Here is a 54658-nt window from a genome sequence, read left to right on the forward strand (position 1 = left end):
TTTTTTTAAAAACCCACATCCCAACCAAAAAAGGGGGGGGGCCGGGCCCCGCCGCTCTTGTCTGGAATTCCAGTTCGGCCGTTAGAGCGGTTATCGTTTCACGGAACGCCGAACCGCTCTATCTCTTTGTTTTGACGCAATTCCCAAGGGAAAGCGCTACACGCTTTTCCCGGGAAAACCGTTTCACACTTTTCCTGGAATTGCTCTAGTTGTTGCCGAAGAGGTTGCGATCGGCGCCCTGGGGCGCGGACTTGGGCACATCGCCAGACGAATTCAGCAGCTTGTAGATCGGCGAGTTGCTGTCCCGCACCGAATACGTCTGCGTCTTGTCGACGTTGACGGTCGTCTGCTTGTTGATGTCGGTCCCGCCAACATTGTCGTTGCGGGCATAGGCACTGCCGGCGGCAATCAAGAGAGCGGCGGCAGTAAGAACAATCTTTTTCATTTGGGTACTCCTGGATTTTCGAAATCAAGCGGCGGGCATGCCGCCGCCTTGATGGTGGGATCGGCTGTTAGCTGTTGCCGAAGAGGTTACGGTCGGCGCCCTGGACAACCGGCTGCTTTTCAGCCTGGTCCGACGTCTTGACGGAAGCCGTGTAGGAGCTGTCGACCGAGACAGCAGGCGGGTTGGCTCCGTTGGAACCAAAGTTGTCGCTGCCGGCGAAGGCGCTGCCGGTGATGGCCAAAACGGCGGCGGCAGCAAGAACGATCTTTTTCATCTTAATACTCCTGAATTTTTCAGATCCCGGACGGCGGATATGCCCGCCGCCCTGATGCTGGGATCGGCTGTTAGTTGTTGCCGAAGAGGTTACGGTCGGCGCCCTGGACAGGCTGCTGGTCAGCATGAGCCGGCTTCTGAATGGAAGCCGTATACGAGCTGTCGACCGAAGCGGCAGGCTGGTTCGCACCCTTGGAACCAAAGTTGTCGCTGCCAGCGAAGGCGCTGCCGGTGATGGCCAAAACGGCGACGGCGGCAAGAGCGATCTTTTTCATTTTAGTACTCCAGTATCTCAGTTTTTCCGTCCGTCCAGCGGCGTGCCTTGGGAGGAATTCGCGTCGTTCGGACAGCCCCGATGTGGGAAAGCCAATGGCCAGTTTCCAATCACGAAGTTTTTTGGTGTGGACCAAGAATCTACACCTTGAAATTGTGCCAGAGATTCCCTTCGCCACAATTTTATTGCTAAATATCAAGTAGATAGCCCATAGTATCGGTCTGGCTGCAAGGTGACTTGGGGAGGCAGCGTTCACAGCGTCCTGCACGCATTGTCAACAGAAACGAACCGTTCGGTTCGATTTTTTAAACCGATAAAAGTCGCGGCCGAGGTTCTTTGTCGAATCGTTAACCATTTCGGCCAAACGCGGCCTCACCGTTCTGCCGGTTTTCGGCCCGCTTATGCCGGCCGGCGAAGGCAGCAACCGCGCAAGAACCAGGTCAGACCCCGTAGCGTTCGGTGCGGATGAGAGCCGCGGGAACGCCGGCATCGATCAGCGCCTCGGCGGCGGCCGTCACGAACGCGTTCGAGCCGCAGACAAAGGCGAGCTTCGGCGGCGCCGGCAGCCTGGTCATGGCTTGCACCATCATCGCGGCGTCGACCCGCCGCGCATAATCCGACGATCGGCGGGCCGGCTCGCGCGTCAGCGTCAGCACCAGGTCGAAGCCATCCCGGCGCTCGGCGAGGTCGATCAGCTCGTCGCGAAAGATCACCTCGTCCCAGACCCGCGCCGAAAACACCAAGGCGGCGGCGACCAGCGATCCCCGCATCGCCCGGTGACGGAGCATCGACATCAGCGGCACCACGCCCGACCCACCGCCGACGAGCAGGAGCGGTCCGCCATCGCCGTCGGACCAGACGAAATGGCCGCCGAGCGGCCCGCGCAATTCGACCTCGTCGCCCACCGCCGCGATCTCGTGAAAGAACGGCGAGACCTCGCCGTCCTCGAGTTTTTCAATCGCCAGCTCGATGGTCTCGCCGGTCTCCGGCGCCGAGGCGATGGAGTAGGAGCGGCGCGCCTGATAGCCGTCCGGCGCCGTCAATCTGACATCGACATGCTGTCCGGCCCGGTAAGCGAAGGGCCGCGACGGCTGCAGGAAAAAGCTGGTGACGCGCGGCGTACGCTTTTGGATGCGGGTGATGGTGACCGTCTGCCAGGGCGACTGCGCCGCCGGTGCGTCGCTCATGGATCGTTCGTGTAGCGCTGCTCGCGCCACGGATCGCCATAGATGTGATAGCCTCGCAACTCCCAGAAACCCGGCTCGTCACGCTCTGTGAACTGCAGCCCGTTCAGCCATTTGGCCGATTTCCAGAAATAGAGATGCGGAACGAGCAGCCGGGCCGGGCCGCCATGGTCGGGAGTGATCGGCTTGCCCTCGTAAAGCAGTGCCACCATCGCCTTGCCGCCGGTGAGATCCTTCGTCGGCACGTTGGTGGAATAGCCGTCGAAACCCAGCGCCAGCGTGAAGGCGGTGGGCGGCTCGATGCCGGCGTCGGCAAGAATGTCGTCGACGAGCACGCCCTGCCACGCCGTGTCGAACTTGGTCCATGCGGTGACGCAATGGATGTCGCGCGTCATCTTGGTCAAGGGCAGCGCGTTGAACTCGGCCCAGTTCCACTTCTTGATCGGCCGCGGCCCGTGCTTAAGCGTGAACGACCAATCCTCGGTGCGCACATGCGGCGTCGGGCCGGCCGACAGGACCGGGAAACCTTGCTCGAGATATTGCCCCGGCGGGATACGTGCATCCGTATCCGTCGGCGGCTTTCGTCCGGAAGAGAAGCCTCGGGTAACCATCTAGAATATCCGTTTGCGCAAGGTCCAATCGAGCTTTGTCAGTTTTCTCGAAGACGCGAGCGCGGGCAACAGAAATCTTGGCTCCGGCCTGGCGGCAATGCTCTACATTGATCTTGGCAGCGCGGCGCCCGCTTCAGCCGCTGGCGAAGGGGACGGCCACGAACATCTGGGCGTCGCCACGCTCGACAAGCAGCAGCACCGATTTCTTGCCGGATTTGGCAGCCTGCACAATCGCCTGATTTGCCTGTCTGGCGCTCCTCACCGGGGTCTGGTCGACGCCGACGATGATGTCGCCGGGCTGGATGCCGGAAGCCGACGCCGCCTTGTTCGGGTCGACGCGCTCGACCAGTGCGCCGTGCTGGTTTTCCGGCAGGTTCATTGCCTGGCGCACATCCGGAGTGACGTCCATCAGGCCGAGACCGAGCGCCGGTGCGCGAAGGCCCTGCCCCGTCGACGGCTGACCTGAATCGCCGGTCACCGATCCCGTCGCCGTGTCGTCTTCGTTGCGCCCGATCTCGACGGAGATCTGCAGGCTTTTCCCCTTGCGCCAGACATTGAGGGCTTCCCTCGTGCCAGGCGCAACGTCAGCGACGGCGCGCGACAGATCCCTCGGATCCTTTATGTCCTGGCCGGCGAAGCTGGTAATGACATCGCCGGTCTCGATGCCGGCCTTGGCGGCCGGCGATCCGTCGCTGACCTGCGCGACCAGCACGCCGGTAGGGTGATCGAGGCCGATGGCGCTCGCCACATCAGGCGTCACCGGCTGAATCTGGACGCCGAGATAGCCGTACTGGATGGAGCCGCCCTTCATCAGCTTGGCGACGACCTTTTGCGCCTGGTCCGAGGGGATGGCGAAGCCGACGCCGACGCTGCCGCCATTCGGCGAAAAGATCGCGGTGTTGATGCCGACGACATCGCCGTACACATCCGTCAGCGGGCCGCCGGAATTGCCCCGGTTGATCGGTGCGTCGATCTGGATGAAGTCGTCAAACGGGCCGCTGTGCAGATCGCGGCCGCGCGCCGAGACAATGCCGGCGGTGACCGTGGTGCCAAGGCCGAAAGGATTGCCGAAGGCGAGCACCTGGTCGCCCGGCATGAGCTTGTCCGAATCGCCCCATTTGACGGTCGGCAAGGGCTTGCCGGCGTTGACCTTGAGCACGGCAAGGTCGTTCTTCGTGTCATGGCCGATCAATTTGGCGGGAAGCTCGGTGCCGTCGTCGAGCATCACCTTGACCGACTGGGCGCCGTCGACGACGTGATTGTTGGTGACGATCATGCCGTCGGCACCGACGATGAAGCCTGAGCCGAGGGCCTCGGTGCGCGGCGCCTGTTCCGGCGGTGTCTTGGGGGCGGGCAGTCCCTGGTCACCGAAGAAACGGCGGAAATAATCGTCGAAAGGCGCGTTTCCGCCGAAGGGAGAGGCGTCGCTCGTGGTGTCCGGCTGTTGTACTTTCATGACCGTCGTGATGGTCACCACTGCCGGTTTATCGGCCGCCACGACCGGAGCGAACGAGCCGCTGGGCGCCGTCATGCCGGTGACAGGTGGGGTCACTGTTGCCGCCAGGACATCATTCAGCCTGGGAGCGAAGGACAGGGCGAAGGGGCTGACGATCAGCGCGGCGCCCAGCAAAGCGGCGACGCGATGTCTGCGAAGGGTGTGGATTGGTGACATGGCCGTTGTCCGGGCGAGAGATTGATCGGGCGCCGCAGCGTTCCGTCACCGGAACGCTCTATCGGCGTGTCGGCCTTGCCTGTCTCGCCTGGCACGGCGGCCGACCGGATCGACAGCCCCGCATCTAGGGCGCCGATCGTGGTTTCCAGATAATATTACGAAGATTTAATTTCCGGCTGGCAGCCGCCTTGCCGGGCTGGCGCCGAAACCCGAAAACAAAAACCCGCCTTGCGGCGGGTCGTTGGGGCGAATCAGCACCATACCCAAATTACTAGCATAGCTGCCGGCACAAAGCAAGAACAAAATAGCTGCGCAAGACAAATCGCTTCAGATTTGCGCCGCCTCAGCCGAGGCCTCCTATTCGCCTTTCCGGTCGGTCCGGCTGAGATAGGTGGTGGCGATCTCGCGCATCCGCCTGCCGTCGAAGCTCGGTCCATGGCCGCCATGGCCGATCCGGATCGGCAGCTCGACCAGGCGCTGCATCGTGCGGCGATAGGCGGCACGATCCGAATCCGGCAGGTCGTCGATCAGCATGGCGTCGTAGATGGCGTCGCCGGCGAAGAACAGGCCGTCTGCCTCGTCGAACAGCGCGATCGAATCCGGAGAGTGGCCGGGCAGATGCAGGACGCGGAATTGGCGGTCACCGAGGTCGATCATGTCGCCCTCGTCCAGGGTCCGGGCCAGCGGCGCCGGCGGAATCCTGTAATCGGCGGCTCTCCAGCCCGGCGCCGGCAGCTTGGAAACAGCGCCTTCCAGGTCATGGAACATGCAGGCGTAGGTCACCGCTTCATCCATGCTGTCGAACTGTGCGGCGCTGTGGCGCGGCCCTGCCCGCAACGGAAACTCGTGCAGCGAGCCGACATGATCGAGATGGATATGCGTGGCGACGGCGAGCAGCGGCTTGCCGGCCGGCGTGTCGATCTGCGGCGCCAGCGGGCAGATCCCCATGCCGGTGTCGACCAGCAGGTCGACATCGCGGCCGCGCAAATGCCAGATGTTGGCACGCACGGAATCATGCACGAAGGGCTCGGTCAGCATCGTCGTCTTGGCGTTGACGATGGTTTTGCTGAACCAGCTGTCCATCAGATCAAGGCCGGCATCAGACGAACGGCTTGCCGACCTTGTACTTTTGCGGGACCAGCCGCTTCAGATAGGCCATCCCCGCATCGGACAGCCGGTTGACATCCGGCAGCATGAAATCATCCGGCATATGGCGCGTCTTGCCGGCGACGTTCTTCAGCGGCACCTTCTTCAGCACGGTTTTCTTGCCGTCATATTGCAGCGCCACCGAACCGCCGCCCTCGTCGGCCACCGTGACCGCGAAGGCACCGGCATCGAAGGCCTCCTGCGCGTCCACCGCGCTGATGGCGCCGACATAGCCGCGCGGCATATAGCCGAGCGCATCGACGCGCGCCCGCTTGCCCGGCAATCCTTCGGCGAGCGCGCGCTCCAAGGCTGCCGGCAGGTCGCTGCCCGACAGCTTGACGTTCCCATGCTGGTCGCGCTCCAGCCTTTCCGGCGGCACCAGGCTTTCGACCAGCGCTTTGCCGTCGGCGGTGCTGACGCCTTCGGAGACGGCAACGATGCAGCGCTTGTGGCGGTCGAGCGTTGCACGAACGTCGTCGATGAAACCGGCCGCCGAGAACGGCCGCTCCGGCACGTAGACGAGATGCGGGCCGCTGTCCTGATCGAGCTGCCAGGCCGCGGACGCGGCCGTCAGGAAACCGGCATGCCGCCCCATGACAATGCCGACATAGATGCCCGGCAGAGCGCGGAAATCGAGATCGACCGAAAGGAATGCTCCAGCGACGAACTCGGCCGCCGACATGAAGCCGGGCGTGTGGTCGTTCTCCTCGAGATCGTTGTCGATGGTTTTCGGCGCATGCACGAAGGCGATCTTGCCGCCGGCGGCGTCGGTGAGGATCTGCTGCGTGCCCGAGGTGTCGTTGCCGCCGATATAGATGAAGGCATCGGCGCCGGCTTTCTTCAAGCCGTTGAGGATGAGGTCGCAATAGGCGGCATCCGGCTTGTCGCGCGTCGAACCAAGCGCGGCGCTCGGTGTCGCCGCGATCAGCCGCAGGCGATCCTCGGGGATGGCGGAAAGATCGACGTAATTGCCGTCACGAATGCCGCGCACGCCGTGGATGGAACCCAGCACCTTGGCGCCGGGATGCCGCTTGCGGATTTCGAGCGCAGCACCCACCACGGTCTGGTTGATGACGGCGGTCGGGCCGCCGCCTTGCGCGATGACAAAAGTTCCGGCCATTGTTCACGTCTCCCGGGCGATGGAAATCGCAGGCACATTCGCCTGTCTTGCGGCATCGCGCAACGGCAGAGTCGATGACGAAGGGCAGCAGCAGCCGGTCAGACGACGACGACCGGATTCTTCTTGGAGACGCGGCTGTAGAGGTCGATGATGTCCTGGTTGATCAGGCGCACGCAGCCCGACGACATCGCCTGGCCGATGCTCCACCATTCGGGCGAGCCGTGGATGCGATAGCCGGTGTCGCTGCCGTTCTGATAGATGTAGAGGGCACGCGCGCCGAGCGGATTGTCGAGGCCGCCCGGCTGTCCGCTTTGCCATTTCACCAGTTCCGGCCTGCGGGCGATCATCTCGGGCGGCGGGGTCCAGACCGGCCATTCCTTGCCGTACTGGATGTTGGCGCGGCCGGACCAGCGGAATCCGTCCTTGCCGATGCCGACGCCGTAACGGATCGCCTCGCCGCCGGGCTGCACCAGATAGAGCAGCCGTTCCTGCGAGTGAACGACGATGGTGCCGGGTTGCTCGCCGGTCGGATCGACGACGATCTGGCGGCGGAACTCCGGCTTGACCTTGAGGTAGGGCACTTCCGGCACATTGAAGCCACCGTCGGTGAGCGAAGCGTACATCACGTCGGGGCTGGTGATGTTCTTGTCGACGCTGATACTCGGACGGATGGGCCGGATCGAGCCGGTGGTGACGTCGTCGAGCTGGAGCGACGGCAGATCCAGCGTCTGGCTGCAGCCGGCGACGCCGAGCAGCGCCAGCGCACCGGCGCCGGACAGCACCGTGCGACGGGAAAGCTGTATTTCGGTTTCGATTGCGTCGCCAATATGCGGCAGCGACAGACCGTGCGGCAACTCACGCATTCACCCAAACCCTACGCTGTCGGCGGGAAACACGCTCCGGCCGTATAGCATGCATTTTCGCCAATCATGGTTGAAAAACCGTGAAGGCCGGCCGCCTGGCGTTAACGAGGGGGCTTTTTCGATTTTGCCTCTTTACATCTGCGCGAGGCCAAGGATTTATCCTCTTCTTTGAGCTCAAGGAGAAGAAAATGTCCTTCGAAAACTGGGCCGCTTTTGCCGCTGCCTCGGCAGTCCTTCTGGTCATTCCAGGTCCGACCATCCTGCTGGTGGTGTCCTATGCGCTCGGCCAGGGCTGGCGCACCGCGCTGCCGATGGCAGTCGGCGTGGCGCTCGGCGACTTCACCGCGATGACATTGTCGATGCTGGGCATCGGCGCGCTGCTGGCGGCGTCCGCCACCGTATTCACCGTGCTGAAGGTGATCGGCGCCGGCTATCTGATCTATCTCGGCATCAAGCTGTTTCGCGCCGGCGGTGCGCTCCGGGCCGAACCGCGCACCGATGCGGTGTCATCGGCGAAAATGACGGCGCACGCCTGGCTGGTTACCGCGCTCAATCCGAAAAGCATCACCTTTTTTGTCGCCTTCCTGCCGCAGTTCCTCGACCGGCATGCGGATTTCTGGACACAGATGCTGATCTTCGAGACGACCTTCCTGGCGCTCGCCTTCGCCAATGCCTTCGGTTATGCGCTGATCGCCGCAAGGGCGCGCAACGTGGTGCGCAACCCAAAGGCGATCCGCATCTTCAACCGCACCGGCGGCACGCTGCTGGTCGGCGCCGGGATCGCGACAGTGGCGATGCGCTCGGGCAACTGAGGACAGACCATGGCGGTGAGCGACGCATTCGGCCTGACACTGTCTGGCGCGACGGAGGCCGGGCTCTCGTCCTACAGCCGGGCCGTTCGCGAATTGCAGTGCTTCATCGGCGATCCGGTCGGTTCCATTGACCAGGCAATCGCCGAAGATCCCGGCTTCGTCATGGCGCAGGTGTTCAAGGGTTATCTCTTTGGCCTCGCCACAGAGCGTGAGGCGACGGCGGTGGCCAAGGCATGTCACGAGGCGGCGCTGCCGCTTGCCGCGACAACACGCGAGCAGGCGCATGTCGCCGCCCTTGGCCATCTTGCGGAGGGACGCTGGCACGAGGCCGCCCGCGTGCTGGAGGATATCGCCATCGAGTTTCCGCTCGATGCGCTGGCGCTGCAGACCGGCCACCAGATCGACTTCTTCACCGGCAATGCGCGCATGCTGCGCGACCGCATCGGCCGCGCGCTGCCGTCCTGGCAGAGCGACATGCCGGGCTATCACGCCATACTCGGCATGCAGGCCTTTGGCCTGGAGGAAATGGGCGATTACGCGCGCGCCGAAAAACTTGGCCGCACGGCGGTCGATATCGAGCCGCGCGACGGCTGGGCCCAGCATGCGGTGGCCCATGTCATGGAGATGCAGAGCCGGCAGAAGGACGGCATTCTGTGGATGCGCGCCAATCCCGAAGCGTGGACGCGGGACAGCTTCCTGCAGGTGCACAATTGGTGGCATCTGGCACTGTTCCATTATGATCTCGGCGAAGTCGACGAGGTGCTGGCGCTCTATGACGGGCCGATCTATGGCGAACGCTCGATGCTGGCGCTCAACATGGTCGATGCCTCGGCGATCCTGTGGCGGCTGCATCTCGGTGGCGTCGATGTCGGCGAGCGCTGGGCGACGCTCGCCGCCAACTGGTTGCCCATGGCCAGCGCCGGCCACTATGCCTTCAACGACGCCCACGCGATGATGGCGTTTGTCGGTGCCGGCCTCGAAGCGCCGGCCCGCAACTTGCTCGAGGCGCAGCGCGAGGCGATGCGCGGCAAGGACGACAACGCCGGTTTCACCAGGGATGTCGGCCATCCCCTGACGCTCGCCATCAAGGCATTCGGCGAGGGCAATTATGCCGGGACGATACGCCTGATCCGGCCGATGCGGGCAATCGCCCATCGCTTCGGCGGCAGCCACGCACAACGCGACGTCATCGACCTGACACTGATCGAAGCGGCATTGCGTTCCGGTGATGGCGCGCTGGCGAGGGCGCTTGCGGCGGAACGCGCGCTGGCACGGCCGGACAGCCCGTTGTCGGCACTGTTTTCACGGCGTGCAAACGCTCCCGCGGCGAATTGACCACGGCCACATCTTGCCTTAAAAACTGCCCCGGCCTGATTTTTTCGAGCGTCGAAAAAATCTTCGCGTGTTGACCGGGGTGCGTTTCCGGCGGCACGATTGCCGGGATATCTTCGCCGCCCGTGTCACAGGACTGGGCAGCGAAGCAAGAAAGACCGTCGCCGCCAGGCATGACGGACATGGGAGGAAACATGTATCTCGGCCTCGATCTCGGCACGTCGGGCGTCAAGGCGCTGCTGATCGATGCAAGGCAGAGCATCGTCGGTTCCGGCCATGCGCCGCTCGACGTGTCGCGCCCGCATCCCGGCTGGTCCGAGCAGAACCCGGCCGACTGGATCCGCGCCTGCGAAGCGGCGGTCGGCGAGCTGCGGTCGATGCATGCGAAGGAACTCGCGGCTGTCAACGGCATCGGCCTTTCCGGCCATATGCATGGCGCCACTCTGCTCGATGCCGCCGACCAGGTGCTGCGCCCCTGCATTCTATGGAACGACACACGCAGCCACGCGGAGGCGGCCGCGCTCGATGCCGACCCGCGCTTTCGCAAGCTGACCGGCAACATCGTCTTTCCCGGCTTCACCGCGCCAAAGCTCGCCTGGGTCAAGAACAACGAACCGGCTGTTTTTGCCAAGATGGCAAAGGTCCTGCTGCCGAAGGACTTTTTGCGGCTCTGGCTCGCCGGCGAGCATATTTCGGAAATGTCGGATTCGGCTGGCACGTCGTGGCTCGATGTCGGCAAACGCGCCTGGTCCGCCGAACTGCTCGCCGCGACGTCGCTCGACGAAAGCCAGATGCCGTCATTGGTCGAAGGCACGGCCAGGGCCGGTGCCTTGCGCGCCGAACTGGCCGCCAAATGGGGCATGCAGCTGGGCATCCCGATCGCCGGCGGGGCCGGCGACAACGCGGCCTCGGCCTGCGGCATGGGCACGGTCGGCGCCGGGCAGGCGTTCGTCTCGCTCGGCACGTCGGGCGTGCTTTTTGCCGCCAACGCGTCGTATCTGCCCAATCCGGAAAGCGCCGTGCACACATTCTGCCACGCACTGCCCGGCACCTGGCACCAGATGGGCGTCATCCTGTCGGCAACCGATTCGCTCAACTGGCTGTCGGGGATCGCTGGAAAAAGTGCCGGCGAGTTGACCGCCGAACTCGGCGATTCGCTGCAGGCGCCGAGCGGTGTCTCTTTCCTGCCGTACCTGTCAGGCGAGCGGACGCCTCACAATGATTCCGTCATTCGGGGCGCCTTTACCGGGCTTGCCCACGAGTCCGGCCGCGCGGCGCTGACCCAGGCCGTGCTCGAAGGCGTCGCCTTCGCTTTCCGCGACAGCCTCGAAGCCCTGGCCAAAGCCGGTACGACGCTGACCCGGGTGACGGCGATCGGCGGCGGCTCGCGTTCGCGCTACTGGCTGAAGGCCATCGCCACAGCGCTTGGCCTGCCAGTCGATATCCCAGCCGACGGCGATTTCGGCGCCGCCTTCGGAGCGGCCCGGCTTGGCCTGATCGCGGCGACAGGCGCCGATCCGCGCGCCGTGTGCACGGCGCCGGCGACGGACGCCACGGTCGAGCCGGTCGCCGCACTAAGCGATGCCTATGCAGATGCCTATCAGCGCTACCGCCAGCTTTACCCGGCGATCAGGAGCGCCACGGCGTGAGCGGTTTCCCGCCCTCGCCGTGGCCTGCCGAGAAGGCCTCACTGTGCCGGCACCTTGTCGAGAAAGCCGGTGACGCTTTTCAGCCGGCCATTTTCGATGACGCCGATATCGGTGCCTTCGATGACGGAGCCGACGCCTTCCGGCCCGAGGTTCCAGGAGAAGCGGATGGTATCGGCGAAGCCGTCCGGCTTGCCTTTCAGCGAGAACCTGAAGCCGGCAAAGCGCTGCTGAACGCCTTCGATCAGCGCGGCGATGGCGTCATGGCCGTCGCCCTGCATGATCGGATCGCGGTAGCCGACGTCCTCGGTGAAAGTCGCCTCGAGCAAGGCTTTCCTGCGTGCGGCGTCGCTCTCGTTCCAGGCGGCGATGTAGTTTTCGGCAATGGTGTTGAGGTCGGTCATGGTCTGTCTCCTTCGTTGGGTGGCTTTGACATGAGCCTTTTCGACCAGCGCCAGCGCGAAACCAATTACGCCTGAGGTAATCAGGCCGAACCATGCGAGAGGAAAAAAACATGAGCAGCGGTTTTTTCGGCGACATCCAACAGATCAAATACGAGGGACCGGATTCGACCAATCCGCTGGCCTATCGGTTCTACAATCCCGACGAGATCGTCGCCGGCAAGCGGCTGGAAGACCATCTGCGCTTTGCCGTCGCCTATTGGCATTCCTTCGCCTGGCCGGGCGGCGATCCGTTCGGCGGTCAGACGTTCGACCGGCCATGGTTCCCCAAGGCCGGCGGTACCGACACGATGGAGCTGGCCAAACTCAAGGCCGACGTCGCCTTCGAGATGTTTTCGCTGCTGGGCGCGCCTTATTTCTGCTTCCACGATGCCGACGTGCGGCCGGAGGGCCGGGACTTTTCCGAAAGTGCGGCGCGGCTCGACGAGATCGCCGATTATTTCTCGGGAAAGATGAAGCAGACCGGCGTCAAGCTGCTGTGGGGCACGGCCAACCTGTTCTCCAACCGCCGCTTCATGTCGGGCGCCGCCACCAATCCCGATCCGGACGTCTTTGCCTATTCGGCGGCGACGGTGAAACACTGCATCGACGTCACCAAGCGGCTGAACGGCGAGAACTACGTGCTGTGGGGCGGCCGCGAGGGCTATGAGACGCTGCTCAACACCGACCTCGCCCGCGAGCAGGAACAGGCCGGCCGTTTCCTCAATCTGGTCGTCGATTACAAGCACAGGATCGGCTTCGAAGGCACCATCCTGATCGAGCCGAAGCCGCAGGAGCCGACCAAGCACCAGTACGATTACGACGTCGCCACCGTCTACGGCTTCCTCAAGCGCTTCGGACTGGAGAACGAGGTCAAGCTCAACATCGAGCAGGGCCACGCCATCCTGGCCGGCCATTCGTTCGAACATGAACTGGCGCTGGCCAATGCGCTCGGCATTTTTGGCTCGATCGACATGAACCGCAACGACTACCAGTCGGGCTGGGACACCGACCAGTTCCCCAACAATGTGCCGGAGATGGCTCTGGCCTACTACCAGGTGCTGCAGGCCGGCGGCTTCAAGACCGGCGGCACCAATTTCGACGCCAAGCTCAGGCGCCAGTCGCTCGATCCGCAGGACCTGCTGATCGGCCATATCGGGGGCATGGACTGCTGCGCTCGCGGCCTGAAGGCGGCAGCGCGCATGGTCGAGGACAAGGCGCTGTCCGCCCCGCTCGCCGAGCGCTATGCCGGCTGGGATTCGGCCGAGGCCAAGGCGATGCTTGCCGGCAAGTGCACGCTGGAGGAAATCGCCGAGCGCGTCGTCAAAGAGAAGATCGAGCCGCAGCCCAGATCCGGCCGCCAGGAATTGCTCGAAAACATCGTCAACCGGTACGTCTGAGGCGTACCCGGTTCGCGGCCGCATTGTTCAGCGGCCGCCGGCTAAGACGGCTTTCTGCGGGGCTGAACCGACGAAGGTTTTGCCCCGTGTGAAACTCGCGTGGCCTGTTCGCTGACCGGGTCTGGCGCGCCTTAGCCGTGATCGAGGCCTCTCAGGTAGGCGCAAAACATGTCGGCCATGGCATCGGCGTAGACTTCAATCTCCTTGGGGGTTCGAGGCGTCTCCGAGAACTGCTTCCCCACCGTGCTGAGCGTCGTCATGACCAGGTCGCCGGCCAATTCGCGAGTCGCTTGCGCGGCGCTCGGCAACGCCTCCTGCATGAAGAGCTGGATGGTGCGGTCTCCGGACGCCCTCGCCGCCTGCGCCTCGGGCGCGTCGCGGTAAAGCGGTGCGGCGTCGTCGAGCGCCACACGCACCGCGGCCTCGTCACACTCCGAGCGGAGGAAGGCGTGGACCAGGTCGCGCAGCCGGTCGAGCGGCGGTTTCCTGATATCCTCGAGGATATCGCGCAGCAAACTGGTCGTCTGCCGCCATTCGTCGCTCTGGAGCCGGAACAGGATCGCCGCCTTGTTCGGAAAATATTGATACAGCGATCCGACGCTGACGCCGGCCTTCTCGGCCACCCGCGCCGTGGTGAAGCGCTGCGCGCCTTCCCTCGCCAAAACCTGAACAGCAGCCTGCAAAATCGCAGCGACGAGCTCCGCCGAGCGGGCCTGCTTCGGCTGTTTTCGCGAGGAAATCCGCGGACTTCGGTTATCGCTCATTGAGAGCCGCGCCAATGCGATTAGTGAATGCGAATGATTAGTCGTATTTTGAATGTCGCACAAGAACGCGTTCAATTCCGACTGGAGACCGATATGACCACACTGACGACAACGCCGCTCGCGCCCCTGCTGGTCCGCCTGTTCGAGGAAGCCGCTGCGGCAACAAGCCCTGCAGTGGCGGAACTCTCCGCCGAGGAGCGGATGCGGCTGGTTCGAAGCAAGACCGAATACCTCGATTTCTATGGGCGGCTAAGGGATCTCTGGCTTCCCGTTTCGCGAGAGACCGGCACGCTGCTCTACATGCTGGCACGAGGCAGCGGCGCACGGACGATCGTCGAATTTGGAACCTCGTTCGGCATCTCGACCCTGCACCTTGCCGCAGCCTTGCGGGACAATGGCGGTGGCCGCCTGATCACCAGCGAGTTCGAGCCATCCAAGGTCGCGCGCGCGAGGAGTAATCTGACAGCAGGCGGTCTCATTGACATGGTGGAAACCCGCGAAGGAGACGCGCTGCAAACATTAAGCGTCGATCTTCCCGAAAGCGTCGACCTGCTTCTGCTCGACGGCGCCAAAGCGCTCTATCCCGAGATCTTGAGTCTGGTTGAAAGCCGCCTCAGACCGGGCGCCTTCGTCGTTGCCGACAACGCAGATCTTTGCCCCGAATACCTCGAGCGGGTGCGCTCGACCGGGAGTGGCTACATGTCCACGCCGTTCGGCGAGGATGTTGAACTGTCGATGCGGCTTGGCTGAAGCACTGCGTGACCTGCCGGAACGACGTGCCCAAGATGGGCGGCGGCGGACAAAACTTTGCCCGGCATCGCCCATCAATCGCCTCGCTCTTGCCTTCAAACAGCCGTCACGAACCTCCTATAGTGTGGTTCGTGGCGGGATTCAGAAGAAGGAGGCGAAACGATATGCAGCACGAACGCGAAATCGACGCCCTGCTCTCATCTGGCGAGGCTGGATCGATCATCGACCGGCTGATGGCGCTGCCGCACCCGAAACAAGGTGCGCTGAGTGCAAACGAATGGGATCGCGCGGTCGCCAGCCGGTTCGAGACCCATCTTGCGAGACAGATGCGCTCGCAGATCGACGGCAGCAGCGACCGCAAGGACGCTGCCTGATCTACCTTTGCCTATGCATGTCGTTATCGCAAAACCGCTACGCACCCTCGGGTCAAGCCCGTGGCCAAGCTTTTGGGCGACATGCATTATCCCCGACGCAGCCTGACCGGCGCTTCGCCGAACGCTCTTGAAAACGCTCTGGAAAATGCCGCGGCGGACGAAAACCCCGTTCGCCCGGCAATGTCCGCCATGGCGATGCGCGTGTCGACCACCAGCCGGCGCGCGGCGCCGAGGCGCAGCCTGAGGTAATAAGCGCCGGGCGTTTCGCCGATCGACTTGCGAAAGATGCTTTCCAGCGTCCGTGCCGTCACCCCGGCGCGCTTTGCCACGGCGGCGATAGTCAGCGGCTGGTCGACATGCGCTTCCATCAGCCGAATGGCTTGCGCCAGCCTGGGATCGTAGCCGTCGAGACGGCCGAGCGAGACCAGCGGTTGCGCGTCCGTCGCGGCGCGCGCCTGGTCGTAGATGAAGACGCTCGCGACATCTAGCGCCACGGCCATGCCGAGCCGCGTGCGGATCAGATGCAGCATCAGGTCGAAGGTCGGCGAGGCGCCGCCGGTGGTGAACACCGGGCCATCGATGACGTAGCGGTCGGGGCGCACGTCGACGCCGGGAAAGGCCGACGAGAAATCCTCCATGTCCTCCCAGTGGGTGGTGGCGCTGCGCCCCTCCAGCAGACCCGCGCGGGCAACCAGCCAGGTGCCGGCCTCGACGCCGCCGCAGGCGCGTGCCGCGCGCGCCGCCCGGCGCAGTCCGGACAGCAGGGCCGATGTGGCGTAGTTCTGCGTGCCGAAGCCGGCGACGACGACCAGCATATCGGTTGTGTCAGCCGCATCGAAGCGGCCGCTGACCGCCACCGGCAGGCCGCATGTGGTGACCGGCGCCTCGCCTGTCACCGAGACCAGCCTGAAATCGAACAGCGTCTCACCGGCAATGCGGTTGGCGGCGCGCAACGGATCGACGGCCGAGGCGACGCACATGATCGACGAGCCGGAGAATACCAGCAGCGTTACCTTGAGCGGCAAACGCTCGGCCCGAAAGATCGTCGGTTTTTCGTTTTTGGTCACACGATCTTCGTAAAACGCAAAACAGTTTCCGGCAAGTCAGGCATTCTTGCCCTACGTTCTATTGGGAGAGAGTCCGATGCCGTTAGCGATGAACCGTGAGGTTTTCATTACCTGTGCCGTGACCGGGTCCGGCGGTTCGCAGGACCGCAGCCCGCATGTGCCGCGGTCGCCCAGAGAGATCGCCGATTCGGCCATCGAGGCGGCAAAGGCGGGTGCGGCGATCGTGCACTGCCACGTGCGCGATCCCGAGACCGGCAAGCCTAGGCGCGACGTGCATCTCTATCGCGAAGTAACCGAGCGCATCCGCGCGGCGGACGTCGACGTGGTGCTGAACCTGACCGCCGGCATGGGGGGTGACATGGTATTCGGCCCGCCGGAGAAACCGCTGCCGCTGAACGAAAAAGGCACGGACATGGGCGGCGCGAGCAACCGCATGGAACATGTGCGCCAGTGCCTGCCGGAAATCTGCACGCTCGATTGCGGCACCATGAATTTCGCCGAGGCCGATTATGTCATGACCAATACGCCCGGCATGCTGCGTGCCATGGGCGGCATGATGACGGCGCTCGGCGTCAAGCCGGAGATCGAGGCCTTCGACACCGGGCATCTGTGGTTCGCCAAGCAATTGGTCGAGGAAGAAGTGCTGAAGCCGGACGCGCTGGTGCAATTGTGCATGGGCGTGCCGTGGGGCGCGCCGGACGACCTCAACACCTTCATGGCCATGGTCAACAATGTACCGTCGACCTGGAACTGGTCGGCCTTTGCCATTGGCCGCAACCAGATGGCCTATGTCGCGGCCGCGGTGCTGGCCGGCGGCAATGTCCGCGTCGGACTGGAGGATAATCTCTGGCTCGACAAGGGCGTGCTGGCGACCAATGCGCAGCTGGTCGAGCGGGCGGTCAGCATCGTGTCGAATATGGGCGCCAGGGTCATCGGCCCGGACGAAGTCCGCAAGAAGCTGAACCTGACGAAGCGCGCACCGCTTTGAAAAGCCGGTAGCCGGTTGGGAGGAGCCGCTGATGAAGACCGTGAAATTCACCGCCATGAAGGACGGCGACCGCGAGGACTATGCCTTCCTCACCGAGCACGAGATCGACTATGCGGCAAAGACCGGCGAGCGGCTGCTCGACGCGCTCGTCCAGCTTGATGCGGGCCTCTCGGGCTACAAGATCACCCGGCTCGGCCATTCACTGCAAGCGGCAACACGGGCCTGGTGCGACGGCGCCGACACCGACTGGATTGCCTGCGCCTTGCTGCACGATATCGGCGACATCTACGCGCCCTATAACCACGACGAGTATGCAGCCGCCATCCTGAAGCCTTTTGTGCGCGAGCAATGCACCTGGGTGGTGGAGAAGCACGGCGATTTCCAGCGCCTCTATTACGCCCACCACCTCGGCGGCAATCCACACGCCCGCGACCGTTTCGCCGGGCACATCTACTTCGACGATTGCGATGAGTTTTGCGAACGCTGGGATCAGTCGAGCTTCGACCCGGATTACGAGACATTGCCGATCGATTTCTTCCGGCCCTTCCTGCTCGAAGTGTTCGCGCGCAAGGCCTATGACGCGTCCGTGATCCGTGCCGGCGAGCGCGTCGCCCTCACCGACCCCGCAACAGCCAGGACAAGAACCGGAGCCTCCGCATGAGCATCATCAACAAGGCGGCCGCCATCGGCGGCGGCGTCATCGGCGCCGGCTGGGTGGCGCGGCTGCTGCTCAACGGCATCGACGCGTCGATCTTCGATCCCGACCCCGAGGCGTCACGCAAGGTCGGCGAGGTGATGAAGGGAGCGCGACGCGCCTACAAGCAGATGCTGCCCGGCGGCCTGCCGAAGGAGGGCAAGCTTACCTTCGCCAAGACGATCGCCGAGGCGGTGGCAGACGCCGACTTCATCCAGGAAAGCGTGCCGGAGCGGCTCGACCTGAAGCACCGCGTGCTGGCCGAGATCGACCTTTATGCGCCGGCCAACGCCATTGTCGGATCCTCCACCTCCGGCATCAAGCCGACCGACATGCAGGTGGCGATGAAGAAGCACCCGGAGCGGCTGGTCGTCGGCCATCCGTTCAACCCCGTCTATCTGCTGCCGCTGGTCGAAATCGTCGGCGGCGAACAGACCTTTCCCGAGGCGATCGAGGTCGCCAAGGAGATCTATGCCTCGATCGGCATGAAGCCGGTGGTGATCCGCAAGGAGATCGAAGCCTTCGTCGGCGACCGGCTGCTCGAAGCGGCCTGGCGCGAGGCGCTGTGGCTGGTCAAGGACGGCATCTGCACGGTCGAGGAGCTCGACGACATCATGCGCTACGGCTTCGGCCTGCGCTGGGCGCAGATGGGCATGTTCCAGGTCTATCGCGTCGCCGGCGGCGAGGCCGGCATGCGCCACTTCATGGCGCAGTTCGGCCCGTGCCTGAAATGGCCGTGGACCAAGCTGATGGACGTGCCGGAGTTCAACGACGAGCTGGTCGAGCTGATCGCGACCCAGTCGGACGATCAGGCGCACGGTCTGTCGATCCGCGATCTCGAAAAGATCCGCGACGACAATCTGGTCGCCATCATGGAGGCACTGTCGAAGCAGAACAAAGGCAAAGGCTGGGGTGCCGGCGCCTTGCACAAGGACTACACCAGGCAGCTGGCCAAGCTCGCGGCGAAGAAGCCCACCGCCTCCAAGGCGGCCGAAAAGGCCAAGGCTGAAAAGCCGAAGAAAAGGAAGAAAGGCTGAGACCATGGATTTTGGTCTTTCGGAGGAGCAGAAGCTCATCGTCGAGACGACGCGGGCCTTCGTCGAGAACGAGCTTTACCCGCATGAGCGCGAAGTGGAGCGTACCGGCGTGCTGCGGCGCGAGCTGATCGAGGAGATCAAGGCCAAGGCGATCGAAGCCGGCCTCTATGCCGCCAACATGCCAACGGAAGTCGGCGGCGCCGGGCTCGATACGGTGACCTGGCTGCTCTATGAAAAGGAACTCGGCCGCGCCAATTACGCGCTGCATTGGACCTGCGTGGCGCGGCCTTCGAACATCCTTCTCGCCGGCACGCCGGAGCAGCGCGAAAAATATCTGTTTCCCTGCATTCGCGGCGAGAAATGGGATTGCCTGGCAATGACCGAGCCGGGCGCCGGCTCCGATTTGCGCGGCATGAAGGCAAGCGCCGTGCAAGACGGCGACGACTGGGTGCTGAACGGCACCAAGCATTTCATCAGCCATGCGGATCTCGCCGATTTCGCCATCGTCTTCATGGCCTCGGGTGAGGAAGAGTCTTCGCGTGGAAAACGCAAGAAGATCACCGCCTTTTTCGTCGACAAGGGAACCAAGGGCTTTACCGTGCGCGACGGCTACCGCAACGTCTCGCATCGCGGCTATACCAATGCCATTCTCGAATTCGACGATTGCCGGCTGCCGGCGAGCCAAGTTCTCGGCGAGGTCCACAAAGGCTTCGATGTCGCCAATTCATGGCTCGGCGCAACGCGCCTGCAAGTCGGCGCCACCTGCCTTGGCCGTGCCGAGCGGGCGCTTGGCCATGCCATCGAATACGCCGCGCAGCGCCAGCAATTCGGCCAGCCGATCGGCAAGTTCCAGGGCGTGTCGTTCAAGCTCGCCGACATGGCGACCGAGCTGAAGGCCGCCGACCTGATGGTGTTCGAAGCCGGCTGGAAGTACGATCAGGGCACCGTTACCGATCAGGACATGGCCATGGCCAAGCTGAAGGCCACCGAGATGCTTGCCTTCGTCGCCGACGAGGCGATCCAGATCCATGGCGGCATGGGGCTGATGGACGATTTGCCGCTCGAGCGCATCTGGCGCGACGCCCGCGTCGAGCGCATCTGGGAAGGCACTTCGGAAATCCAGCGCCACATCATCTCGCGGGCGCTGCTGCGCCCGTTCGGGGGCTGAACAGCGCAATGTTTGCATTCCTTCGCGCCCCCCTCTGTCCTATCGGACATCTCCCCCTCAAGGGGGGAGATCGGCCGCCATTCCTGATTTCGCCAGTTATTACCGTTGCATGCCTGGGGCCGGCGGCCCAACTGCCAATCTCCCCCCTTGAGGGGGAGATGCCCGGCAGGGCAGAGGGGGGTGTTCATGCACAAACTTGAACGTCTTTTGCGCCCACGAACGATCGCGGTCTTCGGTGGTGCGCAGGCTGCCGCCGTGGTCGCGCAATCGATCAAGATGGGCTTTGCCGGCGATATCTGGCCGGTGCATCCGAGCAAGGCCGAGGTCGCCGGCCGCAAGGCCTATCGCTCGGTGGCCGAATTGCCCGGCGCGCCGGATGCCGCTTTCGTCGGCGTCAATCGGCACTTGACCATCGAAGTGGTCAAGGCACTGGCCGAGCGCGGCGCCGGCGGTGCGGTCTGCTTCGCCGCCGGCTTCCTCGAAACCGAGGCCTATGACGAGGACGGCGAGCGGCTGCAGGCCGAGCTGGTCGCGGCGGCGGGCCAAATGCCAATCATCGGGCCGAACTGCTACGGGCTCATCAACTACGCCGACGGCGCGCTTTTGTGGCCCGACCAGCATGGCGGCATCAGGCTGCCAGAAGGCGGTCGCGGCGTTGCCATCATCACCCAGTCGTCGAACATCGCCATCAACATGACGATGCAGAAGCGCGGCCTGCCGATCGCCTTTCTGATGACCGCCGGCAACCAGGCGCAGACCGGGCTTTCCGAAATGGCGCTCGGCCTGATCGAGGACGACCGCGTCACCGCGCTCGGCCTGCATATCGAGGCCTTCGATTCGGTAGCCGGCTTCGAAAGGCTGGCGGCACGGGCACGCGAGCTGAAAAAGCCTGTCATCGCCATGAAGGTCGGCCGCTCCGAGCAGGCGCGGCAGGCGACCGTTTCCCATACCGCGTCGCTGGCCGGCTCGGACGCGGCGTCCGGCGCCTTCCTGAAGCGGCTCGGCATCGCCCGCATCGATTCAATTCCCGCCTTCATCGAGGCGCTCAAGCTATTGCACGTCACCGGCCCCCTGCCCGGCTACCGGCTATCGTCGATGAGCTGTTCGGGCGGCGAGGCGTCGGTCATGGCCGACAGCGCCGAAGGCCGCTGGGTGACGTTTCCGCCACTCACCCCCGAGCACCGCGCGCATGTCAAATCGACGCTCGGGCCGCTGGTCGCGGTGGCCAACCCGCTCGACTACCACACCTTCATCTGGAACAACGAGCCGGCGATGACCGCCACCTTCACCGCGATGGTGTCGGGGGGCTTCGACCTCAACATGCTGGTGCTCGATTTCCCGCGCCCCGACCGCTGCTCGGACACCGACTGGTGGGCGACGCTGCGCGCCTTCGAATCGGCGCTGAAGACCAACAGCGCGCAAGGCGCGATCGTCTCCTCGCTGCCGGAGAACCTGCCCGAGGAATACACTGCCGGCCTGATGGCGCGGGGCATGGTGCCGCTGTTCGGCATCTCCGAAGCCATGGACGCCGCCCAGGCGGCGGCCTTCATCGGCTGGGCCTGGCGCGAGCCGCAGGCGCAGCCGATCGACACTTCGGCGTCCGGCGCGCCGGTCGGCGACCATGTCACGCCGGACGAGGCCGAGGCGAAGGCGCGGCTCATCGAGGCCGGGCTCCCCGTGCCGAAGGGCGAGCGCGCCGGCAACGCGGTCGAAGCTGTCATCTCCTCGATGGCGCTCGGCTTCCCGGTGGCGCTGAAGGCCCTTGGTGTCATCCACAAGTCCGAGCTCGACGCGGTCCGGCTCAATTTGAGGGATGCCGAATCCGTCAGCACCGCCGCCCACGATCTCGGCCCGCTCGGCACGGGCCTTTATGTCGAGCGCATGGTGCGCGACGGCGTCGCCGAGCTGCTCGTCGGCTTCACCCGCGACCCGATGTTCGGCGCCGTGATGACGCTCGGCACCGGCGGCGTGCTGGTCGAGCTGTTGCGCGACAGCGTCACGCTGATGCTGCCGGCGACCCGCGACGATATCGAGGCCGCTTTGCGCGGGCTGAAACTGTTCCCGCTGCTCGACGGCTATCGCGGTCGGCCGAAGGCCGATGTCGGAGCGGCAATCGATGCGATATCGGGCATTGCCGCTTTCGTGCAGCAAAACGCCGGCGAGATCGAGGAACTCGACATCAATCCGCTGATCGTCTGCACCGAAGGCAAGGGCGCCTGGATCGCCGATGCGCTGCTGGTGCTTGGAGAGAACAAAAATGTCTGACGTCATCACCACCCGCCGCGAGGGCACTATCCTCGAAGTCACGCTCGACCGGCCCAAGGCCAATGCCATCGACCTGAAGACGTCGCGGCTGATGGGCGAGACTTTCAAGGCGTTTCGCGACGATCCCGACTTGCGCGTCGCCATCGTCAAGACCGCCGGTGACAAGTTCTTCTGCGCCGGCTGGGACCTGAAGGCCGCGGCCGGCGGCGACGCGGTCGACGGCGACTACGGCGTCGGCGGCTTCGGCGGGCTGCAGGAACTGCGCGACCTCAACAAGCCGGTGATCGCCTGCGTCAACGGCATGGCGGTCGGCGGCGGCTTCGAACTGGCGCTATCCTGCGACCTCATCTATGCGTCGGACCACTCCTCCTTCGCGCTGCCCGAAATCCGCGCCGGCACGCTGGCCGATGCGGCGACGATCAAGCTGCCGAAGCGCATCCCCTACCATGTCGCCATGGACCTTCTGCTCACCGGCCGCTGGATGGATGTCGCCGAGGCGCATCGATGGGGCCTAGTCAACGAGGTGCTGCCCAAGGAAAGACTGGAGGACCGGGTCTGGGAGATCGCGCGGCTGCTCGCCAGCGGCCCGCCGCTGGTCTTCGCCGCGATCAAGGAGACGGCCCGGGTCGCAGAATCGCTGACTTTCCAGGACGCCATGAACCGGGTGACGCGCCGGCAACTGTCGACGGTTGACGCACTCTACGGCTCGGAGGACAATCTCGAGGGCTTTCGCGCCTTTGCCGAAAAGCGCGATCCGGTGTGGAAGGGGAAATGAAGGTATTGCCGAAATGACGGCACTCCGTCACGCCCCCCTCTGGCCTGCCGGCCATCTCCCCCTCAAGGGGGGAGATCGGATGTCGCTTCGGTTTTCGCCAATCTCCAACGTTGCAAGATGGGCTGCAAGGCCGAAGCTGCCAATCTCCCCACTTGAGGGGGAGATGGCCGGCAGGCCAGAGGGGGGTGTTCACGCGGATTCATTGCGATCCATTCAGCGCCCATGACCGACTACAAAACCCTCATCGACGCCGAGACCTGGGCCTTCATCGAGCGGACCAATTCTTATTATCCGCCCGATACGATCGACTACACCGTCGCCGAGCAGCGCCAGATCTATAACCGGATGTGCCGCGAGTTCTTTGCCGGCTATCCCCAAGGCGTCACGGCGGAAACCACCGCCATTGCCACACCCTGGCACATTCCGATCCGCATCTACGGCGCCCCGGCGCCGGAAGCTTCGGCAATGGTGCTTTATTTCCATGGCGGCGGTTTTATCCTCGGCGGGCTCGACAGCCATGACGACCTCTGCGCCGAGCTTTGCAGCCGCACCGGCTACGAAGTGGTTTCGGTCGACTACCGGCTGGCACCTGAACACCTTCATCCGGCCGCCTTCGACGATGCCATCAGCGCCTTCGAATGGGCGGCGGCGACTTACGAGCGTCCTGTCCTGCTCTGCGGCGACAGTGCCGGCGGCAATCTCGCCGCCGCCGTCAGTCACGCAACGCGCGGCCATGCGCGCAAGCCGATCGGCCAGATTCTGGTCTATCCCGGCCTTGGCGGCGACAGCTCCGCCGGTTCCTACGTCACCCACGCGGAAGCGCCGATGCTTACCGCGCGCGACCTCGTTTTCTACAGGGACATCAGGACCGGTGGCGAGGATCGCACCGGCGATCTCACTCTGTGGCCGCTCGCCGACGCCGAGTTCGCCAATCTGCCGCCCACCGTCGTGATCACCGCCGAATGCGACCCGCTGTCGTCGGACGGCGAAGCCTATCGCGACCGCATCGTTGCCGCGGGCGGGCGCGCCTGGTGGCTCGAGGAGCCGGGGCTGGTGCATGGCTATTTGCGCGCCAGGCACACGGCCGGCCGCGCCCGCTCGAGCTTTACCCGGATTGTCGATGCGGTAGCGGTTTTGGGAAGGGGCGAGTGGATCTGGTGAGGGATGTCTTCCCGACCAGAACGGGCCTTTGTCGGCCGGTACAGCTCTATTTGCGGCGGCGTCGCCGGCCGGAAACCTGCTTCAGCCAAGGTCCTAAATGGAAGCCGCTCATCAGCAGGTACATCGGGACCATGCCGTCCAGCGGTGACGCCTCTTGCCCGGTCGAGCACATCATGTCCGGCGCTCCGCCGAGAAGCGTCAGCAGCGCCATGGTTGCGAAGGTCGGCGCGGCCGCAAAGGACAGCCAATCGGCTGCACTATGGTCGGCCGGGCTCGCATCGCCGGTGGATCCGCCTGCATGAATCTCGCTCATGTCCGTAGTCCTGCATAGCGAGCGGGATGCGTCGAATTGAACCGTGCATCCCGCTCCTCCAATTGTCCTGGCTGCATTTCCGCGACGCCAAAGACGTTCTATTCGGTGCGATTCCGGAACGCGGCCTCTCCGGCGTCCGATATCTCGACCCATTTTTTGTCGGGGACGGCTTCGGCGCCGTAATTGTCGTGCCAATTCCACCACTTGTACGTCGGCGTCTGCGGATAGCCCTCGGGCGAATCCTCCCAAACCTCCTGGCGGCCGAGCGGCGACAGGTCGAGATAGCTCCATACGGTCCCCATCGCCTCGTCACCGCGGTTGTTGATGAAGTAGGTGCGGAACACGCGGTCGCCGTCGCGGATGAACACGTTGTGGCCGTGCCACTCGTCAACGCCGAAGTCGGCATCGAAGCTGTCGGTGATGGTGTACCAGGGCATCTTCCAGTCCATCCGCGCCTTCAGCCGCGCAATGTCGGCCTGCGGTGCGCGCGAGGCGTAGGCAAGCGTGGTGTCGCGGGCGTTCAGATGGGCGAGGTTGCCGACCTGGTCCGCCCCCAGCGAACAGCCGCGGCAAGCGTGGTCGGGCCAGCCGAATACGCCGGGCTCGAAGAAGGCGCGGTAGACGATCAGCTGACGGCGGCCCTCGAACAGGTCGAGCAGGCTCACCTTTCCATCAGGCCCTTCGAACGTATAGGTCTTCTCCACCGCCATCCACGGCATCCGCCGGCGCTCGGCGGCCAGTGCGTCGCGAGCCCGGGTCACGGTCTTCTCTTTCACGAGCAGTTGCTGGCGCGCGGCCTCCCACGCGTCAGACGAAACGACCGGTGGTGTCTTCATCGCGAGCCGCTTCGTCTGCTCGCCTGTGCCATTCTGATGTGCCGTCATTGTGCATCTCCTTGCTGGTTTGTCGCCGCAGGCGCGACGTGTTGGGTCGTCAGATAGGATAGGGGCGATAGCGGGTTGGCGAGAGTGACAAGTGTGACGCGATTCCGACGGGTCCGCTGATCACGGCCAATTTCGCCGCCCGCGACGCCCCTGCGCTCATTCGTGCCCGGACTGCTGAACGGGCCGAGCGCCGGCCAGATAGCGGTCATTGTCAAACGGCTCGGCCTGGTTGCTATCCGGACTCCACAGCTGCCGGTGGGTTCGTGTGAGATCGCCGAGGTAGACATGCAGCGCACCCGATCGCGAACCGCCCGTATTCGCAACCGCATGAACGGTATTTGACGCCATGTGCACCACGGCAGGCGCTGCGATGTCCTGCCTTTCGGGAACATCGAGTTCGCTGCCGGCAACGGGATAGATGAAGTTCGTCTCGCTGCCCTTGTAGATGCCGATCAAGGCATCCATCAGGTGGTTGTGAGGCGGGTACTGCAGGCCGGGCGACAGAGTGATGTGATAGATCGTCAGGTTCGGACTCGCATGCAGAAGCACCTCGTCGTCGTCTTCTTCGTGAGCGAGTGTTCCCGATGCGTGAAAGCGGTTGGTGTAGTCGCCCAGGACCGTCCTTACCGGTTCGAGGGGATCTGGCCCCTTCGCGGCATTGACGATATCATCAGCAACAGCGTAGAGGGGCGAGTTGGCGGCTAAAGGCATATCAGTTATCCTCCCTGAGATGCTCAGATTATCAATTTGAGATGATCACGCTAGCGAATGCTGAGGCCAGCGTCAATCGGACAGCCAGACGGACAAAATATGAAAACGACGAAGTTGACCGCCGAACCGGCAAGACCGGCTACGGTCGAGGCGACAGCACTGTCAGCCGCCGACGTCCTTCGCAGGGAACAGGCATATGAGCAGCTGAGGAACGACATCATCGCCTGCGTGCTGCGCCCCGGCGAGGCGCTGACGGAGAAACAGATCGGTGATCGATACCAGATCAAAAAGGCGACCATCCGCGCGGCGCTGGCCCGACTGATGCAGGAAGGACTGGTCAGGAGCGAGCCGCGCCGCGGCTACGTCGTTGCTACGCTCAGCCTGCGGGATGTCAACGAGATCTTCGATGTCCGCAGCTTGATCGAGCCGGAAGTGTTCAGGGTGGCGGCATCGAACATGACCGAGCGCGGGCTCGAGGATGTCAGGCTGGCAGCGCAAAAAGTGCTGAAGCCGGAGACGCTACGCAGCCACGTCGCCTTCCTTGCGGCCGACCGTGCGTTTCGTCTGGCCCTTGCGGAGCTCTCGGGAAATTTACGACTGGCGCATCTGCTGGACCAGATACTCGACCAGTCGGCGCGGGTTCTCCACCTCGGCTTCAAGTCCCGCGACTTCACCCAGTTGATCATCGCCCAGCAAAAGGAGCTGGTCCTTGCCTGTGAGGCAGGCGAGATTTCCGCCATCGTCAAACTTGCCCGTTCGCAGTGCCTGTCTCTCAAGAAGCAGGTGCTCGAGGCTTTGCTTGCCGGTTCCAAGCTTCAAGACGTCAATTTGCAGCCCTTCACCTAAAGCCGGTTCCGGTTCTCCTGGAACCGGTAACCCGCTCTAACTATCTGTTTTGCCGCATTTATGCGGACGCCAAATGATTCCATTCGGCTGCAAAATGCTCTAAGGGAAGTTGGCCATTCGGTGCGACCCGCCACCTTGGCGCAACGGCCGCCGGCGGGCCTTGTTTCACCCCACCGCGTGTGCCGCCGCCCGTCCGGCACTGCGGCCGGAAAAGATGCAGCCGCCGAGAAACGTGCCTTCGAGCGCTGCATAGCCGTGCATGCCGCCGCCGCCGAAACCGGCGGCCTCGCCCGCCGCGTACAGCCCCTCGACTGGTTGGCCGCCGGCGCCCAGCACGCGGCTGTCGAGGTCAGTCTCCAGCCCACCGAGCGTCTTGCGGGTCAGGATGCTGAGCCTGACGGCAATCAGCGGGCCATTGGCGGGATCGAGCAGCTTGTGCGGTCTTGCGGTGCGGATCAGCCGGTCGCCGAGATAGGCTCGCGCGCCGCGCAACGCAGTAATCTGCATGTCCTTGGAGAACGGATTGTCGAGCTGCCGGTCGCGGGCGCGGATTTCGCGCTCAACCTGCGCCAGTTCGAGCAGCGGCTCGCCGCCGGCCACTGCGTTCATGCGGGCGACCAGCGCCGGCAAATCAGGCTCGACGATGAAATCCTCGCCCTTCTCCATGAACGCCTTGACCGGCGCGGGAACGCCGCTGGTGGCGCGGCCGAGCACCTGGCGCCAGCTCTTCTCCGTCAGATCGGGGTTCTGCTCGGAGCCCGACAGCGCGAACTCCTTCTGGATGATCTTTTTGGTCAGGATGAACCAGGAATGATCGAAGCCGGTGCTCATGATGTGGCTGAGCGTGGCCAACGTGTCGAAGCCGGGATAGAGCGGGACCGGCAGGCGCTTGCCGCGCGCATCGAGCCACAGCGATGACGGGCCGGGCAGGATGCGGATCGCATGATCGGTCCAGATCGGTGCCCAGTTCCTGACGCCCTCGACATAGTGCCACATGCGGTCGCGGTTGATGAGCCGGCCGCCGGCGGCTTCGGCGATCGCCAGCATGCGGCCGTCGACATGATCGGGAACGCCGGTGATCATGCGTTTCGGCGGCGCGCCCATCCGCTTCGGCCAATTCTCCCGGACCAGCCGGTGATTGGCGCCGATGCCGCCGGAGGCGACGATGACGGCCTGCGCCTTCAGCTCGAAATCACCGGTGATCTCGCGCGAGCTCTTGCGGCCGCGCTCGGCATCGCTCGCCGCCAATAGGTCGCCGCGCACGCCGTTGACGACGCTGCCCGTCCGCGTCAATTCGTTGACCCGGTGACGGAATTTGAAGCGGATCAGCCCGCGCTTCTCGGCCTCGCGTACGCGCTGCGCGAACGGTTCGAGCACGCCAGGGCCGGTGCCCCAGGTGATGTGGAAGCGCGGCACCGAATTGCCGTGGCCGACGGCATTGCCGCCGCCGCGCTCGGCCCAGCCGACCACCGGAAAGAATTTCAGGCCGCGCTGCATGAGCCAGGAGCGCTTCTCGCCGGCGGCGAAGCCGAGATAGGCCTCGGCCCAGCGGCGCGGCCAGAGATCTTCCGTGCGGTCGAAGGCTGCGGTGCCCAGCCAGTCCTCGAGCGCCAGCTCATACGAATCGCGGATGCGCATGCGCCGCTGTTCGGGCGAATCGACGAGGAAGATGCCGCCGAGCGACCAGAATGCCTGGCCGCCAAGCGACTGTTCAGGCTCCTGCTCGACGATGATGGTCTTCTTGCCGGCCGCAGTCAGTTCGGCCGCCGCGACAAGGCCGGCAAGGCCGGCGCCGACAATGATCACATCCGCATCGTCGGACATCTATTTGGCCATGATCTCGTCCAAAAACCGGTCCCCACTTTTTGGGATCATCGCCGGCCTAGACTGCCTCCCAGCCTTCCTTCTCGCCGGCGCGGAAGATGGCATCGATGACCTTCTGGTTGAGCACCGATTCTTCCAGGGTGAAGACACGATCCTTGCCGCCCCGTGCCGCCCGCGCGAAGGCCTCGACTTCCAGCCGGTACTGTTGCGTGCCGGGAAAGCGGAAAACCTGCGCCTCGCTGTGGTTCTGGTTGTGCAGTTCGACGCGGTGATGGTCGTAGAGTCCGGCGTTGAACGGTGAGAACACCTCGATGAAGCCCTTCTCGCCGTGAAAGACCATCACCTGGCGTGCCGCCATCTGCGTCGACAGGTAAAACGACAGCTCGAAGTCGCCGAAATCGGCGCGGATCGAGGAATAGATGTCGGTGCCGAATGTCTTGTCGCGCTCGATCGTCGCCTGGACGCGCAGCGGCTCCTTGCCGGTCGAAAAGCGCGTCGATACCGTCGGATAGACGCCGATGTCGGGCAGCGCACCGCCGCCGAGATCGAGCTTGTTGCGCATGTTGTTGGGGTCGACATTGTAATAGGAGAACGCGCCCTGGACATGGCGCAGCCGGCCGATGGCGCCGTTGGCGATGAGGTCGCGCACCTTGATCCATTGCGGATGGTAGACGACCATGAAGGCTTCGCAGACCAGCACCTTCCTGGCATCGCGCAGCTTGATCAATAGCGGAATGTCCTTGGCGTCGAGCGCCAGTGGCTTTTCGACCAGAACATGTTTGCCGGCCTCGATCGCCTTGGCTGTCCATTCGACATGCTGCGAGGTCGGCAGCGGAATGTAGACGCCGTCGATGTCGCTGGAGGCGAGCAGCTCCTCATAGGAGCCGAACGCGTGGCGCGCACCGAAGCGTTCGCCCAGCGCCTGCGCTTTCGACAGATCGCGGCTGGCAATCGCGGACAGCACGCCGTTCTCCGCTTCGACGATTGCCGGCAAAAGCTGCTCGCGGCCGATCTTGGCCGTCGACAAAACTCCCCATCGGAACATCAGATTTCTCCTCTCGATTGCAGGCCTGGAGGTTTGCCCTAATTCAGGAGAAAAGCCAATGCGGGAGCATGGCGGCGAACAGGGCGATCATCTGCGGCTTGTCCGGATGCCGGCGCTGCCCCCTGCGGAACCTGCAAAGGCTATCCCCTTCTACCCGTCAGCGTCATGTCGAAATCGACGACGTTGGAATAAATCGGCGTGCCGACATCCATGCCGTAGCGCGACCGCAGCACCTTGCCGGTGACGTGGAATTTTATCGTGCCCGCCCGGAGGCCGCCGAGCTCGGCCGTGAATTTTTCCTGAAAGGTCTTGCCGCGCGCCGTCAGCCGGCCGGTGACAAGGGCCGACGTGTCGCCGGTGCGTTTGACGCTGGTCGAACGGAACTGGATCTCCGGATTGTTGGCCGCGTCGAAGACTGCGTCCGAGCGGAGAAAGGCATCGATGCGGCTTTGGCCGGTACCGACGCTTTCGGGAAAGATGGTGAAATTGACCCGGGACCGGCCGACATCGCTGTTGTCGATGAGGATACTGCCCTTGAAGCGGGAGAAGGCACCGTCGAGCCCGCCGCCGCCGAGCTTGGCGATGGAGAAATGGATGCTGGAACTCCCCGGGCTGATCGTGTAGCTGCCGGCCGCCTCGCCAAGGGCAACGGCGGCGAAAACAGGCATGGCAAAACAAGCGGCAGCTGCCGCAAATCCGAAGATGCGCGCGTACATGGAAATGGTCCTCTTGGCAGGCAACGCTTTCTTGCGTCCTCGCCCCATCAACGAATGAGCCGTCCGCTCTATTCCCTGTCGTGATGTGACGAAGCCGTGATCATGCGCGTCAGCACGGTATCCCTCAGCCAGAAATGATGGCGCAGCGCTGCGGCGAGATGCAAAGCGACAAGTCCGATGCCGGCATAGGCGAGATACCAGTGCGTCGCTGCCCAGAAGCTTTCTGCCGTGTCCGATTCACCGAGCGGCAGATTGGGCATGACGAACAGATTGAACGGCACGCTCGGGATCTCCAGCACCGAGACCGAGACCAGCGCCCAGCCGGACAACGGCAGAGCGAGCTGAAACGCATAAAGCGCGAGATGGACCAGCGGCGCCGCACGGCGCTCGAAAGGCCCGACCGAGTGCGGCAGCGATGGGGCCGTTCTGCCCAGGCGCCAGGCAATGCGCAGGATGACCAGTCCAAGCAGCAGGAAGCCGAAGGATTTATGCAGCTGGATCAGCTCGAAGGCGGTGCGCTGGCTGGACAGCCGCACCATGACGAAGCCGAGCACGAACTGGCCAATAAAGAGCGCCGCGATCAGCCAGTGAAGGATGATCGCCGTCCAGCCGTAGCCGGCCGTCTGGTTTTTGGGCAGTGCTGACATGGTCGGTGAACGAATGCCAGGTCGACTTTCTTCCAGCTCTCCCTTGTGGGGAGGGTTGGCTTATTCGCCGACCTTGAAAAAATCGACAAAGGCCCTGAGCGCCGGCCGCATCTGGCGGCGGCTGGGGTAATAGACGAAGAAACCATCGAAGCGCGGGCACCAGTCCTCCAGCACGCGAACGAGCTTGCCGGCGGCGAGCGGGTCGCGGACATAGTCCTCGAACACGAAGGCGAGCCCGGCGCCGTCGACCGCGGCATTGGCAATCAGATGGTCCTCGTCGAGGATCAGCGGCCCTTCCACCGGGATTTCGATCTCCTCGCCGTTTTTCTCGAATTCCCAGCGATAGATGATGCCGCTGGAGAAGCGGAAGCGGATGCAGCGGTGAGCGGCGAGATCGCGCGGATGCTGCGGCTTGGACCTGGTCTCGAAGTAGGATGGCGTGCCGACCACCGCGCCGCGAAGGTCTGGTCCGATGCGCACTGCGATCATGTCGCGCTGCAGGCTCTCGCCCAGCCGCACACCGGCATCGAAGCCGCCCTCGACCACGTCGGTGAAGCGGTCCTCGATGACGATCTCCAGCACGATGTGGGGATAGGCAGCAGCAAAGGCGCCGAGCCTTGGCGTCAGCGCCAGGTGGGCGGCGGTGCGCGGCACGGTCAGCCTGAGATTGCCCGCCGGCCGGTGGCGCGCCTCGATCGCCGATTCCAGCGCCAGGTCGATTTCCGACAGCGCCGGCCTGAGGCGCTCAAGCAGTTGCGCGCCCTCCTCGGTCGGAGCAACGCTGCGCGTGCTGCGTGCCAGAAGGCGCACGCCGAGGCGCGCTTCGAGGCTGGACACCGCGTGGCTGACCGCCGACGGCGCGATTGCCAGTTCCTTGGCGGCGCCGCGAAAACTGCCGCATTGGGCGACCATTGCCAGTACCGCGAGCTGTGAAAGATGGGTTCGCTTCATTGATCTATTTCTTGGAACAGCCCGTGCAATTGAGAGCCGATTATCGAACTCGGCGCAAGACGCTATCTCTGCGGCATCACAACCATCACAACAAGGAGACACGTGATGCAAACCCGCAAGCTTGGCAATGAACTCGACGTCTACCCGGTCGGCCTCGGCTGCATGGGGATGAGCTTTGCCTATGGTGGCCAGCCGGAGGCGGAGGCGATTGCCACGCTGCGCCATGCCGTCGAGATCGGGGTCAATTTCTTCGACACGGCCGAGGTCTATGGCCCTTTCGAGAACGAGACCCTGGTCGGCAAGGCGCTGAAGCCGGTGCGTGACAAGGTGACGATCGCAACCAAATTCGGCTTCAAAATCCTCGAAGAAGGCAGCGGCATGGAGCGCATGGCCGGTGTCGATAGCCGCCCGGAGCATGTCAAGGCGGTGGCCGAAGCGTCATTGAAGCGGTTGGATACGGAGGTGATCGATCTCTATTACCAGCACCGCGTCGACCCCAACGTGCCGATCGAGGATACGGTCGGCGCCATGGCCGAGCTGGTGCGCGAGGGCAAGGTGCGGGCGCTCGGCCTGTCGGAGGCGAGTGCGGCGACCATTCGTCGGGCGCATGCCGTGCACCCGATCGCCGCCGTGCAGAGCGAGTATTCACTGTGGAGCCGCGATCCGGAGGAGGAGGTGTTTGCTGTCTGCCGTGAGCTCGGCATCGGCTTTGTCCCCTATAGCCCGCTCGGCCGCGGCCTGCTCACCGGCACGATCGCCAAGCCCGATGTTCTCGGCGCCGACGACTGGCGCCGTGGGTTGCCGCGCTTCCAGGCCGACGCCATGGCGGCCAATGCGGCGGTCGTCGCCGTGCTGGAAAAGATGGCCGCCGGGAAGGGCGTGACGCCGGCGCAGCTGGCGCTCGCCTGGGTGCTGCATCAGGGCGACTTCATTGTGCCGATCCCTGGTGCCCGCAAGATACGACATCTCGAACAGAATACGGCGGCAGCCAATATCGTGCTGAGCCAGGCCGAGGTGGCATCCATCGGCGACGCCCTGTCGCCGGAAAAGGTGGTCGGCAAGCGCTATACCGAGGAGCTGCTGGCGCTGGTTAACGGGTGAACGGCAATCGACGGCGTAATCGAAACGGGGCGTTTGGGCACCCCTTTTTGACTAATACGGTGCGATGCAAAGCGTTGTGAGACCTCGGCGCGAGGCACCCCCCTCTGTCCTGCCGGACATCTCCCTCTCAAGGGGGGAGATTGGCAGTTCCCGCGCCCTGCCCGCCCTTCCGGCGCCGGTGATTGGCGAAAGCCGAGGCGACATCCGATCTCCCCCCTTGAGGGGGAGATGCCCGGCAGGGCAGAGGGGGGTGCCTCGCGCCGACATTTCCTACCAAGGCATGACACTGATCTCCGGCCAGTTCTCCCTGGCACGCGCGCCCTTCATCTCGTGCGTCTGCCGATTATCCAGTGCACGGTTCGGGGTAACGCGAAACGAGAAGATGTCGTCGAGCCCGAACGGCGCCACGAGCGCGAGTTGCCCATCGGTGTCGAATCTAACGCCGACCGCATGGGTTTTCGAAGCGAAATAGGACAGCGCCTCGGCGGACGACGACAGTCTGGGATAGGAACCGCCAAAGCGCGCCTCAAACCACAGATGCACCCGTGCCTGATTGCGAACCTCGACCGGCAGCTTCAGCCCTTCGAAATGCCTCGCCGCACGGCGGATGACCGTGTCCTCGGCTTCATAGGACAGATCGCTCTCATCGAAATAAAACAGGTCGACATCCCGGATGCCGTACCCCGATGGCTTTCCGGTCAGATGATTCCAGACGCTGTTGTAAAGCGCGCCGGACACGACCAGCCAGTCCGGCAGGCCTAGCACCCGTACCCGCGACAGCGTCTCGGCAATCAGCGGATCGGCCGAGACGATATCGAGAAAGACTGCACGCTGTTTCTCGAAGGGCAGCCCGCAATAGCGCAAATGGTCCATCGCCCTTTGGACGGCGATTCGCCAGGCGCTCGCAACCCCTCAGCCGCGCAGCACGCCGCCGGTCTGCTTGCCAACATTCTCGACGATGCGCTTGGCCAGCGCCTCGAAATCCTCGTCGGTCAGCGTCTTTTCGACCGGCTGGATCGACACTTCGATGGCGATCGATTTTTTCGCCGCGCCGAGCGCTGCACCCTCGAAAACATCGAACACCGAGACGCCGGAAATCAGCTTTCGGTCGGCGGCAAGGGCGGCGCGAACGAGTGTGCCGGCTTCGACCGCCTTGTCGACGACGAAGGCGAAATCGCGCTTGACTGCCTGGAAGGCGGACAGATCCAGTCTCGGCTTTGTCCGCGTCGGCTTGGCCTTCGGCTCGGGCACGGTATCGATGAACACTTCGAAGCCGCAAAGCGGGCCGGAGACGTCAAGCCTCTCCAGCGTCTTCGGGTGGAACTCGCCAAACGTGCCAAGGATTACCTTCGGCCCGAGCTTGATCGTGCCGGAGCGGCCGGGGTGATACCAAGCCGGGCCGCTGGCCTCGATCTGCAGCCGCTCGACCGGCGCGCCGCAGGCTTCGAGTGCGGCGATCGCATCGGCCTTGGCATCGAAGACGCCGACGGCGCCGGCGTTGCCGGCCCAATGGCGGCCGGAGCCCTCGAGCCTGGCGGTGCCGCGCCGCACACCGGCGGCAACACGCCGCTGCTGGTCGGCGCCGTCGCCTTCATAGGTGCCCGAAACTTCGAACAGCGCGACATCGCCGATGCCCTTGTCGGCATTGCGTTGCGCTGCCGCGATCAGCCCCGGCAGCAGCGACGGCCGCATGTCCGACATATCGGCGGCGATCGGGTTGGCAAGCTTCAGCGCCTGCTGGCCGCCGCCGAACAATTCGGCGTGTTTTGCCGGAATGAACGACCAGGTGACGGCCTCCATCATGCCGCGCACGGCAAGTGCCCGCTTGGCGGCGCGGGTGCGGATCTGCAGCACAGTGAGGATCCTGGCGTTGACCGCATCGTGCGAACCGAGCGGCTGCGGCGCGATGTTGTCGACGCCGTGGATGCGCATGACCTCCTCGACCAGGTCGGCCTTGCCGTCGACATCCGGCCGCCAGGACGGGACCGCCACATTGACGACATCGCCCGTGCCCTCCGGCCTGAAGCCGAGGCGGGCAAGAATGTCGAGGCTTGTCGAGCGCGGCACTTCGATGCCGGTCAGCCGCTTCACTTCCGACAATGGGAACGAGACGATCTTCGGCTGATGGCCGGCATAGCCGACGACTTCGGTTTGCGCCGGCGTACCGCCGCAGAAATCGAGCACCAGCTTCGTCGCCAGCTCCACACCGGGAATCATCATTTCCGGGTCGACGCCACGCTCGAAGCGGTAGCGTGCGTCGGTGATGATGCCGAGCGTGCGGCCGGTGCGGGCGGTGGTGATCGGGTCCCAAAGCGCCGACTCGATCAGCACGTCGGTGGTGTTCTCGTCGCAGCCGGAATGCTCGCCGCCCATGATGCCGGCAATCGATTCGATGCCGTCCTGGTCGGCGATCACGCACATCTCCGGCGTCAGCGTGTATTCGCGGCCGTCGAGCGACAGCACCTTTTCGCCATCACGCGCCCGGCGCACGGCGAGATTGCCGGTGACCTTCGCAGCGTCGAAGACATGCAGCGGCCGGCCGCGGTCGAAGGTGACGTAATTGGTGATATCGACGAGCGCGCTGATCGGCCTCAAGCCGATGGCGAGAAGCCTTTGCTGCAGCCATTTCGGCGACGGTCCGTTCTTGACGCCGCGCACCAGGCGCAGCGCAAAGCCGGGACAGAGCTCCGGCGCTTCGATCGTCACCTTGACCGGCGTCTCGCCCTTGCCGGGGATCGGCTCTATCGGCGCGCTCTTCAGCGTGCCGAGCCCGCTCGCCGCCAGATCGCGGGCGATGCCATGGACACTGGTCGCATCCGGCCGGTTCGGCGTCAGATTGATCTCGATCAGCGGGTCGTCGAGATGGGCATAGGCGGCGAAGCTGGTACCGACCGGCGCATCGGCCGGAAGGTCGATGATGCCGTCATGCTCCTCGGACAATTCGAGCTCGCGCTCGGAGCACATCATGCCGTGGCTTTCAACGCCGCGGATCTTGCCGACGGTCAGCGTCACGTCGATGCCGGGAATATAGGTGCCCGGTGCTGCAAAGGCGCCGATCAGGCCGGCGCGGGCGTTCGGCGCTCCACACACGACCTGCACCGGCGGCTTGCCGTCGCCGGTGTCGACGGTCAGCACGCGAAGTCGGTCGGCGTCGGGATGCTGGACCGCCGTCACCACCTTGGCGATGACGAAGGGAGCCAGGCTCGCCCGGTCGTCGACATGCTCGACCTCGAGGCCGATCGAGGTGAGACGCTCGACGATTTCCGCCAGCGAGGCGTCTGTCTCGAGATGATCCTTGAGCCAGGAGAGGGTGAGTTTCATGACTGTGTTCCGTCTGGTCTGGGCACGTTGCACTTGAAGCTATGCGGCCGCGCGTCGGACATGTGCAGGAAGGCCAGCTGCCCGCGGATTTGCTGCGGCCCGGTCGTCACGCGCTCAAGCCCCCGAACAGCGTCGGCATGTCGAGCGGCCTAAAACCGTAATGCGACAGCCAGCGGACATCGGCGTCGAAGAAGGCGCGCAGATCCGGCATGCCGTATTTCAGCATGGCGATACGGTCGATGCCCATGCCCCAGGCGAAGCCCTGGTATTCGTCGGGATCGAGCCCGCCGTAACGGAGCACATTGGGGTGGACCATGCCGCAGCCGAGGATCTCCATCCAGTCCGAGCCCTCGCCGAAGCGCACCTCGCCGGGCCGCGAACGGTCGCACTGGATGTCGACCTCGAGGCTGGGCTCGGTGAACGGGAAGAAGGACGGCCGGAAGCGCATCTTGACGCTCGGCACTTCGAAGAAGGCCTTGCAGAACTCCTCCAGCACCCATTTCATGTTGGCGACGTTGGCCGATTTGTCGATCACCAGCCCCTCGACCTGATGGAACATCGGCGAGTGGGTGGCATCGGAATCCTGCCGGTAGGTCTTGCCGGGGATGACGATGCGGATCGGCGGCTTCTGCATCTCCATGGTGCGGATCTGCACCGGCGAGGTGTGGGTGCGCAAAAGCTTGCGCTCGCCCTGCTCGTCCGGCTGGAAGAAGAACGTGTCGTGCATCTCGCGCGCCGGGTGGCCTTCCGGGAAGTTCAGCGAGGTGAAATTGTAATAGTCGGTCTCGATGTCGGGACCTTCGGCGATGGCAAAGCCGAGATCGCCGAAAATCGCTGCGATCTCGTCGATAACCTGGCTGATCGGATGGATGCGGCCGCGCTCGGCCGGCGATTGCCTGACCGGCAAGCTGACGTCGACCTTCTCGGCGGCAAGCCGTGCCGTGATCGCCACATCTTTCAGCTCGGCGCGGCGCGACGAAAGTGCCTCGGTGACGCGGTTCTTGAGGCCGTTGATTGCCGGGCCTTTGACCTGTCGCTCCTCGGCGCTCATCGAGCCGAGTGTCTTCAGCATCTCGGAAACCGAGCCCTTCTTGCCAAGGGCAGAGACACGCACCGCCTCGATCGCCTGCTCGTCGGCGGCCGAGGCGATCTCGGCCATCAGGGAATTTTCGAGAGTTTCCATGTCACTCATGTTCCAGATCCGATTGGAAGCAAAGAAAACCCGCGCCAGCCCTGCCAGCGCGGGTTTCCCAAATCAAGTGTCGAATAGCTTGGGAAGCGCTGGTCTTAAGCGACAGCGCTTTCAAAAGCATTCGGCGTGGTATTCTTCAGGTATTCGAGCGCGACTTTGGCCTTGGCCACGAGTGCGGCGAAGGCCTGCGGCTCGTGGATGGCCATGTCCGACAGGATCTTGCGATCGATCTCGATCCCGGCCTTGTTGAGACCGTCGATGAAACGGCCATAGGTCAGGCCATGCTCATGCGTCGCCGCATTGATGCGCTGGATCCACAGCGCGCGGAACGAGCGCTTGCGGTTCTTGCGGTCGCGATAGGCGTACTGCAGCGACTTTTCCACCGCCTGCTTGGCGATGCGGATGGTGTTCTTGCGACGGCCGTAAAAACCCTTGGCGGCTTTCAGGACCTTCTTGTGCTTGGCGTGCGAGGTGACGCCTCTCTTTACGCGTGCCATGTCATGATCTCCTTAACGCTGTCCAGACCGAATGCTCAGAGGCCGTTCGGCAGAAAATTCTTGATGACCTTCTTGCCATCCGGTTCAGCCAGAACCATCGTGCCGCGGGCATTTCGAATGAACTTGTTGGACCGCTTGATCATGCCGTGACGCTTGCCGGCCGCAGCCGACAGAACTTTACCCGTACCTGTGATCTTGAACCGCTTCTTGGCGGCCGATTTGGTCTTCATCTTGGGCATTTTGCTACTCCGTTTATATGCGCACCAATGCGCTTTTTGTTCGCTTCAGGCCGACCAAAGCCCGAAAAGCAAATGAAACCGCCACGGCATGCCCTGCCGGGCGGTTTTTTGAGAACGGCGGTCCTATACGTCAAAGCGGGGGCGCGCGCAACACCCCGTGCCCAGCAACACGGTACTCAGCAACACCGTACTCAGGGGAAACGGAACAGCACCGGCAATATGCCGGACTGCTGGGCGCCGTCGATCAGTTCGAAAGCCGGCAAGGCAACCAGGAAGACCAGACCGTCGAGCAGCGTGGTTCGCAGCAGGCGCGGCTTGAAGCCGCCGGTGTCGCCTTCCTGATACAGCGACAGTTTCGGGAAGAAGCGCGGCACTTTCAACAGGTAGGCCTGGTATGGCGCGCCAAGAACCTGCCTGAGGAATTTCTCCTCGCGCAGGATAACGATGTAAAAGGCACCCGCGCAGAGCGCTCCAAAGCCGATCGTGGCGGTGATGGAGCCGATCTGTGCGCCGACACCGGCGGCAGCTAAAGTAGAGAAGACATAGAGCGGGTTGCGGGTGATCGAATAGGGTCCGCCGGTCACCACTTCGGAGGATTTGCGACCGCCGATATAGAGCGTCGACCACAAGCGTCCGACGATGCCGAGAAAGATCAGCACGACGCCGACCATTTCGATCGTTTCATGCACAGGCGTATCGGGCGGAAAAACCGACTGCCCGAACAAAAGCATCGCGAACAGGACGACGACGACGACGGCAAGCACCATCCTGCGCGTGTGCTGGTAGCTGCCCAGCCCATATTTGGCTTCCGAATGCTTGACGTCATTGACCATGTCGGGAATCCGATCGTCGAGGGAACCAGAGCGTCTTTGCTCTCGCCGGCGATCGCAGCGTCTGGCCAAGAACAGGCGCCCCGCCGATCGCCGGGACGCCTTGCAATATGATTCAGGCGGATTTAATGCACGTCGCCCAAAAGTGCGCTGCGGTTTTGCGACAACGACATGCACAAACAGAACTAAAGCGCAACGCGCTTTAGCGGGGCGCCAGCACCATCATCATCTGGCGGCCTTCGAGCTTCGGTTCGGCTTCGACCTTGGCGATGGGCGCCACTTCCTCGCGAACCTTGTTCAGAAGCTGCATGCCGAGTTCCATATGCGCCATCTCGCGACCGCGGAAGCGCAATGTCAGCTTGACCTTGTCGCCTTCCTCGAAAAAGCGCCGGACGGCCTTCATCTTGGTCTCGTAGTCGTGGCTGTCGATGTTCGGGCGCATCTTGATCTCCTTGATCTCGATGACCTTCTGGTTCTTGCGCGCCTCGGCCGCCTTCTTCTGGTTGGCGTATTTCAGCTTGCCGAGATCGAGGATCTTTACGACGGGCGGCACTGCATTGGGCGATATCTCGACCAGATCGAGCCCAGCCTCTTCGGCGAGCAGCAATGCGTCGTTGATGGAGACATCGCCGCGGTTCTGGCCTTCGGCGTCGATTAGCTGGACCCGGGGAACCCGGATGTCACGGTTGGAGCGCGGGCCTTCCTTGGTGGGCGCCGCTGCTTTGAAAGGTCTGCGAATGGTCGTGGTCTCCTTGAGCCGTTTCGTTAAGGGGTTCTTCAGTTCAGAATTGCGAACGCGCAATGTGGTGAGCGCGCGGTCGGAGTCAATAGCACAGCATTCTCAGGAAATCACCTGCTCGATGGAATGCTCCTCTGCACCAAGCGAAGAAAGTGGCGGAGCACTTTTCGTTGAATGCCTTGCTGTGCCAAAAGACCGGCGTGAGGGAATACACCATGAGCACCACCCCGATCTTCCTGGACGTCGACGGGACGAGCATCGCCGTCAGGCATGCGGCAGGTGCCGAGCCCGGCATCGTCTGGCTTGGCGGCTACAAATCCGACATGCTGGGCACCAAGGCCGAAACCTTGTCGGAATGGGCGCTCGGGGAAGGCCGCGCCTTCCTGCGCCACGATTATTCCGGCCACGGCGAATCGGGCGGCGCCTTTGCCGACGGCACCATCTCGAAATGGCTGGGCGAGAGCCTGGCGGTTTTCCGCCGTTTCACCCAGGGCAGGCAAATCCTGGTCGGTTCGTCGATGGGCGCCTGGATCGCGCTGCGCATGGTGCAGGAGTTGCGCAAGGCGGGCGAGAACAGCGTCGCCGGCCTTGTGCTGCTGGCGCCGGCGCCCGATTTCACATTCGAACTGGTGGAGCCGGTGCTGACCGGGGCGCAGAAGCGCAACCTCAGGAAAAAGGGCTTTTTCGAAGAGCCGTCGGACTATTCCGCCGAACCGTACATCTACACGCGCACACTGATCGAGGACGGCCGCAACAACCGGGTGATGACCGGGCCGATCGACACGCACTGTCCGGTCCATATCCTGCAAGGGCTGGCCGATCCCGACGTGCCGTCGAGCCATGCGCTGAAGCTGGTCAGCCTGCTGCCGGCCGACGACGTCACGCTGTCGCTCATTCCCGACGGCGACCACCGCCTGTCGCGGCCGCAGGATCTCGACATGCTGGTGCGGGCGGTGGACGCTATGGTGCGGCAGGCGGGATAGATTCAGCCGTTGCGGAACGTATAAGCATATCCGTTGATGGCCGGAGCGCCGCCAAGGTGGGCGTAGAGCACTTTCGATCCCTTGGGAAAATAACCCTTGCTCACGAGATCGATCATGCCCTGCATGGATTTTCCCTCATAGACCGGATCCGTGATCATGCCTTCAAGACGCGCGCAGAGACGGATTGCTTCCTTCGTCTCCTGCGAGGGGACGCCGTAGACCGGATAGGCATAATCTTCGATCAGGACGACATCGTTCTCATCGAGCTCCTTGCCGAGTTCGACCAGCGTCGCGGTGCTCTGCGCGATCTTGAGCACTTGCGCCTTGGTCTGCGCCGGGGTGCAGGATGCGTCGATGCCGATCACCTTGCGCTCGCGGCCGTCCTTGGCGAAGCCGACCAGCATGCCGGCGTGAGTCGAACCGGTGACGGTACAAACGACGATGTAGTCGAAGGCAAAGCCGAGCTCCTTCTCCTGCGCGCGGACCTCCTCGGCAAAGCCGACATAGCCCAGGCCGCCATATTTGTGTACCGAAGCCCCGGCCGGAATTGGATAGGGTTTGCCACCCTTGGCCTTCACATCCGCGATTGCCTGTTCCCAGCTTTCCCTAATCCCGATGTCGAAACCCTCATCGACCATCTGGACATCAGCGCCCATGATCCGGCTCAAAAGGATATTGCCGACGCGATCGTAGACGGCGTCCTCGTGAGGCACCCAGCTTTCCTGCACGAGGCGGCACTTCATGCCGATCTTCGCCGCGACGGCCGCCACCATGCGCGTATGGTTGGATTGGACGCCACCGATCGACACCAGCGTATCGGCGTTTGAGGCGATCGCGTCCGGGACGATGTATTCGAGCTTGCGCAGTTTATTGCCACCGAAGGCAAGGCCGGAATTGCAATCCTCCCGCTTGGCATAGAGATCGACCTTCCCGCCGAGATGACCACCAAGCCGCTCCAGTTTCTCGATATGGGTCGGCCCGAATGTGAGCGGATAACGTTCGAATTTCTCGAGCATGAGAGTGCCCTCGCTTGTTCCATTCATTGCGGTGTGGTGCGATGAACACTATCAGCTCTGCCTTGAAATGTGCTCTCAAAGATCGAGCCCACAATATCCAAAATATCGCTTCATAGCATTTGAAATGTCATATATATTCGATTCTTAATCAGAATAATGGAAGAATCTTTCATGCGCGCAGCGCTCGACCGGATCGACCTGAAGATGTTGCGCCTGCTCCAAGGCAATGGGCGACTGACCAACGCGGAGCTGGCGCAGTCGGTCGCTGTTAGCCCGGCGACGTGCCACCGCCGGACGCAACGCCTGTTCGATGAAGGCTACATCAGCCATGTCAGGGCGATGGTGAGCCCGCAGAAGGTCGACAGAGGCGCGTTGGTGATGGTTGGCGTCGTACTCGACCGTTCGACCCCGGAGAGTTTCGCGGAACTCGAAAAGGCCGTCGCCAAACTGAAATTCATCCTCGACTGCCATCTGGTGGCAGGCGACTTCGATTATTTTCTGAAGATCAGGGTTGGTGACATGGCGGATTTCAACCGAATCCACGGGGACCAATTGATCGCACTGCCCGGCGTTCGCCAGACGAGAACCTTCTTCGTGATGAAAGAGGTCGTCGACAATGCGCCTCTGGATTTTTGAACGGACGGCTTCGAAGCGTCAAACCATTGCACTCAGCCAGCAGACGCGATCGGCGCTGGATTTTCACTGCAGAACCGTCGACGACATTGCCCCCTTACGGGGCCTGGCTGCTCTTTTCCTTGAAATGCTCAAAAAGCGATAATCATTTCAGCCGCTTGTCCGGTTTTGGCGGCTGCTGTCTTGAATCGCCGTTTTCTTCATCCCATTTCGATTCCACGCAGCCGGATTTGGCTGTCTCCAACTGAAGGATTGGAAGAAATGAACACATCTGCATTGATCCGTCCGGCCTGGACGCCGGCGACCATCGCGTTGATGGTGATCGGGTTCATGGTGTTCTGGCCGCTCGGCTTAGCCATGCTCGCCTACATCATCTGGGGCGATCGGCTCGAGGGCTTCAAGCGCGACGTCAACCGCGCCACCGACGGCATCTTCGCCGGTTGCCGCCGCGGTTCCGACAGGGCCGCGCGCTGGGGCCATGGCTCTGCACGCACCGGCAACGTCGCTTTCGACGACTGGCGCGAAAAGGAACTCGAGCGGCTTGCCGAGGAACGCCGCAAGCTCGACGAGATGCTGAGCGAGTTCGATGAATATGCCCGTGAATTGCGCCGCGCCAAGGACCAGGAAGAGTTCGATCGCTTCATGGCCAACCGCAACAAGTCGACGTCGCCCACGACGGGTGGGTCAACTGGCTCGACGACGAACAACAAACGCGGCGGCAACTCCACGCCAGGCCTGCTCGACGAGTAAGGTCCCGTGCCCAGATAGATAATCCAACGGCGTCGCGTCAGCGGCGCCGTTTCTTTTTTGTTCTAGTCGTTTCCCTCGAATCACGTATCGTCCCGGAATGTCCTTCGGCTTCTTCCGCACCCCGACGAAACCCAAGCCCACGCCCGTCGTGGAGCGCGAGCATTGCGTTGCCGGCCGCACGCTGCCGCTCAAGATCGTCGAGAACGACCGGGCGCGACGCCTGACGCTGCGCATCGATTCCGGCGGCCGTGGTCTGCGCATCACCGTGCCGCCGGGGCTGCGCCGCGGCGAGGTGGAAAAATTTCTCGACCGCCATCAGGACTGGCTGGAGCAAAGGCTGGCCAAGGTGCCCAACCGGCCGCAGGTGCGGCCCGGCATCAAGGTGCCGGTGCGCGGCGTGCCGCATCGCATCGTCCATGAACCGTCGAAACGCGGAACCGTCACGCTGTCGCGCGACGAGCGCGGACCGCTGATGATAGTGCATGGCGAGCGTGTGCATCTGCCGCGCCGCATCGCCGATTTCCTGAAGCGCGAAGCCAAGCGCGAGATCGAAGCGCTGGTGACAAAGCACAGTGCGGCGGTCGGCAAGCGCGCCAAGGCGATCCGCTTCAAGGATACATCGAGCCGCTGGGGATCGTGCACGTCGGACGGCAATCTGTCGTTTTCCTGGCGCATCATGATGGCGCCGCGGCCGGTGATAAACTACCTCGTCGCGCATGAGGTGGCGCATCTCAAGGAGATGAACCACGGCCCGAAATTCTGGAAATTATGCGAGCAGCTTTGCCCGGATACCGAGCGCTGCAAGGACTGGCTCAAGCGCAATGGCGGCGCGCTGCAGGCGATCGCGTTCGAGTAGGATGCTTGTAGGGGCACGAAATGGAAACTGTAGCGATCCTTCGCGCCGGCCTCAATAGATTCTGCACTGCCGATCAATCGTCATTGGCCGCGTTCAACTCCTCCGGCCGCAACCCCTCATCGACATGGCGCGGCCAGGGCAGGAAATCCTTCTCGAAGGTCTCGTTGCTGAAATAAGCCAGCGCCCGGTGCGCCTCGGCGCCGTTGAAGGCTGCCTTGTCCATCAAATGAGCGATGACCTCATGGGCCTGCGCCAGCTTTTGCCTGAGTTCCGCGACGGTCTTTTCCGGCATGATCTTTGTTCTCCCGCCTCTGTGCCTGAGCAAGTAGCGTTGCGCTTATATTAGCAAGGTAGCGCGTTCCGCTCTTACATTAGCAAGGTAGCGCGTTCCGCGCTGGCGGCAAACAGGATGCTTTTTCTCGACTCTTTGGCCGTTTCATGCCAATCCCGCGCCATGGCGATGGACATCAAGATATGCGGGTTGAAGACCGACAAGGCACTGGCTGCGGCATTGGCCGGCGGCGCCAGCCATGTCGGCTTCATTTTCTTTGCCAAAAGCCCGCGCTATGTGGAGCCGGCGGAAGCCGGCCGCCTGCGCGAAGCGGCGCGCGGCAAGGCCAAGGCGGTTGCCGTGACGGTCGACGCCAGCGATGCGTTCCTGGATGACATCGTCGAAAAGATGCAGCCCGATATGCTGCAGCTTCACGGCGCCGAGCCTCCCGAGCGGGTGGCCGAGGTGAAGGCCCGCTACGGCTTGCCGGTGATGAAGGCGCTGCCGGTCAGCGAGGCCGCCGATCTCGGGCAAGTCAAGCCCTTCATCGGCATTGCCGACCGCTTCCTGTTCGATGCCAAGCCGCCTAAGGGTTCGGAATTGCCGGGCGGCAACGGTCTTGCCTTCGACTGGCGCATTCTGGCTGGCCTTGACGCCGGCGTCGATTACATGCTTTCCGGAGGGCTCAATGCCGGCAATATCGGCGACGCCTTTCGGCTGGCGAACCCGCCCGGAATAGATGTTTCCTCGGGCGTGGAGAGCGCGCCGGGCGTCAAGGTACCGGCGCTGATCGAACAATTTTTCCGCGCCGTCGGGGCAGCACGCGACAACCGCGCCGCCTGACCACGCTTCAAACCACAGACCAGGAGATCGGCGATGGACAAGCCGGCGATACCGAATTCCTTCCGCACCGGCCCCGACGAGCAGGGCATGTTCGGCATTTTTGGCGGTCGTTTCGTTGCCGAAACGCTGATGCCGCTGATCCTCGAGCTGGAGCGGCACTGGAACGAGGTCAAGAACGACCCGGATTTCAAGGCCGAACTGACCGATCTCTCGACGCATTACGCCGGGCGGCCGTCGAAGCTCTATTTCGCCGAAGGCCTGACCAGGCATCTTCGTGAGGTGTCCTCGGCGAAGGGCCTCGGGGGCGGCGCAAAGGTCTATTTCAAGCGCGAGGACCTGAACCACACCGGCTCGCACAAGATCAACAACTGCCTCGGCCAGATCCTGCTCGCCAAGCGCATGGGCAAGACGAGGATCATCGCAGAGACCGGTGCCGGCCAGCATGGCGTCGCGTCCGCTACAGTGGCGGCGCGCTTCGGGCTTCCTTGTATCGTCTATATGGGTGCAACCGACGTCGCCCGGCAAAGCCCCAACGTCTTTCGCATGAAGCTTCTGGGCGCCGAGGTGCGGCCGGTGACGGCCGGCCACGGCACGCTGAAGGACGCCATGAACGAGGCCCTGCGTGACTGGGTGACCAACGTCGAGGATACCTATTACCTGATCGGCACCGCCGCCGGCCCGCATCCCTATCCGGAGCTGGTGCGCGACTTCCAGTCGGTGATCGGCACCGAGGCGCGCGCCCAGATCCTCGAGCAGGAAGGCCGGCTGCCGGACACCATCATCGCTTGTGTCGGCGGCGGTTCCAACGCTATCGGCCTGTTCCATCCCTTCCTCGATGACAGGCAGGTCCGCATCATCGGCGTCGAAGCCGGCGGCCGCGGGCTCGACGGCATCGAGCATTGCGCCTCGATGAGTGCCGGCGCGCCCGGCGTGCTGCATGGCAACCGTACCTACCTTCTGCAGAACGCCGACGGCCAGATCATGGACGGTCACTCGATCTCGGCGGGCCTCGACTATCCGGGCGTCGGTCCCGAGCACTCATGGCTGCGCGATTCCGGCCGCGTCGACTATGTGCCGATCCTCGACAGCGAGGCGCTGGAGGCGTTCCAGTTGACGACACGCGTCGAGGGCATCATTCCGGCGCTTGAATCGGCCCATGCCATCGCACAGGCGGTGAAGATCGTGCCTGACATGGACAAGGACCAGATCGTCATCGTCAACCTGTCCGGCCGCGGCGACAAGGACGTGCATACGGTGGCCAATATGCTGGGCATGGAGATCTGATCATGGCCACCCGTATCGACCGCCGCATGGCAAAGCTGAAGGCCGAGGGGCGACCGGCACTCGTCACCTATTTCATGGGCGGCGATCCGGACTACGACACGTCCCTGTCGATCATGAAGGCGCTGCCCGGCGCCGGCAGCGACATCATCGAGTTAGGCATGCCGTTTTCCGATCCAATGGCCGACGGCCCGGCGATCCAGGCGGCCGGCCTGCGGGCGCTGAAGGGCGGCCAGACTTTGGTCAAGACGCTGAAGATGGCCTCGGAATTCCGCGCCGGCGACAGTGAAACGCCGATCGTCTTGATGGGCTATTACAATCCGATCTACATCTACGGCGTCGAGCGCTTCCTGAGCGACGCGCTGGCCAGCGGCATCGACGGGCTGATCGTCGTCGACCTGCCGCCTGAGATGGACGAGGAGCTTTGCATCCCGGCACTCAAGGCCGGCATCAATTTCATCCGGCTGGCGACGCCGACCACCGACGACAAGCGCCTGCCCAAGGTGCTGCAGAACACGTCGGGTTTCGTCTACTACGTCTCGATGACCGGCATCACCGGTTCGGCGCTGGCCGACACCGGCAAGGTGGCGGCAGCGGTCAAGCGCATCAAGAGCCATACCGACCTGCCGGTCTGTGTCGGCTTCGGCGTCAAGACCGCAGAGCAGGCGCGCACCATCGGCGCGTCGGCCGACGGCGTCGTTGTCGGCACCGCGATTGTCAATGCAGTCGCCAACGTGCTGGGGCCGAAGGGCGAAAAGACCGCCGATCCGGCCGAGGCCGTCGCCACGCTGGTCAGCGGGCTTTCGCAAGGGGTTCGCGCGGCTCGCCTTGCTGCCGCCGAATAATCTTGATCTTCTGGTTGGCCATGATCTCCAGCGAAAACCGGTTTCCACTTTTCGGGATCATGGTCTAACTCTTCGTAAGGACAGGAGCCGAAGCGATGAACTGGATCACCAATTACGTCCGCCCGAAGATCAATTCGATGCTCGGCCGCCGCACCGACATGCCGGAAAACCTGTGGATCAAGGATCCCGAGACCGGCGAAATGGTGTTCCATAAGGATCTGGAGCAGAACCAGTTCGTCATCCCGTCCTCCGGCCACCATATGAAGATATCAGCCAAGGAACGGCTGAAATTCTTCCTCGACGACGGCAAATACGAGACGCTGGAAAACCCCAAGGTCGTTCAGGATCCGCTCAAGTTCCGCGACGAGAAGCGCTACGTAGACCGGCTTAGGGATGCCAAGGCCAAGACCGGCATGGAAGACGCCATGATCAATGCGCTGGGCACGGTCGAGGGCGTGCCGGTGGTGGTGACGGTGCAGGATTTTGCCTTCATGGGCGGCTCGCTCGGCATGGCGGCAGGTGACGCCATCGTGCATGGTTTCGAGGTCGCCTTGCAGCGCAAGCGGCCGCTGATCCTGTTTGCGGCCTCCGGCGGCGCCCGTATGCAGGAAGGCATCCTGTCGCTGATGCAGTTGCCACGGACCACGGTCGGCGTCGACAGGCTGAAGGAGGCCGGCCTGCCCTACATCGTCGTCCTGACCAACCCGACGACCGGCGGCGTCACCGCCTCCTATGCCATGCTGGGCGACGTGCATATTGCCGAGCCCGGCGCCCTGATCGGCTTTGCCGGCCCGCGCGTCATCGAGCAGACCATCCGCGAAAAGCTGCCTGACGGCTTCCAGCGCGCCGAATATCTGATGGAACACGGCATGGTCGACATGGTGGTGTCACGGCTGGAGATGCGCCAGACCATTGCACGGCTGCTGAGAATGCTGCTCAAGCTGCCGGAGGAGCAAAAATCTCAGGAACCGGAAATCTTGCCGCCGTCGGTGATTCCGGCCGAAGCCCGGCCGCACGCCTGACGCATTCGCCACGAACTGCGATTGCGCGTCGTCCGTGGCGCGCCTAGGATTCGCCATGACCACGCTTGCCGCCGACCGCGAAATCGAAAGCCTGATGGCGCTTCACCCGAAGGGCTTCGACCTTTCGCTCGACCGCATTTCGCGGCTGCTCGAGCGGCTCGGCAATCCGCAGGACCAGCTGCCGCCGGTCATCCACATCGCCGGCACCAACGGCAAGGGCTCCTGTGCTGCTTTTTCACGGGCGCTGCTCGAAGCCGCCGGCTACCGCGTCCACGTCCACACCTCGCCACATCTTGTGAACTGGCACGAGCGCTACCGGCTGGCCGCAGATGGCGGCGGCAGGCTGGTGGACGACAAGGTCTTCGCCGAAGCCATCGCCTGCGTCGCCAAAGCCAATCAAGGCCAGAAGATCACCGTCTTCGAAATCCTCACCGCCGTCACCTTCCTGCTGTTTTCCGAACATCCGGCCGATGCCGTCATCCTCGAGGTTGGCCTTGGCGGCCGCTTCGACGCCACCAATGTCATCGCCGAGCCGGCCGTGTCGGTGATCATGCCGGTGTCGCTCGACCACGAAGCCTATCTCGGCGACCGCGTCGAGCTGATCGCCGCCGAAAAGGCCGGCATCATCAAGCGCGGATGCCCGGTCGTCATCGGCGCGCAGGAAAGCGAGACGGCCCAGCAGGTGCTCATCGAAACCGCCGAGCGGCTCGACTGCCCCGCCTTCGTCTATGGCCAGGATTTCCTTGCCTATGAGGAAAACGGGCGCATGGTCTATCAGGACGAAGACGGATTGATGGACCTGCCGCCGCCGCGCCTGCCGGGGCGCCATCAATTCGCCAATGCGGCGGCGGCGATCGCGGCGGTCAAGGCGGCGGGCTTCGAGATCAGCCACCGCGCTGCCGAGAAGGCGATGGCGAATGTTGCCTGGCCGGGCCGCATGCAAAAGCTGCCGCAAGGACGGCTGAGCGAACTGGCGCCGAAGGGCGCCGACATATGGCTCGACGGCGGCCACAATCCCGGCGCCGGCGTGGTCGTCGCCGAGGCGCTGGCCGAGCAGGAGGAAAAGAACCCGCGTCCGCTGTTCCTGATCTCGGGTATGATCAACACCAAGGACCAGAGCGGCTATTTCCGCGCCTTCAAAGGGCTGGTCCGGCATGTCTACACCGTGCCGGTGAGCCTGAGCGACGCGGGCGTGCCGAACGACGAGCTGGCGACCCGCGCCATCGAGGCCGGCCTGTCGGCCGAACCGGTCAGTTCCGTCGCCAATGCGCTGATGCTGCTGCGCGACACGTGGGACGGACCGCCGCCGCGCATCCTGATCGGCGGGTCACTTTACCTGGCCGGCGCGGTGTTGGCCGAAAACGGCACGCCGCCGGTTTGAGGCGTGCTTCAGCCGGGCCACGGTGACGCCAAACTTGTCATACCACCGCGAGGAGCCAATCATGATCAAGGTAAAGCAGCTCGCACACGTTTGCATTTTCGCGAATGACCTGGAGATGACGCGAAGCTTCTATCGGGACGTCCTCGGCATGGACACCCAGTTCAATTTCCTGCGCGACGGGAAGATTTTCGGCTTCTACCTCAATTGCGGCAGCCGTAGCCATGTCGAGGTGTTCCAGAAAGACGGCGCCAGCTATGGCGACTTGAACCAGATCAACCACTTCTGCCTCGAAGTGGAAAACATCGACGCCGCGATCGCCCATCTGAGGTCAAAGGGGGTTGATGTCACTTCCAAGAAACGCGCGTGCGATGACACCTACCAGGCTTGGATCCGCGACCCCAACGGCGTGAAGATAGAACTGTTCGAATATACTGAGAAAAGCGCACAATTCGTCGGCGGCGATCGTATCGCGGATTGGTGATCGCGCCTCGCCGGACAATTGTAGCGGCGCAGCCGATGGTTGGTGGACTACTTCAGCTCGACCTCGATGAAGGCGAATTCGCCATCGTTTGCGCTGATGACGTCATGTTCGACGCCCTCATTGCGGAAATACGGCGCGCCCTTCTTCATCTCGGCAAAGGATTCGCCATCCTTGGTCAGGAGCTTCACCTTGCCGTCGGTCAACGGCACGATCACATAGTCGTGGCCATGGCGATGCCAGCCGGTGTTGTCTCCCGGGGCGAAGCGGTATTCGGTGACGATGACGCGCTCATTGTCGATGAAGACGGTGGCCTTGGCGGATCCGGTCATATCGCTTCTCCTGCTTTAAGCCAGACAAGAGCATGAGACTGCAAGTGGCGAGTGCCAGATCTGCGGATCGGTGACGCCACAAGAAAGCCCGGCGCGAGGCCGGGCTTTTCTGCAAAATTTTGATCGGATCAGGCGAGACTGCCGTTGATCCAGTGCGACAATGCCGTTTTCGGCGCAGCACCGACCTTCATGTCGGCGACTTCGCCGCCCTTGAAGATCATCAGCGTCGGGATCGAGCGCACGCCGAACTGCGCGGCCAGCTCAGGATTCTCGTCTATGTTGAGCTTGGCGATCTTTATCTTGCTGCCGAGTTCGATGGCGATGTCCTCGAGCGCCGGGGCGATCATCTTGCACGGGCCGCACCATTCCGCCCAGAAATCGACCACGACTGGCTCCTTGGCGTTGAGCACGTCGGCCTGGAAATTGCTCTTGTCGACCTTGACGGTGGCCATGCTGAGATCCTTTCGATTTATTCGTCGCACCAAATGTGGTGGTGATCGCGTCCGTCTTCAAGCAAGTGTTGTGTCACGCTCCCGTGAGTCTAGCAAGCGGTCGTCCATGACCGCTGCCGGCAGCTCGATCAGCCGCGGCGCCTCGGTGAACAGCAGCGCCGCCGAGACCTCGCGTCCCGGATAGAGCGGCTGAAGCAGCGCGCGATAAATTGCGAGCTGCAGAACATAGGCTTGCGGCACTTCGGCGAGCGTAGCTGGCGCTGGTCGATTGGTCTTGTAGTCGACGATCGAAACCTTGTCCGGCGTTACCGCCAACCGGTCGATCTTGCCGGAAATCGAGCGCAGTTTGCCCCTTACCTCCAGGCTGCCCATGATGGCGACTTCGGCGCGCGAGTTTGGCGCAAACAACGGCGCGAAGCGGCTGTCGGCAAGAATTCTGAAAACGCCAGCCAGGGCCTTGTCGCGCTCGTCGTCGGGCCATGCCGCGCCGGCTCTTGCCAGATAGCGTTCGGCGGCATCCCGGCGTGTTCCCTCGGCGATGCCGGGCAGCATCTGCAGCAATTTGTGCAGCGCCAGCCCGCGCACGACGGCCAAGCCGGGTTCGGCGTCGGCATCCAGTACCGGCGAACGCGTGTCGGCCACCGCTTGCCGCGCCTCGTCGATCAGCACCGAGGCGCCGGACGGCGAGAGCGGCCGCGGCAATTCCTCGAAGGGCGGCAGAGACTGGAACAGGGTTTCAGGCAGTGGTGCAAAGCGTTCCGCCTGTCGTGCCTCATTCACTGCCGCCAGTGGCATGGGCGGCAGTTTCGTCACCTGGAAACGATGCACGGTCTCGCCAGTGGCGGGATGCCGGTGTTCTTCGCTCTCCGCGGCACCGACCAGTGCGCGGCTGACGATCGAATGCCAGGTACCGGTATTCGGCGCCCGTTTGCCATGGTAGCCGCAGACGATCAGCCGATCCTCGGCGCGGGTCATGCCGACATAGAGCAGCCGGCGGTATTCGTCGTCGGCGAGCTCGCGGGCGCGGGCCGATGCGGCGCGTGAAAACCCATTTGCGACATCGCTGGCCGAACGCCAGAGATAGCCCTTGCCCTCCCAGCAGTCGCCCGAGCCTTCGAACGGCATCAATCTCGGCAGATGCTGGTCACTGAACGGCGCGGAGCCGCCATCGACAAGGAATACCACCGGCGCCTCCAGGCCTTTGGCGGCATGCACGGTCATGACGCGAACCTCGTCGCGGGTCTGGTCCATTTCGCGCTTGATCTCGGGGCCGGCGTTTTCCAACGTCGACAGGAAGGATTCCAGTCCCGGCAGGCCGGTCCGCTCCTCGGCCAGGCAGAAATTCAGGAATTCGTCGAGGACGTCGCCGGCCTCCGGCCCGAGCCGCGCGATCATCTTCTTGCGCAGGCCGTCGCGGGCGAGAGCTGCAGCATAGAATTCGAACACCGGCTTGAATGCGGCCTCGTTCGACCATGTGCCGAGCCGGCTGACGACGGCGGCCAACGCCTCACTTTCGCCGGCATGCCGGCGCAGCGAGGCGATCAGCGAGACGCCCGATGGCCTCTCCGCAGCAAGCGCGAAAAGCTGCTCTTCCGAGACATCGAAGATCGGGCTGCGCAGCACGGCGGCCAGCGACAGATCGTCCTCGGGCTGGATGAGAAAATGACCGAGTGCGATCAGGTCCTTCACCGCGATATGGCCAGGCAGGCTGAGCCGGTCGGCGCCGGCCACCGGGATGTCGCGGCGCTTCAACGCCCGTGTCAGCGCATGGACGAAGCGGTCGCGCTTGCGCACCAGCACCAGCACGTCGCCGGGCCGGAGTTTCTTGCCACGCCCTTCGATGACCTCGCCGCCGCCGATCCAGCCGGCAATGGTCGCTGCAACGTTTTCGGCAACGCGCACCGCCGGTGCGTGGGCGTGATCCACCGCTTGCGTCCAGTCGTCCGGTTCGTCGACGACGTCGGCGCCGAGCGAGGGCCAGACGTCGACATAGCCCGGCGCATCGTTGCGGATCGCCTTGTGGTCGAGCGGATCGGGATCGTGGCTGATGCCGCGCCGCACGTTCGGGTCAGCAAAGACACGATCCACCGCCGCAAGCACGTCGTCGGTCGAGCGAAACGACCAGGTTAGCTTGAGATCGGCGAAGGCGGCGGCGGCGGATCTGACTTTGCCGGCAAACAAAAGCCGGCTGTCGGCAAAGGAGTCCGGGGCGGCTCCCTGGAAGGAATAGATCGACTGCTTTTCGTCGCCGACCGCAAAGATGGTGCGGTGGACGGCGTCGCGTGCGCCGAGCCCGGCAAAGAACTCCTCCGCCAGCCGCTTGACTACCTCCCACTGGTCGGGACTGGTGTCCTGCGCCTCGTCGAGGAGGATGTGGTCGATGCCCTGGTCGAGCTTGTACTGCACCCATGGGCCGGCGTCGGGCCGCGCCAGTAGATGGACCGTGCGGGTGATCAGGTCGTTGAAGTCGAGGAAGCCGCGCGCGCGCTTCAATTGCTCGTAGCGGGCGATCAGCCAGTCGGCGATGGTCAGCGCCGCACGCGTGCCTTCCAGCATCCTGAACAAGGCCAGCCTGTCGGAGATTTCGAGAATGGCGTCGACCGCCGCCAGATATCGTTCGGCAAGATCGGGCAACCGGTGAAGCAATGCCCTTTTAAACGTCTTTGCCGGATCGTAAGGCTCGCCGTCGGCCCTCAGGAAAGCCTTGGAGAGCAAATTCAGGCGACGTACCGGATGCTCCTCGGCAAAGGCAAGGCGGGCGTATGGCAGCAGATTGTTCAGCAGGATGCGCGCATCGGCGGCCTCGGCTGCCCGTGAAAAGGTGACGAGATAATCCGGCAGGAAGCCGGGCAGCGGCCAGACCGAGGCGGCTATACCTTCGGCCGTCTGGCCGGCGCGGAAATGGAACTCGTCGAACAGCGCCTGAAAACCATCGCCGCCGGCCGCGGCGATGAACGCACGCAAACCATCGCGCTTGCGCACGATCTCGGCCAACAGTGCGTCGAGCCCATGCTCGCCGCCGCGCTCCAGCACGGTGGCGAAGGCCTCGGACAATGCCGCATCGCCTGCAACGCCGCCCGAAATCATGTCGCGGCGGGCGGCGGCAAACAGCGAAGCCTCCATTTGCGGATCGAGCATTTCGAAATGCGCAGGGATATTGGCTTCCAGCGGGAACTGATGCAGCACCGATTCGCAGAAGGCGTGGATGGTCTGGATCTTCAGCCCGCCCGGTGTTTCCAGCGCCCCGGCAAACAACCGCCGCGCCCGGCGCATGGTTTCGCGGTCGGGCTGGCGGCCGTCCAGCGCCTCTATCCGTGTCGAGAGCTCGGCATCGCCCAGGGCCGTCCATTGCGACAGCGTCGAAAACACCCGGTTCGACATGTTGGCGGCGGCGGCAC

At 63.6% G+C, this 54658-nt stretch carries 57 protein-coding genes and 1 pseudogene (1 of these 58 cut by a window edge); 26 read left to right on the top strand and 32 right to left on the bottom strand.

The features are described 5' to 3' along the window. A partial coding sequence (locus tag NKH67_RS16045) for a hypothetical protein (protein WP_353031271.1) occupies nt 1-209 on the top strand: 209 nt, incomplete at its 5' end. Here NKH67_RS16045 and NKH67_RS16050 read toward each other — a convergent pair. The 9 genes from NKH67_RS16050 to NKH67_RS16090 all read right to left on the bottom strand — a co-directional run bounded on the left by NKH67_RS16050 (nt 206) and on the right by NKH67_RS16090 (nt 7588). After that, nucleotides 206-445, bottom strand: coding sequence for a DUF680 domain-containing protein (locus NKH67_RS16050; protein ID WP_352451600.1), 240 nt, complete (start codon nt 443-445; stop codon nt 206-208). The two genes, NKH67_RS16045 and NKH67_RS16050, sit on opposite strands and share 4 nt — an antisense overlap. Nucleotides 446-512: 67 nt before the next feature. Further along, the gene (locus tag NKH67_RS16055; protein WP_352682163.1) at nt 513-719 is read right to left on the bottom strand and encodes a DUF680 domain-containing protein; all 207 of its coding nucleotides are present in this window, start codon (nt 717-719) and stop codon (nt 513-515) included. 70 nt (nt 720-789) lie between these two features. Further along, nucleotides 790-993 carry a DUF680 domain-containing protein gene (locus tag NKH67_RS16060; RefSeq protein ID WP_292664977.1) on the bottom strand — a complete coding sequence of 68 codons (204 nt, stop codon included), beginning with the start codon at nt 991-993 and terminating at the stop codon, nt 790-792. Nucleotides 994-1432: 439 nt separating this feature from the next. Continuing rightward, on the bottom strand, nt 1433-2179 hold the full coding sequence (locus NKH67_RS16065; RefSeq protein WP_352451602.1) for an FAD-binding oxidoreductase: 747 nt from the start codon (nt 2177-2179) through the stop codon (nt 1433-1435). Further along, nucleotides 2176-2787 (bottom strand): molybdopterin-dependent oxidoreductase, encoded by a 612-nt coding sequence (locus NKH67_RS16070; protein ID WP_023680229.1) that lies wholly within the window; start codon nt 2785-2787, stop codon nt 2176-2178. Before NKH67_RS16070 ends, NKH67_RS16065 begins: the two co-directional genes overlap by 4 nt. A 133-nt stretch (nt 2788-2920) precedes the next feature. Further along, nucleotides 2921-4459, bottom strand: a complete 1539-nt coding sequence (locus tag NKH67_RS16075; protein WP_352682165.1) for a DegQ family serine endoprotease — start codon at nt 4457-4459, stop codon at nt 2921-2923. Between the two features lie 357 nt (nt 4460-4816). Further along, a complete protein-coding gene (locus NKH67_RS16080) occupies nt 4817-5542 on the bottom strand; it encodes an MBL fold metallo-hydrolase (protein ID WP_352682167.1) in 726 nt (241 codons plus the stop codon). Between the two features lie 16 nt (nt 5543-5558). Then, entirely contained in the window at nt 5559-6725 is a 1167-nt protein-coding gene (locus NKH67_RS16085) for a diphosphate--fructose-6-phosphate 1-phosphotransferase (protein WP_352451606.1), read from the bottom strand. A 98-nt stretch (nt 6726-6823) separates the two neighbouring features. Next, nucleotides 6824-7588: a L,D-transpeptidase gene (locus NKH67_RS16090; protein WP_352682169.1), complete on the bottom strand. Its 765-nt coding sequence runs from the start codon at nt 7586-7588 to the stop codon at nt 6824-6826. 188 nt (nt 7589-7776) lie between these two features. Here NKH67_RS16090 and NKH67_RS16095 point away from each other — a divergent pair, with 188 nt between their 5' ends. The 3 genes from NKH67_RS16095 (at nt 7777) to xylB (ending at nt 11381) form a co-directional block, all read left to right on the top strand. Beyond that, nucleotides 7777-8400: a LysE family translocator gene (locus NKH67_RS16095; RefSeq protein ID WP_023718327.1), complete on the top strand. Its 624-nt coding sequence runs from the start codon at nt 7777-7779 to the stop codon at nt 8398-8400. A gap of 9 nt (nt 8401-8409) precedes the next feature. Beyond that, nucleotides 8410-9735 carry a tetratricopeptide repeat protein gene (locus NKH67_RS16100; RefSeq protein WP_352540014.1) on the top strand — a complete coding sequence of 442 codons (1326 nt, stop codon included), beginning with the start codon at nt 8410-8412 and terminating at the stop codon, nt 9733-9735. 191 nt (nt 9736-9926) lie between these two features. Beyond that, nucleotides 9927-11381, top strand: coding sequence for a xylulokinase (xylB, locus tag NKH67_RS16105; RefSeq protein ID WP_352682410.1), 1455 nt, complete (start codon nt 9927-9929; stop codon nt 11379-11381). A gap of 38 nt (nt 11382-11419) precedes the next feature. On the opposite strand, the gene NKH67_RS16110 is transcribed toward xylB, so the two are convergent. After that, entirely contained in the window at nt 11420-11782 is a 363-nt protein-coding gene (locus tag NKH67_RS16110; RefSeq protein ID WP_352472535.1) for a nuclear transport factor 2 family protein, read from the bottom strand. A 110-nt stretch (nt 11783-11892) separates the two neighbouring features. Here NKH67_RS16110 and xylA point away from each other — a divergent pair, with 110 nt between their 5' ends. Beyond that, complete coding sequence (gene xylA, locus NKH67_RS16115; RefSeq protein ID WP_352682173.1) at nt 11893-13218, top strand: xylose isomerase; 1326 nt, start codon at nt 11893-11895, stop codon at nt 13216-13218. 131 nt (nt 13219-13349) lie between these two features. Here the strand turns inward: xylA and NKH67_RS16120 are convergent, their stop codons facing one another. After that, on the bottom strand, nt 13350-13982 hold the full coding sequence (locus NKH67_RS16120; protein ID WP_352682412.1) for a TetR/AcrR family transcriptional regulator: 633 nt from the start codon (nt 13980-13982) through the stop codon (nt 13350-13352). Between the two features lie 93 nt (nt 13983-14075). On the opposite strand from NKH67_RS16120, the gene NKH67_RS16125 reads away from it, so the two are divergent. Both NKH67_RS16125 and NKH67_RS16130 read left to right on the top strand, forming a co-directional pair. Next, entirely contained in the window at nt 14076-14732 is a 657-nt protein-coding gene (locus tag NKH67_RS16125) for an O-methyltransferase (RefSeq protein WP_352682175.1), read from the top strand. Nucleotides 14733-14896: 164 nt separating this feature from the next. Further along, a complete protein-coding gene (locus tag NKH67_RS16130; RefSeq protein WP_352682177.1) occupies nt 14897-15106 on the top strand; it encodes a hypothetical protein in 210 nt (69 codons plus the stop codon). Nucleotides 15107-15192: 86 nt separating this feature from the next. Here NKH67_RS16130 and NKH67_RS16135 read toward each other — a convergent pair whose 3' ends face one another. Continuing rightward, nucleotides 15193-16173 carry a GlxA family transcriptional regulator gene (locus NKH67_RS16135; RefSeq protein WP_352451614.1) on the bottom strand — a complete coding sequence of 327 codons (981 nt, stop codon included), beginning with the start codon at nt 16171-16173 and terminating at the stop codon, nt 15193-15195. 76 nt (nt 16174-16249) lie between these two features. Here NKH67_RS16135 and bcoG point away from each other — a divergent pair, with 76 nt between their 5' ends. The 7 genes from bcoG to NKH67_RS16170 all read left to right on the top strand — a co-directional run bounded on the left by bcoG (nt 16250) and on the right by NKH67_RS16170 (nt 24261). Further along, complete coding sequence (bcoG, locus tag NKH67_RS16140; protein WP_352451615.1) at nt 16250-17161, top strand: 3-dehydrocarnitine:acetyl-CoA trimethylamine transferase BcoG; 912 nt, start codon at nt 16250-16252, stop codon at nt 17159-17161. 31 nt (nt 17162-17192) lie between these two features. After that, nucleotides 17193-17822: an HD domain-containing protein gene (locus NKH67_RS16145; protein WP_352682179.1), complete on the top strand. Its 630-nt coding sequence runs from the start codon at nt 17193-17195 to the stop codon at nt 17820-17822. Continuing rightward, nucleotides 17819-18892: a 3-hydroxyacyl-CoA dehydrogenase NAD-binding domain-containing protein gene (locus NKH67_RS16150; protein ID WP_352682181.1), complete on the top strand. Its 1074-nt coding sequence runs from the start codon at nt 17819-17821 to the stop codon at nt 18890-18892. Before NKH67_RS16145 ends, NKH67_RS16150 begins: the two co-directional genes overlap by 4 nt. Before the next feature lie 4 nt (nt 18893-18896). Continuing rightward, on the top strand, nt 18897-20060 hold the full coding sequence (locus NKH67_RS16155) for an acyl-CoA dehydrogenase family protein (RefSeq protein WP_352682183.1): 1164 nt from the start codon (nt 18897-18899) through the stop codon (nt 20058-20060). A gap of 186 nt (nt 20061-20246) precedes the next feature. Beyond that, nucleotides 20247-22325 carry an acetate--CoA ligase family protein gene (locus tag NKH67_RS16160; protein ID WP_352682185.1) on the top strand — a complete coding sequence of 693 codons (2079 nt, stop codon included), beginning with the start codon at nt 20247-20249 and terminating at the stop codon, nt 22323-22325. Then, entirely contained in the window at nt 22318-23100 is a 783-nt protein-coding gene (locus NKH67_RS16165; protein ID WP_352472543.1) for a carnitinyl-CoA dehydratase, read from the top strand. The genes NKH67_RS16160 and NKH67_RS16165 overlap by 8 nt, the downstream gene beginning before the upstream one ends. A gap of 222 nt (nt 23101-23322) precedes the next feature. Continuing rightward, entirely contained in the window at nt 23323-24261 is a 939-nt protein-coding gene (locus NKH67_RS16170) for an alpha/beta hydrolase (RefSeq protein ID WP_353031275.1), read from the top strand. Nucleotides 24262-24307: 46 nt separating this feature from the next. On the opposite strand, the gene NKH67_RS16175 is transcribed toward NKH67_RS16170, so the two are convergent. From NKH67_RS16175 to NKH67_RS16185, 3 genes are all read right to left on the bottom strand, one after another. Beyond that, the gene (locus NKH67_RS16175; protein ID WP_352682188.1) at nt 24308-24574 is read right to left on the bottom strand and encodes a hypothetical protein; all 267 of its coding nucleotides are present in this window, start codon (nt 24572-24574) and stop codon (nt 24308-24310) included. A gap of 98 nt (nt 24575-24672) precedes the next feature. Then, complete coding sequence (locus NKH67_RS16180; protein WP_352682190.1) at nt 24673-25458, bottom strand: DUF899 domain-containing protein; 786 nt, start codon at nt 25456-25458, stop codon at nt 24673-24675. 156 nt (nt 25459-25614) lie between these two features. Then, the gene (locus NKH67_RS16185) at nt 25615-26169 is read right to left on the bottom strand and encodes an autotransporter (RefSeq protein WP_353031277.1); all 555 of its coding nucleotides are present in this window, start codon (nt 26167-26169) and stop codon (nt 25615-25617) included. A gap of 99 nt (nt 26170-26268) precedes the next feature. Here NKH67_RS16185 and NKH67_RS16190 point away from each other — a divergent pair, with 99 nt between their 5' ends. Beyond that, a complete protein-coding gene (locus NKH67_RS16190; RefSeq protein WP_352540004.1) occupies nt 26269-27015 on the top strand; it encodes a GntR family transcriptional regulator in 747 nt (248 codons plus the stop codon). Nucleotides 27016-27180: 165 nt separating this feature from the next. On the opposite strand, the gene NKH67_RS16195 is transcribed toward NKH67_RS16190, so the two are convergent. From NKH67_RS16195 to NKH67_RS16215, 5 genes are all read right to left on the bottom strand, one after another. Next, nucleotides 27181-28839: an FAD-binding dehydrogenase gene (locus NKH67_RS16195; RefSeq protein ID WP_352682194.1), complete on the bottom strand. Its 1659-nt coding sequence runs from the start codon at nt 28837-28839 to the stop codon at nt 27181-27183. 58 nt (nt 28840-28897) lie between these two features. Next, nucleotides 28898-29884 carry a Gfo/Idh/MocA family protein gene (locus NKH67_RS16200; protein WP_353031279.1) on the bottom strand — a complete coding sequence of 329 codons (987 nt, stop codon included), beginning with the start codon at nt 29882-29884 and terminating at the stop codon, nt 28898-28900. Nucleotides 29885-30024: 140 nt separating this feature from the next. Then, a complete protein-coding gene (locus NKH67_RS16205) occupies nt 30025-30600 on the bottom strand; it encodes a YceI family protein (protein ID WP_352472551.1) in 576 nt (191 codons plus the stop codon). A gap of 68 nt (nt 30601-30668) precedes the next feature. After that, a complete protein-coding gene (locus NKH67_RS16210) occupies nt 30669-31247 on the bottom strand; it encodes a cytochrome b (protein ID WP_352682198.1) in 579 nt (192 codons plus the stop codon). Nucleotides 31248-31307: 60 nt separating this feature from the next. Then, nucleotides 31308-32198: a LysR family transcriptional regulator gene (locus NKH67_RS16215; RefSeq protein WP_352682200.1), complete on the bottom strand. Its 891-nt coding sequence runs from the start codon at nt 32196-32198 to the stop codon at nt 31308-31310. A 105-nt stretch (nt 32199-32303) separates the two neighbouring features. Here NKH67_RS16215 and NKH67_RS16220 point away from each other — a divergent pair, with 105 nt between their 5' ends. Beyond that, nucleotides 32304-33299 (top strand): aldo/keto reductase, encoded by a 996-nt coding sequence (locus NKH67_RS16220; RefSeq protein WP_352682202.1) that lies wholly within the window; start codon nt 32304-32306, stop codon nt 33297-33299. A 270-nt stretch (nt 33300-33569) separates the two neighbouring features. Here NKH67_RS16220 and NKH67_RS16225 read toward each other — a convergent pair whose 3' ends face one another. From NKH67_RS16225 to infC, 7 genes are all read right to left on the bottom strand, one after another. After that, nucleotides 33570-34172 carry a nucleotidyltransferase family protein gene (locus tag NKH67_RS16225; protein ID WP_352682204.1) on the bottom strand — a complete coding sequence of 201 codons (603 nt, stop codon included), beginning with the start codon at nt 34170-34172 and terminating at the stop codon, nt 33570-33572. A gap of 39 nt (nt 34173-34211) precedes the next feature. Beyond that, nucleotides 34212-36620 (bottom strand): phenylalanine--tRNA ligase subunit beta, encoded by a 2409-nt coding sequence (gene pheT, locus NKH67_RS16230; protein WP_353031281.1) that lies wholly within the window; start codon nt 36618-36620, stop codon nt 34212-34214. 106 nt (nt 36621-36726) lie between these two features. Beyond that, nucleotides 36727-37812 (bottom strand): phenylalanine--tRNA ligase subunit alpha, encoded by a 1086-nt coding sequence (gene pheS, locus NKH67_RS16235; protein ID WP_353031283.1) that lies wholly within the window; start codon nt 37810-37812, stop codon nt 36727-36729. Between the two features lie 95 nt (nt 37813-37907). Further along, nucleotides 37908-38309 (bottom strand): 50S ribosomal protein L20, encoded by a 402-nt coding sequence (rplT, locus tag NKH67_RS16240; protein ID WP_006201247.1) that lies wholly within the window; start codon nt 38307-38309, stop codon nt 37908-37910. A gap of 35 nt (nt 38310-38344) precedes the next feature. Continuing rightward, nucleotides 38345-38548 (bottom strand): 50S ribosomal protein L35, encoded by a 204-nt coding sequence (rpmI, locus tag NKH67_RS16245; protein ID WP_006201248.1) that lies wholly within the window; start codon nt 38546-38548, stop codon nt 38345-38347. A gap of 191 nt (nt 38549-38739) precedes the next feature. Beyond that, on the bottom strand, nt 38740-39381 hold the full coding sequence (locus tag NKH67_RS16250; RefSeq protein WP_353031285.1) for a methyltransferase family protein: 642 nt from the start codon (nt 39379-39381) through the stop codon (nt 38740-38742). A 199-nt stretch (nt 39382-39580) separates the two neighbouring features. Continuing rightward, complete coding sequence (gene infC / locus NKH67_RS16255) at nt 39581-40117, bottom strand: translation initiation factor IF-3 (protein WP_023677573.1); 537 nt, start codon at nt 40115-40117, stop codon at nt 39581-39583. Between the two features lie 215 nt (nt 40118-40332). On the opposite strand from infC, the gene NKH67_RS16260 reads away from it, so the two are divergent. Further along, nucleotides 40333-41100 carry an alpha/beta hydrolase gene (locus tag NKH67_RS16260; RefSeq protein WP_352919850.1) on the top strand — a complete coding sequence of 256 codons (768 nt, stop codon included), beginning with the start codon at nt 40333-40335 and terminating at the stop codon, nt 41098-41100. A 2-nt stretch (nt 41101-41102) separates the two neighbouring features. Here NKH67_RS16260 and NKH67_RS16265 read toward each other — a convergent pair whose 3' ends face one another. Further along, complete coding sequence (locus tag NKH67_RS16265) at nt 41103-42116, bottom strand: 1-aminocyclopropane-1-carboxylate deaminase (protein WP_353031287.1); 1014 nt, start codon at nt 42114-42116, stop codon at nt 41103-41105. Nucleotides 42117-42287: 171 nt separating this feature from the next. Here NKH67_RS16265 and NKH67_RS16270 point away from each other — a divergent pair, with 171 nt between their 5' ends. The 3 genes from NKH67_RS16270 to NKH67_RS16280 all read left to right on the top strand — a co-directional run bounded on the left by NKH67_RS16270 (nt 42288) and on the right by NKH67_RS16280 (nt 44355). Beyond that, entirely contained in the window at nt 42288-42752 is a 465-nt protein-coding gene (locus NKH67_RS16270; protein WP_353031289.1) for an Lrp/AsnC family transcriptional regulator, read from the top strand. Between the two features lie 258 nt (nt 42753-43010). Next, nucleotides 43011-43499 (top strand): DUF2852 domain-containing protein, encoded by a 489-nt coding sequence (locus NKH67_RS16275; protein ID WP_352451639.1) that lies wholly within the window; start codon nt 43011-43013, stop codon nt 43497-43499. Nucleotides 43500-43596: 97 nt separating this feature from the next. Beyond that, complete coding sequence (locus NKH67_RS16280; protein WP_352451640.1) at nt 43597-44355, top strand: M48 family metallopeptidase; 759 nt, start codon at nt 43597-43599, stop codon at nt 44353-44355. A gap of 73 nt (nt 44356-44428) precedes the next feature. On the opposite strand, the gene NKH67_RS16285 is transcribed toward NKH67_RS16280, so the two are convergent. Continuing rightward, nucleotides 44429-44647, bottom strand: a complete 219-nt coding sequence (locus tag NKH67_RS16285; RefSeq protein ID WP_254815955.1) for a hypothetical protein — start codon at nt 44645-44647, stop codon at nt 44429-44431. Nucleotides 44648-44809: 162 nt separating this feature from the next. On the opposite strand from NKH67_RS16285, the gene NKH67_RS16290 reads away from it, so the two are divergent. The 6 genes from NKH67_RS16290 to NKH67_RS16315 all read left to right on the top strand — a co-directional run bounded on the left by NKH67_RS16290 (nt 44810) and on the right by NKH67_RS16315 (nt 50479). Then, nucleotides 44810-45469 (top strand): phosphoribosylanthranilate isomerase, encoded by a 660-nt coding sequence (locus NKH67_RS16290; protein WP_353031291.1) that lies wholly within the window; start codon nt 44810-44812, stop codon nt 45467-45469. A 33-nt stretch (nt 45470-45502) separates the two neighbouring features. Further along, nucleotides 45503-46753 carry a tryptophan synthase subunit beta gene (trpB, locus tag NKH67_RS16295; RefSeq protein WP_353031293.1) on the top strand — a complete coding sequence of 417 codons (1251 nt, stop codon included), beginning with the start codon at nt 45503-45505 and terminating at the stop codon, nt 46751-46753. A 2-nt stretch (nt 46754-46755) separates the two neighbouring features. Continuing rightward, a complete protein-coding gene (trpA, locus tag NKH67_RS16300; protein ID WP_023677563.1) occupies nt 46756-47595 on the top strand; it encodes a tryptophan synthase subunit alpha in 840 nt (279 codons plus the stop codon). A 95-nt stretch (nt 47596-47690) separates the two neighbouring features. Then, entirely contained in the window at nt 47691-48617 is a 927-nt protein-coding gene (accD, locus tag NKH67_RS16305; protein ID WP_353031295.1) for an acetyl-CoA carboxylase, carboxyltransferase subunit beta, read from the top strand. Nucleotides 48618-48672: 55 nt separating this feature from the next. Beyond that, nucleotides 48673-49998 (top strand): bifunctional folylpolyglutamate synthase/dihydrofolate synthase, encoded by a 1326-nt coding sequence (locus NKH67_RS16310; protein WP_352832557.1) that lies wholly within the window; start codon nt 48673-48675, stop codon nt 49996-49998. 61 nt (nt 49999-50059) lie between these two features. Further along, nucleotides 50060-50479 (top strand): VOC family protein, encoded by a 420-nt coding sequence (locus NKH67_RS16315; RefSeq protein ID WP_352454801.1) that lies wholly within the window; start codon nt 50060-50062, stop codon nt 50477-50479. A gap of 47 nt (nt 50480-50526) precedes the next feature. On the opposite strand, the gene NKH67_RS16320 is transcribed toward NKH67_RS16315, so the two are convergent. From NKH67_RS16320 to addA, 3 genes and pseudogenes are all read right to left on the bottom strand, one after another. After that, entirely contained in the window at nt 50527-50808 is a 282-nt protein-coding gene (locus tag NKH67_RS16320) for a cupin domain-containing protein (RefSeq protein WP_023718287.1), read from the bottom strand. A 128-nt stretch (nt 50809-50936) separates the two neighbouring features. Then, on the bottom strand, nt 50937-51260 hold the full coding sequence (gene trxA, locus NKH67_RS16325; RefSeq protein ID WP_023677558.1) for a thioredoxin: 324 nt from the start codon (nt 51258-51260) through the stop codon (nt 50937-50939). Nucleotides 51261-51333: 73 nt separating this feature from the next. Continuing rightward, a pseudogene (addA, locus tag NKH67_RS16330) lies at nt 51334-54658 on the bottom strand (double-strand break repair helicase AddA); it runs 187 nt beyond the window's last position.

The sequence above is a fragment of the Mesorhizobium sp. M0968 genome (assembly GCF_040319065.1).
Lineage (GTDB): Bacteria > Pseudomonadota > Alphaproteobacteria > Rhizobiales > Rhizobiaceae > Mesorhizobium.

Bases quoted from the DNA above. Each gene is read 5' to 3' on its own strand.
- NKH67_RS16050 (WP_352451600.1), bottom strand. From the start codon at position 445: ATGAAAAAGATTGTTCTTACTGCCGCCGCTCTCTTGATTGCCGCCGGC.
- NKH67_RS16055 (WP_352682163.1), bottom strand. From the start codon at position 719: ATGAAAAAGATCGTTCTTGCTGCCGCCGCCGTTTTGGCCATCACCGGC.
- NKH67_RS16060 (WP_292664977.1), bottom strand. From the start codon at position 993: ATGAAAAAGATCGCTCTTGCCGCCGTCGCCGTTTTGGCCATCACCGGC.
- NKH67_RS16065 (WP_352451602.1), bottom strand. From the start codon at position 2,179: ATGAGCGACGCACCGGCGGCGCAGTCGCCCTGGCAGACGGTCACCATC.
- NKH67_RS16070 (WP_023680229.1), bottom strand. From the start codon at position 2,787: ATGGTTACCCGAGGCTTCTCTTCCGGACGAAAGCCGCCGACGGATACG.
- NKH67_RS16075 (WP_352682165.1), bottom strand. From the start codon at position 4,459: ATGTCACCAATCCACACCCTTCGCAGACATCGCGTCGCCGCTTTGCTG.
- NKH67_RS16080 (WP_352682167.1), bottom strand. From the start codon at position 5,542: ATGGACAGCTGGTTCAGCAAAACCATCGTCAACGCCAAGACGACGATG.
- NKH67_RS16085 (WP_352451606.1), bottom strand. From the start codon at position 6,725: ATGGCCGGAACTTTTGTCATCGCGCAAGGCGGCGGCCCGACCGCCGTC.
- NKH67_RS16090 (WP_352682169.1), bottom strand. From the start codon at position 7,588: ATGCGTGAGTTGCCGCACGGTCTGTCGCTGCCGCATATTGGCGACGCA.
- NKH67_RS16095 (WP_023718327.1), top strand. From the start codon at position 7,777: ATGTCCTTCGAAAACTGGGCCGCTTTTGCCGCTGCCTCGGCAGTCCTT.
- NKH67_RS16100 (WP_352540014.1), top strand. From the start codon at position 8,410: ATGGCGGTGAGCGACGCATTCGGCCTGACACTGTCTGGCGCGACGGAG.
- xylB (WP_352682410.1), top strand. From the start codon at position 9,927: ATGTATCTCGGCCTCGATCTCGGCACGTCGGGCGTCAAGGCGCTGCTG.
- NKH67_RS16110 (WP_352472535.1), bottom strand. From the start codon at position 11,782: ATGACCGACCTCAACACCATTGCCGAAAACTACATCGCCGCCTGGAAC.
- xylA (WP_352682173.1), top strand. From the start codon at position 11,893: ATGAGCAGCGGTTTTTTCGGCGACATCCAACAGATCAAATACGAGGGA.
- NKH67_RS16120 (WP_352682412.1), bottom strand. From the start codon at position 13,982: ATGAGCGATAACCGAAGTCCGCGGATTTCCTCGCGAAAACAGCCGAAG.
- NKH67_RS16125 (WP_352682175.1), top strand. From the start codon at position 14,076: ATGACCACACTGACGACAACGCCGCTCGCGCCCCTGCTGGTCCGCCTG.
- NKH67_RS16130 (WP_352682177.1), top strand. From the start codon at position 14,897: ATGCAGCACGAACGCGAAATCGACGCCCTGCTCTCATCTGGCGAGGCT.
- bcoG (WP_352451615.1), top strand. From the start codon at position 16,250: ATGCCGTTAGCGATGAACCGTGAGGTTTTCATTACCTGTGCCGTGACC.
- NKH67_RS16145 (WP_352682179.1), top strand. From the start codon at position 17,193: ATGAAGACCGTGAAATTCACCGCCATGAAGGACGGCGACCGCGAGGAC.
- NKH67_RS16150 (WP_352682181.1), top strand. From the start codon at position 17,819: ATGAGCATCATCAACAAGGCGGCCGCCATCGGCGGCGGCGTCATCGGC.
- NKH67_RS16155 (WP_352682183.1), top strand. From the start codon at position 18,897: ATGGATTTTGGTCTTTCGGAGGAGCAGAAGCTCATCGTCGAGACGACG.
- NKH67_RS16160 (WP_352682185.1), top strand. From the start codon at position 20,247: ATGCACAAACTTGAACGTCTTTTGCGCCCACGAACGATCGCGGTCTTC.
- NKH67_RS16165 (WP_352472543.1), top strand. From the start codon at position 22,318: ATGTCTGACGTCATCACCACCCGCCGCGAGGGCACTATCCTCGAAGTC.
- NKH67_RS16170 (WP_353031275.1), top strand. From the start codon at position 23,323: ATGACCGACTACAAAACCCTCATCGACGCCGAGACCTGGGCCTTCATC.
- NKH67_RS16175 (WP_352682188.1), bottom strand. From the start codon at position 24,574: ATGAGCGAGATTCATGCAGGCGGATCCACCGGCGATGCGAGCCCGGCC.
- NKH67_RS16180 (WP_352682190.1), bottom strand. From the start codon at position 25,458: ATGACGGCACATCAGAATGGCACAGGCGAGCAGACGAAGCGGCTCGCG.
- NKH67_RS16185 (WP_353031277.1), bottom strand. From the start codon at position 26,169: ATGCCTTTAGCCGCCAACTCGCCCCTCTACGCTGTTGCTGATGATATC.
- NKH67_RS16190 (WP_352540004.1), top strand. From the start codon at position 26,269: ATGAAAACGACGAAGTTGACCGCCGAACCGGCAAGACCGGCTACGGTC.
- NKH67_RS16195 (WP_352682194.1), bottom strand. From the start codon at position 28,839: ATGTCCGACGATGCGGATGTGATCATTGTCGGCGCCGGCCTTGCCGGC.
- NKH67_RS16200 (WP_353031279.1), bottom strand. From the start codon at position 29,884: ATGTTCCGATGGGGAGTTTTGTCGACGGCCAAGATCGGCCGCGAGCAG.
- NKH67_RS16205 (WP_352472551.1), bottom strand. From the start codon at position 30,600: ATGTACGCGCGCATCTTCGGATTTGCGGCAGCTGCCGCTTGTTTTGCC.
- NKH67_RS16210 (WP_352682198.1), bottom strand. From the start codon at position 31,247: ATGTCAGCACTGCCCAAAAACCAGACGGCCGGCTACGGCTGGACGGCG.
- NKH67_RS16215 (WP_352682200.1), bottom strand. From the start codon at position 32,198: ATGAAGCGAACCCATCTTTCACAGCTCGCGGTACTGGCAATGGTCGCC.
- NKH67_RS16220 (WP_352682202.1), top strand. From the start codon at position 32,304: ATGCAAACCCGCAAGCTTGGCAATGAACTCGACGTCTACCCGGTCGGC.
- NKH67_RS16225 (WP_352682204.1), bottom strand. From the start codon at position 34,172: ATGGACCATTTGCGCTATTGCGGGCTGCCCTTCGAGAAACAGCGTGCA.
- pheT (WP_353031281.1), bottom strand. From the start codon at position 36,620: ATGAAACTCACCCTCTCCTGGCTCAAGGATCATCTCGAGACAGACGCC.
- pheS (WP_353031283.1), bottom strand. From the start codon at position 37,812: ATGAGTGACATGGAAACTCTCGAAAATTCCCTGATGGCCGAGATCGCC.
- rplT (WP_006201247.1), bottom strand. From the start codon at position 38,309: ATGGCACGCGTAAAGAGAGGCGTCACCTCGCACGCCAAGCACAAGAAG.
- rpmI (WP_006201248.1), bottom strand. From the start codon at position 38,548: ATGCCCAAGATGAAGACCAAATCGGCCGCCAAGAAGCGGTTCAAGATC.
- NKH67_RS16250 (WP_353031285.1), bottom strand. From the start codon at position 39,381: ATGGTCAATGACGTCAAGCATTCGGAAGCCAAATATGGGCTGGGCAGC.
- NKH67_RS16260 (WP_352919850.1), top strand. From the start codon at position 40,333: ATGAGCACCACCCCGATCTTCCTGGACGTCGACGGGACGAGCATCGCC.
- NKH67_RS16265 (WP_353031287.1), bottom strand. From the start codon at position 42,116: ATGCTCGAGAAATTCGAACGTTATCCGCTCACATTCGGGCCGACCCAT.
- NKH67_RS16270 (WP_353031289.1), top strand. From the start codon at position 42,288: ATGCGCGCAGCGCTCGACCGGATCGACCTGAAGATGTTGCGCCTGCTC.
- NKH67_RS16275 (WP_352451639.1), top strand. From the start codon at position 43,011: ATGAACACATCTGCATTGATCCGTCCGGCCTGGACGCCGGCGACCATC.
- NKH67_RS16280 (WP_352451640.1), top strand. From the start codon at position 43,597: ATGTCCTTCGGCTTCTTCCGCACCCCGACGAAACCCAAGCCCACGCCC.
- NKH67_RS16285 (WP_254815955.1), bottom strand. From the start codon at position 44,647: ATGCCGGAAAAGACCGTCGCGGAACTCAGGCAAAAGCTGGCGCAGGCC.
- NKH67_RS16290 (WP_353031291.1), top strand. From the start codon at position 44,810: ATGGCGATGGACATCAAGATATGCGGGTTGAAGACCGACAAGGCACTG.
- trpB (WP_353031293.1), top strand. From the start codon at position 45,503: ATGGACAAGCCGGCGATACCGAATTCCTTCCGCACCGGCCCCGACGAG.
- trpA (WP_023677563.1), top strand. From the start codon at position 46,756: ATGGCCACCCGTATCGACCGCCGCATGGCAAAGCTGAAGGCCGAGGGG.
- accD (WP_353031295.1), top strand. From the start codon at position 47,691: ATGAACTGGATCACCAATTACGTCCGCCCGAAGATCAATTCGATGCTC.
- NKH67_RS16310 (WP_352832557.1), top strand. From the start codon at position 48,673: ATGACCACGCTTGCCGCCGACCGCGAAATCGAAAGCCTGATGGCGCTT.
- NKH67_RS16315 (WP_352454801.1), top strand. From the start codon at position 50,060: ATGATCAAGGTAAAGCAGCTCGCACACGTTTGCATTTTCGCGAATGAC.
- NKH67_RS16320 (WP_023718287.1), bottom strand. From the start codon at position 50,808: ATGACCGGATCCGCCAAGGCCACCGTCTTCATCGACAATGAGCGCGTC.
- trxA (WP_023677558.1), bottom strand. From the start codon at position 51,260: ATGGCCACCGTCAAGGTCGACAAGAGCAATTTCCAGGCCGACGTGCTC.